At 63.7% G+C, this 56,175-nt stretch carries 55 protein-coding genes and 5 pseudogenes (2 of these 60 only partly in view); 31 read left to right on the forward strand and 29 right to left on the reverse strand.

From position 1 onward, the window contains the following. Window positions 1-185 carry the 3' end of an LOG family protein gene (locus tag IVA93_RS22775; protein WP_018459347.1) on the forward strand. It extends 421 nt beyond the left edge of the window, so only the last 185 of its 606 coding nucleotides appear in the window; its start codon lies off the left edge, out of view; its stop codon occupies window positions 183-185. Here IVA93_RS22775 and IVA93_RS22780 read toward each other — a convergent pair. From IVA93_RS22780 to cysS, 4 genes are all read right to left on the reverse strand, one after another. Continuing rightward, window positions 182-559 carry a VOC family protein gene (locus tag IVA93_RS22780; protein WP_018459348.1) on the reverse strand — a complete coding sequence of 126 codons (378 nt, stop codon included), beginning with the start codon at window positions 557-559 and terminating at the stop codon, window positions 182-184. The two genes, IVA93_RS22775 and IVA93_RS22780, sit on opposite strands and share 4 nt — an antisense overlap. Window positions 560-608: 49 nt before the next feature. Next, a complete protein-coding gene (gene cimA, locus IVA93_RS22785; RefSeq protein ID WP_247369163.1) occupies window positions 609-2,207 on the reverse strand; it encodes a citramalate synthase in 1,599 nt (532 codons plus the stop codon). Continuing rightward, window positions 2,204-2,713, reverse strand: coding sequence for a GNAT family N-acetyltransferase (locus IVA93_RS22790; RefSeq protein ID WP_247369161.1), 510 nt, complete (start codon window positions 2,711-2,713; stop codon window positions 2,204-2,206). Before IVA93_RS22790 ends, cimA begins: the two co-directional genes overlap by 4 nt. A gap of 115 nt (window positions 2,714-2,828) precedes the next feature. After that, the gene (cysS, locus tag IVA93_RS22795; RefSeq protein ID WP_018459351.1) at window positions 2,829-4,211 is read right to left on the reverse strand and encodes a cysteine--tRNA ligase; all 1,383 of its coding nucleotides are present in this window, start codon (window positions 4,209-4,211) and stop codon (window positions 2,829-2,831) included. Between the two features lie 291 nt (window positions 4,212-4,502). Here cysS and IVA93_RS22800 point away from each other — a divergent pair, with 291 nt between their 5' ends. Next, the gene (locus tag IVA93_RS22800) at window positions 4,503-4,808 is read left to right on the forward strand and encodes a hypothetical protein (RefSeq protein WP_026233782.1); all 306 of its coding nucleotides are present in this window, start codon (window positions 4,503-4,505) and stop codon (window positions 4,806-4,808) included. A 131-nt stretch (window positions 4,809-4,939) separates the two neighbouring features. Further along, window positions 4,940-6,133, forward strand: coding sequence for a DUF2865 domain-containing protein (locus tag IVA93_RS22805; protein ID WP_085395861.1), 1,194 nt, complete (start codon window positions 4,940-4,942; stop codon window positions 6,131-6,133). 207 nt (window positions 6,134-6,340) lie between these two features. Here the strand turns inward: IVA93_RS22805 and IVA93_RS22810 are convergent, their stop codons facing one another. The 3 genes from IVA93_RS22810 to IVA93_RS22820 all read right to left on the reverse strand — a co-directional run bounded on the left by IVA93_RS22810 (window position 6,341) and on the right by IVA93_RS22820 (window position 9,936). Beyond that, a complete protein-coding gene (locus IVA93_RS22810) occupies window positions 6,341-8,098 on the reverse strand; it encodes an NAD+ synthase (RefSeq protein ID WP_018459354.1) in 1,758 nt (585 codons plus the stop codon). 91 nt (window positions 8,099-8,189) lie between these two features. Continuing rightward, a complete protein-coding gene (locus IVA93_RS22815; RefSeq protein WP_018459355.1) occupies window positions 8,190-8,543 on the reverse strand; it encodes a diacylglycerol kinase in 354 nt (117 codons plus the stop codon). Between the two features lie 4 nt (window positions 8,544-8,547). Continuing rightward, window positions 8,548-9,936, reverse strand: a complete 1,389-nt coding sequence (locus tag IVA93_RS22820; protein ID WP_018459356.1) for a class II 3-deoxy-7-phosphoheptulonate synthase — start codon at window positions 9,934-9,936, stop codon at window positions 8,548-8,550. Between the two features lie 180 nt (window positions 9,937-10,116). Here IVA93_RS22820 and IVA93_RS22825 point away from each other — a divergent pair. Next, window positions 10,117-11,012: pseudogene (locus IVA93_RS22825) on the forward strand (alpha/beta hydrolase family protein). A gap of 7 nt (window positions 11,013-11,019) precedes the next feature. On the opposite strand, the gene IVA93_RS22830 reads toward IVA93_RS22825, so the two are convergent. Continuing rightward, a complete protein-coding gene (locus tag IVA93_RS22830; RefSeq protein WP_018459357.1) occupies window positions 11,020-11,283 on the reverse strand; it encodes a hypothetical protein in 264 nt (87 codons plus the stop codon). A 187-nt stretch (window positions 11,284-11,470) separates the two neighbouring features. Then, window positions 11,471-12,955, reverse strand: a complete 1,485-nt coding sequence (locus IVA93_RS22835) for an aldehyde dehydrogenase family protein (RefSeq protein WP_026233785.1) — start codon at window positions 12,953-12,955, stop codon at window positions 11,471-11,473. Between the two features lie 112 nt (window positions 12,956-13,067). Here IVA93_RS22835 and IVA93_RS22840 point away from each other — a divergent pair, with 112 nt between their 5' ends. Next, on the forward strand, window positions 13,068-14,150 hold the full coding sequence (locus tag IVA93_RS22840; protein ID WP_247369157.1) for a substrate-binding domain-containing protein: 1,083 nt from the start codon (window positions 13,068-13,070) through the stop codon (window positions 14,148-14,150). Between the two features lie 33 nt (window positions 14,151-14,183). Here the strand turns inward: IVA93_RS22840 and IVA93_RS22845 are convergent, their stop codons facing one another. Beyond that, window positions 14,184-14,759, reverse strand: a complete 576-nt coding sequence (locus IVA93_RS22845) for a hypothetical protein (RefSeq protein WP_018459360.1) — start codon at window positions 14,757-14,759, stop codon at window positions 14,184-14,186. A 158-nt stretch (window positions 14,760-14,917) separates the two neighbouring features. Here IVA93_RS22845 and IVA93_RS22850 point away from each other — a divergent pair, with 158 nt between their 5' ends. Further along, the gene (locus IVA93_RS22850) at window positions 14,918-15,868 is read left to right on the forward strand and encodes a LysR family transcriptional regulator (protein ID WP_245288533.1); all 951 of its coding nucleotides are present in this window, start codon (window positions 14,918-14,920) and stop codon (window positions 15,866-15,868) included. Between the two features lie 3 nt (window positions 15,869-15,871). On the opposite strand, the gene IVA93_RS22855 is transcribed toward IVA93_RS22850, so the two are convergent. The 5 genes from IVA93_RS22855 to IVA93_RS22875 form a co-directional block, all read right to left on the reverse strand. Continuing rightward, window positions 15,872-16,456: a TIGR00645 family protein gene (locus tag IVA93_RS22855; protein WP_018459361.1), complete on the reverse strand. Its 585-nt coding sequence runs from the start codon at window positions 16,454-16,456 to the stop codon at window positions 15,872-15,874. A gap of 33 nt (window positions 16,457-16,489) precedes the next feature. Continuing rightward, complete coding sequence (locus IVA93_RS22860; RefSeq protein ID WP_018459362.1) at window positions 16,490-17,125, reverse strand: TerC family protein; 636 nt, start codon at window positions 17,123-17,125, stop codon at window positions 16,490-16,492. Continuing rightward, window positions 17,122-17,484, reverse strand: a complete 363-nt coding sequence (locus IVA93_RS22865) for a hypothetical protein (protein WP_026233786.1) — start codon at window positions 17,482-17,484, stop codon at window positions 17,122-17,124. The genes IVA93_RS22860 and IVA93_RS22865 overlap by 4 nt, the downstream gene beginning before the upstream one ends. A 2-nt stretch (window positions 17,485-17,486) precedes the next feature. Then, window positions 17,487-17,960, reverse strand: a complete 474-nt coding sequence (locus IVA93_RS22870) for a tellurite resistance TerB family protein (protein ID WP_018459364.1) — start codon at window positions 17,958-17,960, stop codon at window positions 17,487-17,489. Between the two features lie 436 nt (window positions 17,961-18,396). Then, entirely contained in the window at window positions 18,397-18,777 is a 381-nt protein-coding gene (locus IVA93_RS22875) for a nuclear transport factor 2 family protein (protein ID WP_018459365.1), read from the reverse strand. Between the two features lie 168 nt (window positions 18,778-18,945). Here IVA93_RS22875 and IVA93_RS22880 point away from each other — a divergent pair, with 168 nt between their 5' ends. The 7 genes and pseudogenes from IVA93_RS22880 (at window position 18,946) to IVA93_RS22910 (ending at window position 27,401) form a co-directional block, all read left to right on the forward strand. After that, entirely contained in the window at window positions 18,946-20,703 is a 1,758-nt protein-coding gene (locus IVA93_RS22880) for an MOSC and FAD-binding oxidoreductase domain-containing protein (protein ID WP_018459366.1), read from the forward strand. 15 nt (window positions 20,704-20,718) lie between these two features. After that, window positions 20,719-21,315 (forward strand): redoxin domain-containing protein, encoded by a 597-nt coding sequence (locus IVA93_RS22885; RefSeq protein ID WP_247540428.1) that lies wholly within the window; start codon window positions 20,719-20,721, stop codon window positions 21,313-21,315. A 50-nt stretch (window positions 21,316-21,365) separates the two neighbouring features. Continuing rightward, a pseudogene (gene pdxR, locus IVA93_RS22890) lies at window positions 21,366-22,821 on the forward strand (MocR-like pyridoxine biosynthesis transcription factor PdxR). Window positions 22,822-22,894: 73 nt separating this feature from the next. Next, entirely contained in the window at window positions 22,895-23,521 is a 627-nt protein-coding gene (locus IVA93_RS22895; protein ID WP_247540426.1) for an FMN-binding negative transcriptional regulator, read from the forward strand. Between the two features lie 92 nt (window positions 23,522-23,613). After that, a complete protein-coding gene (locus tag IVA93_RS22900; RefSeq protein ID WP_018459370.1) occupies window positions 23,614-24,441 on the forward strand; it encodes a class II glutamine amidotransferase in 828 nt (275 codons plus the stop codon). A 21-nt stretch (window positions 24,442-24,462) separates the two neighbouring features. After that, on the forward strand, window positions 24,463-25,689 hold the full coding sequence (locus IVA93_RS22905; RefSeq protein ID WP_026233789.1) for a carboxylate-amine ligase: 1,227 nt from the start codon (window positions 24,463-24,465) through the stop codon (window positions 25,687-25,689). Window positions 25,690-26,261: 572 nt separating this feature from the next. After that, complete coding sequence (locus IVA93_RS22910) at window positions 26,262-27,401, forward strand: hypothetical protein (RefSeq protein WP_018459373.1); 1,140 nt, start codon at window positions 26,262-26,264, stop codon at window positions 27,399-27,401. Between the two features lie 6 nt (window positions 27,402-27,407). Here IVA93_RS22910 and gor read toward each other — a convergent pair whose 3' ends face one another. Genes gor through rpiA form a run of 3 tightly spaced genes read right to left on the reverse strand, consistent with a single transcriptional unit; the run spans window position 27,408 to window position 30,086 of the window. Then, the gene (gor, locus tag IVA93_RS22915) at window positions 27,408-28,796 is read right to left on the reverse strand and encodes a glutathione-disulfide reductase (RefSeq protein ID WP_247369153.1); all 1,389 of its coding nucleotides are present in this window, start codon (window positions 28,794-28,796) and stop codon (window positions 27,408-27,410) included. Between the two features lie 55 nt (window positions 28,797-28,851). Beyond that, window positions 28,852-29,370 carry a DUF2059 domain-containing protein gene (locus tag IVA93_RS22920; RefSeq protein WP_085352730.1) on the reverse strand — a complete coding sequence of 173 codons (519 nt, stop codon included), beginning with the start codon at window positions 29,368-29,370 and terminating at the stop codon, window positions 28,852-28,854. Between the two features lie 2 nt (window positions 29,371-29,372). Further along, window positions 29,373-30,086, reverse strand: a complete 714-nt coding sequence (gene rpiA, locus IVA93_RS22925; protein ID WP_247369150.1) for a ribose-5-phosphate isomerase RpiA — start codon at window positions 30,084-30,086, stop codon at window positions 29,373-29,375. Window positions 30,087-30,252: 166 nt separating this feature from the next. Between rpiA and IVA93_RS22930 the strand changes: the two genes are divergently transcribed. The 5 genes from IVA93_RS22930 to IVA93_RS22950 all read left to right on the forward strand — a co-directional run bounded on the left by IVA93_RS22930 (window position 30,253) and on the right by IVA93_RS22950 (window position 35,145). Beyond that, the gene (locus tag IVA93_RS22930) at window positions 30,253-30,942 is read left to right on the forward strand and encodes an HAD-IA family hydrolase (protein WP_247369147.1); all 690 of its coding nucleotides are present in this window, start codon (window positions 30,253-30,255) and stop codon (window positions 30,940-30,942) included. A gap of 137 nt (window positions 30,943-31,079) precedes the next feature. After that, entirely contained in the window at window positions 31,080-31,577 is a 498-nt protein-coding gene (locus IVA93_RS22935; RefSeq protein WP_247369144.1) for a hypothetical protein, read from the forward strand. 107 nt (window positions 31,578-31,684) lie between these two features. After that, a complete protein-coding gene (gene moaA, locus IVA93_RS22940; protein WP_085352728.1) occupies window positions 31,685-32,710 on the forward strand; it encodes a GTP 3',8-cyclase MoaA in 1,026 nt (341 codons plus the stop codon). Between the two features lie 170 nt (window positions 32,711-32,880). Beyond that, window positions 32,881-33,462: a TRAP transporter small permease subunit gene (locus IVA93_RS22945; RefSeq protein WP_018459380.1), complete on the forward strand. Its 582-nt coding sequence runs from the start codon at window positions 32,881-32,883 to the stop codon at window positions 33,460-33,462. Between the two features lie 27 nt (window positions 33,463-33,489). After that, entirely contained in the window at window positions 33,490-35,145 is a 1,656-nt protein-coding gene (locus tag IVA93_RS22950) for a TRAP transporter large permease (RefSeq protein WP_247369141.1), read from the forward strand. 78 nt (window positions 35,146-35,223) lie between these two features. On the opposite strand, the gene IVA93_RS22955 is transcribed toward IVA93_RS22950, so the two are convergent. Next, the gene (locus tag IVA93_RS22955) at window positions 35,224-36,312 is read right to left on the reverse strand and encodes a TRAP transporter substrate-binding protein (protein ID WP_247369139.1); all 1,089 of its coding nucleotides are present in this window, start codon (window positions 36,310-36,312) and stop codon (window positions 35,224-35,226) included. A gap of 280 nt (window positions 36,313-36,592) precedes the next feature. Here IVA93_RS22955 and IVA93_RS22960 point away from each other — a divergent pair, with 280 nt between their 5' ends. Further along, a complete protein-coding gene (locus tag IVA93_RS22960; RefSeq protein ID WP_247369136.1) occupies window positions 36,593-37,894 on the forward strand; it encodes a M20/M25/M40 family metallo-hydrolase in 1,302 nt (433 codons plus the stop codon). A 69-nt stretch (window positions 37,895-37,963) separates the two neighbouring features. On the opposite strand, the gene IVA93_RS22965 is transcribed toward IVA93_RS22960, so the two are convergent. Next, the gene (locus tag IVA93_RS22965) at window positions 37,964-39,373 is read right to left on the reverse strand and encodes a sensor histidine kinase (RefSeq protein WP_247369133.1); all 1,410 of its coding nucleotides are present in this window, start codon (window positions 39,371-39,373) and stop codon (window positions 37,964-37,966) included. A 1-nt stretch (window position 39,374) separates the two neighbouring features. Next, window positions 39,375-40,049 carry a response regulator transcription factor gene (locus IVA93_RS22970; RefSeq protein WP_007592584.1) on the reverse strand — a complete coding sequence of 225 codons (675 nt, stop codon included), beginning with the start codon at window positions 40,047-40,049 and terminating at the stop codon, window positions 39,375-39,377. A 306-nt stretch (window positions 40,050-40,355) separates the two neighbouring features. Here IVA93_RS22970 and IVA93_RS22975 point away from each other — a divergent pair, with 306 nt between their 5' ends. Then, window positions 40,356-41,402, forward strand: a complete 1,047-nt coding sequence (locus IVA93_RS22975) for an alpha/beta fold hydrolase (protein ID WP_085395996.1) — start codon at window positions 40,356-40,358, stop codon at window positions 41,400-41,402. Between the two features lie 227 nt (window positions 41,403-41,629). Further along, a complete protein-coding gene (locus IVA93_RS22980; protein ID WP_157643099.1) occupies window positions 41,630-42,610 on the forward strand; it encodes a sensor histidine kinase in 981 nt (326 codons plus the stop codon). A 57-nt stretch (window positions 42,611-42,667) separates the two neighbouring features. Here the strand turns inward: IVA93_RS22980 and IVA93_RS22985 are convergent, their stop codons facing one another. The 4 genes from IVA93_RS22985 to IVA93_RS23000 all read right to left on the reverse strand — a co-directional run bounded on the left by IVA93_RS22985 (window position 42,668) and on the right by IVA93_RS23000 (window position 46,339). Beyond that, window positions 42,668-43,114: a YunG family protein gene (locus IVA93_RS22985; RefSeq protein WP_502917266.1), complete on the reverse strand. Its 447-nt coding sequence runs from the start codon at window positions 43,112-43,114 to the stop codon at window positions 42,668-42,670. A gap of 281 nt (window positions 43,115-43,395) precedes the next feature. Further along, a complete protein-coding gene (locus IVA93_RS22990; protein WP_018459388.1) occupies window positions 43,396-44,487 on the reverse strand; it encodes a TRAP transporter substrate-binding protein in 1,092 nt (363 codons plus the stop codon). Between the two features lie 218 nt (window positions 44,488-44,705). Further along, complete coding sequence (locus IVA93_RS22995) at window positions 44,706-45,848, reverse strand: Mrp/NBP35 family ATP-binding protein (RefSeq protein WP_247297652.1); 1,143 nt, start codon at window positions 45,846-45,848, stop codon at window positions 44,706-44,708. Window positions 45,849-45,901: 53 nt separating this feature from the next. Further along, window positions 45,902-46,339 (reverse strand): VOC family protein, encoded by a 438-nt coding sequence (locus tag IVA93_RS23000; RefSeq protein ID WP_018459390.1) that lies wholly within the window; start codon window positions 46,337-46,339, stop codon window positions 45,902-45,904. 182 nt (window positions 46,340-46,521) lie between these two features. On the opposite strand from IVA93_RS23000, the gene IVA93_RS23005 reads away from it, so the two are divergent. The 5 genes from IVA93_RS23005 to IVA93_RS23025 all read left to right on the forward strand — a co-directional run bounded on the left by IVA93_RS23005 (window position 46,522) and on the right by IVA93_RS23025 (window position 51,258). Beyond that, window positions 46,522-47,394: an NAD(P)-dependent oxidoreductase gene (locus IVA93_RS23005; RefSeq protein WP_026233796.1), complete on the forward strand. Its 873-nt coding sequence runs from the start codon at window positions 46,522-46,524 to the stop codon at window positions 47,392-47,394. A 22-nt stretch (window positions 47,395-47,416) separates the two neighbouring features. After that, entirely contained in the window at window positions 47,417-48,694 is a 1,278-nt protein-coding gene (nhaD, locus tag IVA93_RS23010) for a sodium:proton antiporter NhaD (protein WP_085352722.1), read from the forward strand. 137 nt (window positions 48,695-48,831) lie between these two features. Further along, a complete protein-coding gene (locus IVA93_RS23015) occupies window positions 48,832-50,427 on the forward strand; it encodes a sensor histidine kinase (RefSeq protein WP_247369130.1) in 1,596 nt (531 codons plus the stop codon). A 44-nt stretch (window positions 50,428-50,471) separates the two neighbouring features. Next, a complete protein-coding gene (locus IVA93_RS23020) occupies window positions 50,472-50,675 on the forward strand; it encodes a DUF1289 domain-containing protein (RefSeq protein ID WP_018459394.1) in 204 nt (67 codons plus the stop codon). Window positions 50,676-50,703: 28 nt separating this feature from the next. Then, entirely contained in the window at window positions 50,704-51,258 is a 555-nt protein-coding gene (locus tag IVA93_RS23025) for a TIGR02281 family clan AA aspartic protease (protein WP_018459395.1), read from the forward strand. 33 nt (window positions 51,259-51,291) lie between these two features. Here IVA93_RS23025 and dusA read toward each other — a convergent pair whose 3' ends face one another. From dusA to IVA93_RS23040, 3 genes and pseudogenes are all read right to left on the reverse strand, one after another. Continuing rightward, the gene (dusA, locus tag IVA93_RS23030) at window positions 51,292-52,287 is read right to left on the reverse strand and encodes a tRNA dihydrouridine(20/20a) synthase DusA (protein WP_085352720.1); all 996 of its coding nucleotides are present in this window, start codon (window positions 52,285-52,287) and stop codon (window positions 51,292-51,294) included. Between the two features lie 199 nt (window positions 52,288-52,486). Beyond that, window positions 52,487-52,576 (reverse strand): annotated as a pseudogene (locus tag IVA93_RS23035) (DUF3606 domain-containing protein); the annotation flags it as partial. A gap of 59 nt (window positions 52,577-52,635) precedes the next feature. Further along, window positions 52,636-52,776: a hypothetical protein gene (locus IVA93_RS23040; protein ID WP_018459397.1), complete on the reverse strand. Its 141-nt coding sequence runs from the start codon at window positions 52,774-52,776 to the stop codon at window positions 52,636-52,638. A gap of 172 nt (window positions 52,777-52,948) precedes the next feature. Here IVA93_RS23040 and IVA93_RS23045 point away from each other — a divergent pair, with 172 nt between their 5' ends. The 4 genes and pseudogenes from IVA93_RS23045 to IVA93_RS23060 all read left to right on the forward strand — a co-directional run. After that, window positions 52,949-53,407, forward strand: coding sequence for a YidB family protein (locus IVA93_RS23045; RefSeq protein WP_026233798.1), 459 nt, complete (start codon window positions 52,949-52,951; stop codon window positions 53,405-53,407). Between the two features lie 24 nt (window positions 53,408-53,431). Next, the gene (locus IVA93_RS23050) at window positions 53,432-53,695 is read left to right on the forward strand and encodes a GlsB/YeaQ/YmgE family stress response membrane protein (protein ID WP_018459399.1); all 264 of its coding nucleotides are present in this window, start codon (window positions 53,432-53,434) and stop codon (window positions 53,693-53,695) included. 64 nt (window positions 53,696-53,759) lie between these two features. Further along, window positions 53,760-54,098 (forward strand): hypothetical protein, encoded by a 339-nt coding sequence (locus tag IVA93_RS23055; RefSeq protein WP_018459400.1) that lies wholly within the window; start codon window positions 53,760-53,762, stop codon window positions 54,096-54,098. A 238-nt stretch (window positions 54,099-54,336) separates the two neighbouring features. Next, a pseudogene (locus tag IVA93_RS23060) lies at window positions 54,337-54,510 on the forward strand (ATP dependent DNA ligase); the annotation flags it as partial. Window positions 54,511-54,541: 31 nt separating this feature from the next. Here the strand turns inward: IVA93_RS23060 and rnhB are convergent. After that, window positions 54,542-55,365 (reverse strand): annotated as a pseudogene (rnhB, locus tag IVA93_RS23065) (ribonuclease HII). Between the two features lie 260 nt (window positions 55,366-55,625). On the opposite strand from rnhB, the gene IVA93_RS23070 reads away from it, so the two are divergent. Further along, window positions 55,626-56,175, forward strand: partial view of a DNA topoisomerase IB gene (locus IVA93_RS23070; RefSeq protein ID WP_247485209.1) — the beginning only. The gene runs 554 nt beyond the window's last position; 550 of the gene's 1,104 nt are visible here — the first part of the coding sequence; it begins with the start codon at window positions 55,626-55,628; the stop codon falls past the right edge of the window.

Genomic DNA, 56,175 nt, shown 5'->3' on the forward strand with positions numbered 1-56,175 from the left:
TCTGGGAGCCGCTGTTCTCGCTGCTGTCGCACATGCGCCAGACCGAGTTCATCCGCGCCGGCCTTTCGGTCGACATCCTCAAGGCCGATCGGATCGAAGAGATTTTGCCGAAGCTGAAATCGGCTGCAGCGCAGATCGAAGATGCGGAAAAGCAGCTCGCACCGGAAATGGCGCGCAAGCTCTAGTCCGCAGGAAACGTCACCGCCTCGATCCGGTTACCATCGGGGTCGACAACGAAGGCTGCGTAATAACGCACGCGATCGTGCGGGCGGATACCCGGCGCGCCGTCGGATGCGCCGCCGGCCGACAGCGCTGCGGCGTGAAATGCATCGACCTCGACGGTCGTCTTTGCCCGCAGGCAGATATGGACGCCGCTCTCCGGCGGCACGTGCGGCATGCCCTCGCGCAGATTGATCCAGAATTCGGGATAGGCCTTGCCGAAGCCGATCGTCCGCGGCCGCGTGACGAGGCGAGCGAGACCGAGCGCGGCGAGTGTTGCCTCGTAAAATGTCGCCGAGCGCTGGAGATCGCTGACGCCGACAGAGATGTGATCGATCATGGGTCGCGCCCCCTCTCCTGCTCGTCATCCCGTTTGTGGCACCGCCGCCCTACGCCGGCGCGCCCGACTTCACCAGCTTGTAGATCACCGAATCCATCAGCGCCTGGAACGAGGCGTCGATGATGTTGGGGGACACCCCGACCGTGGTCCAGCTGTCGCCGTTCTCGTCCTCGCTCTCGATCAGGACGCGCGTGACCGCGCCGGTGCCGCCGTTGAGGATACGCACGCGATAGTCGATCAGCGTCAGGCCTTCGATATATTTCTGGTACTTGCCGAGATCCTTGCGCAGCGCGACGTCGAGCGCGTTGACGGGACCGTTGCCTTCGGCCGCCGAGATCAGATGCTCGCCGGCGACGTCGACCTTGACCACCGCCAGCGCCACGGTGACGCGTTCGCCATGCGAATTGTAACGCTGCTCGACATTGACGTCGAACTGCTCGACCTCGAAATAGTGCGGCACCTTGCCGAGCGTGCGCCGCGCCAGCAGCTCGAACGAGGCGTTGGCAGATTCATAGGCGTAGCCTTGCGCCTCGCGCTCCTTCAACTCCTCGACCAGCCGCGACAGTTTCGGATCGCTCTTCTCGTAGGCGATGCCGGCGCGGTCGAGCTCGGCGATGACATTGGAGCGGCCGGCCTGATCGGACACCAGCACCTTGCGGTGATTGCCGACCAGCTCCGGCAACACATGCTCGTAGGTCTGCGGATCCTTCAGCACGGCAGAGGCATGGATGCCGGTCTTGGTGACGAACGCGCTCTCGCCGACATAGGCCGCATGCCGGTTCGGAACGCGGTTGAGCATGTCGTCGAGCGTGCGCGACACCTTGACCAGGGTCGCGAGCTTCTCCGCCGTGACGCCGATCTCGAAGGCGTCGGCAAACTCGGCCTTCAGCTTCAAGGTCGGAATCAGCGAGCAGAGATTGGCGTTGCCGCAGCGCTCGCCGAGGCCGTTCAGCGTGCCCTGGATCTGCCGCGCGCCGGCGCGCACCGCGGCGAGCGAATTCGCCACCGCCTGCTCGGTGTCGTTATGGGCGTGAATGCCGAGATGATCGCCGGGGATGTGCTTCGCCACCTCGGCGACGATCGCTTCGACCTCGCTGGGCATGGTGCCGCCGTTGGTGTCGCACAGCACCACCCAGCGCGCGCCGGCTTCATAAGCAGCTTTCGCGCAGGCGAGCGCGAAACCGGAATCCTCCTTGTAACCGTCGAAGAAGTGTTCGCAGTCGAGCATCACCTCGCGGCCGGCAGCCTTCGCCGCTGCGACGCTGTCGCGGATCGAGGCGAGGTTCTCCTCCTTCGTCGTCTCCAGGGCAACGCGCACCTGATAGGCCGACGACTTCGCCACGAAGCAGATCACGTCGGCCTTGGCCTCCAGCAGCCCGGCCACACCGGGATCGTTGGAAACCGAGCGCCCCGCTCGCCGCGTCATGCCGAAGGCGGTGAAGCGCGCATGCGAAAACTTCGGCTTGGTGCCGAAGAACTCGGTGTCGGTCGGATTGGCGCCGGGATAGCCGCCCTCGACATAGTCGATGCCGAGTTCATCGAGCATCTGGGCGATGATTTGCTTGTCGGTCAGCGTGAAATCGACGCCGTTGGTCTGCGCGCCGTCGCGCAGCGTGGTGTCGAACAGATAGAGGCGCTCCTTGCTCATTGCAGCGCTCCCGACGCGGGTCCACTGCCGAGCGTCTTCTGCATGGTGGTGTTGGCCAGCCATTCGTCGTTGACAGTGATGCTGTTGCGCTGCATGGCGACATAGCCGCGCTTGGCGAAAAAGCACTGCGCGTTGTCGCTGGCATCGACCGTCAGCTTGTCGGCGCCGCGGCCGCCCGCAAGCTTTTCCAGCGCATCGACGAGCATGGTCGCGAGGCCCTGCCCGGCCACGGCCGGATGCACATAGAGCATGCGGATATGATCCTTGCCCTGCAGCGAGGCAAAACCCACCGGTGACCCCTCCAGCGTTGCGATCAGCGTCAGGTCGGAGGCGAGCCCCTTGCCGAACTCTTCGTCTTCCGCCGACGCCATCCAGGCCTGTTGTTGGGCCTCGCTATAGTCCTCGCCGGTCAGCTCTTCGATGCTGGCGGTGAAGATCGCGGCGAGAACCGGCACGTCCTCCGGCAGGAAGGGCCGCAAGCCAGGCTTTGGGAGTGCTTGTGCCATCGTCTTCACCACATCCCATAGAGTTTCAGCGCCAGCGCCACGGCAGCGCCGAGCAGCAGGATTTTCAGCGCGATGTAATAGAACCAGTGCCGCGGAAAAGGCGTATCGGGTCGCTTCATCGTGCGACCTCCCACGTCGTCCCTTCCTTGGAATCCTTGATCGCAACGCCCATCGCGGCAAGCAGATCGCGGATACGATCGGACTCCGCAAAGTCCTTGCGCGCACGCGCCGCCGTCCGCTCCGAGATCAGGCGCTCGACTTCCTTGGCATCGACGCCGCTCGCCTGCTGCTTGCGTCCTTCCCACTGCGCGGCACTCTCGGAGAGAAAGCCGAGCAGACGCAACGAACCCGCGAGGGCACCAACATCGCTGCCGCGCAGCCCATGCAGCGCCGCGATCGCCAGCGGCGTGTTGAGGTCGTCGAGCAGCGGCTCGACCACTGAGGGGGCGGGCTTGCCGGATGCGACGTCAGCCGCAACCCGATACCAATCGTCGAGCGTCCTGGCGCTCTCCTCCAGCGACTTCATCGTCCAGTCGATCGGCGAGCGGTAATGCGTCTTGAGCATATTCAGGCGCAGCACTTCGCCCGGCCAGTCCGCGAGCAGTTCGTGAATAGTGACGAAGTTACCGAGGCTCTTCGACATCTTCTCGCTTTCGACCTGCAGGAAGCCGTTATGCATCCAGTAGTTCGCCATGCGCTCCCGGTGGAAGGCGCAGCAGGTCTGCGCGACCTCGTTCTCGTGATGCGGAAACACGAGATCGATGCCGCCGCCATGGATGTCGAAGTGCTCGCCGAGATGCTTCCAGGCCATGGCCGAGCACTCGACATGCCAGCCCGGGCGCCCCTGCGCGGCGACGCCGGCGGGTGACGGCCATGACGGCTCGCCGGGCTTGGACGGCTTCCACAGCACGAAGTCGGTGTTGCCTTTCTTGTAGGGCGCGACATCGACGCGGGCGCCGGCAACCATCTCGTCCAGCGAACGATTGGACAGCGCGCCATAGCGCGGCAGCCCGGCATCGGCCGCGTTCATCGCCTGCGGCGAGAATAGCACGTGATCCTCGGCAACATAGGCAAAGCCGCCGGCAACCAGCCGTTCGATGATCTCGCGCATCTCGCCGATATGCTCGGTGGCGCGCGGCTCGACGCTCGGCCGCAGCGCGCCGAGCGCGTCGACGTCAGCGTGAAACTGTTTGCCGGTCTGCTCGGTGACTTTCCGGATCGCCTCGTTCAGCGGCAGGCCGGGGAAATCCCGCGCGGCGCGGTCGTTGATCTTGTCGTCCACGTCGGTGATGTTGCGGACATATTTGACGTGCGCCTCACCGTAGAGATGGCGCAGCAGCCGAAACAGCACGTCGAACACGATCACCGGCCGGGCATTGCCGATATGGGCGAAGTCATAGACCGTCGGTCCGCAGACATACATGCGGACGTTCTTGGCATCGAGCGGCACGAAGGTGCGCTTTTCCCGGCTCAGCGTATCGTAAAGGCGCAATTCCATAAGGATACCCGTCGGCTGTTGGCCGGGCGTCCAGTGCTCTCAATGGTTTTGAGAAAAGACGGCTCCAGCCAGCGAATCGCTAGCTCGTAATCTCGCGGCAAATGGCGCAAATGACGAGGAGACCGTTCATGACGGAACATATGGGCTATGAGGCGGCCCCGCGTCAAGAGAGCCGCGAAAACGCCGTCTTATCTCCGCAATGCGCAGCCGCCGCGCGCGGATGGTTCATCTCCTTAACCATTTGAGCCCATTCTGGAACTGGCAGTTCACATTTTTTGCCCCGGTGTTTTCATGCGATCATTGCTCGCGCTCATGTCCTGCGCCTCCATCCTTGCGGCGTCCAGCGCTCTCGCGGAGACCCGCGTCTTCATCATCCCGAACCAGGCGGACGGCTACGGCGTCGATCAGTGCCTGGCCAAGAGCGACAAATGCGGCGCGCAGGTCGCCCGCACCTACTGCCAGTCACGCGATTTTGCCCAGGCTTCGGCCTATCGCCGGGTCGATCCCGACGAAATTACCGGCTCTGTCCCCAAATCCGGCGCAAACTGCTCCCATGGCCATTGCGACGAATATGTCGCAATCACCTGCCAGCGCTGAATTCGCTCGGAACTGGCGTACCTTAGGCCCAATCGCTGGCCTCTGAAACGACGTGACGATGCCGCAGGAAGCGGCTATGGGAGGGCGCGCTCCGGCCTCCCCACATCACGCCTGGCCGTGACCTCGCTAGAATGGCGGATATGCCTGAATTTATGTCTCTCTCCCGTGCTCGCTTGATCCTTGCCTCTGCCGTGCTCTTCAGCACGGTTGCGCTCGCCAATAACGCGTTCGCACAGGCCGGCCCGCCGGGACCGCCGCCTCAGCCCGGCCAGAACGGGCTCGGACCCAACCCGATGTGCGCGCGCCTGGAAGGTCAGCTCGCCGGTCTCGATCGTGGCGGCGGCGGTGATCCCGCGCGCGAAGACCAGATCCGCCGCTATCAGGAATCTCAGACCAAGCAGCAGGCCGAGCTCGATCGTGTCACCATGCAGGCCAAGCGCATGGGTTGCGATTCCTCCGGCTTCTTCTCGCTGTTCAGCGGCCAGTCGGCGCAATGCGGTCCGGTCAACACCCAGATCCAGCAGATGCGCGCCAATCTGGACCAGATCACCGGCAATCTCGAACGCCTGCGCGGCGGCGGCCCCGGCGGCTTTAGCCCCGAGCGTGACAACCAGCGCCGCTCGGTGCTGGCAGCGCTGGCGCAGAACAATTGCGGCCCGCAATATGCCAATGCGGCGCAGTCGCAAGGCGGCGGCAATTTCCTGAGCAATCTGTTCGGCGGCAACAACCCCAATAATCCGCAAGGCGTGCCGCCGTCCGATCTCGGCCCGCAATCAGGCACCTATCGCACTGTGTGCGTGCGCACCTGCGACGGCGCCTACTTCCCGGTCTCGTTTGCGACCGTGCCGGCGCGCTTCCCCGACGACGAGAAGACCTGCAAGGCGCTGTGCCCGGCCGCCGAGGCCGTGCTCTACACCCATCGCAATCCCGGTGAAGACATGAACTCCGCGGTCTCCACCAGCGGCCAGCCCTACACGGCGCTGCCGACCGCGTTCAAATTCCGCAGCGAGTTCAACCCGTCCTGCTCCTGCAAGGCCGCGGGCCAGACCTGGGCGGACGCGCTCAAATCGGCCGACGACAAGGCGTCGGCCGAACAGCAAGGTGACATCATCGTCACCGAGGAGAGCGCCAAGAAAATGCAGCAGCGGCAGCTCAACAAGGGCACGCCTGCCGCCAATGGCAAGAAGGGTGCGGCTCCGGCACCGACGACTGCTGGCGCCCCGGCAGCAACGCCGCCGGCGGACACCGGCACCCCTGCGACGCCTTCCGAGAACAAGCCGATCCGTTCGGTCGGCCCGAGCTTCCTGCCGCAACAACAGAAGTAATAGCCCTTCCCTTCTCCCCTTGCGGGAGAAGGTGGCGCGAAGCGCCGGATGAGGGGTTCTATCCGCTCACATGTGCACATGAGTACGCGGAGATAGACCCCTCACCCGAATGAGTTCGCTTCGACAGCGGAGCTGCCCTCTCCCGCAAGGGGCGAGGGCACAATAACGCCGATCTCGGTTGCGGAAACGGCAGCGCAAGCGCCAGCCTCACCCCTCAAACGCGTCGATCGAGGCTTTGCTCCCACGCGAGACCAGCGTCTCATCCGGAGCGCCGAGCTGCTCGCCTTTGTCGCGAAAGCGGTTGGTGATGGGATAGCGGCGGTCGCGGCCGAAATTCCTGGCTGTGACCTTGACGCCGGGCGCGGCCTGGCGGCGCTTGTATTCGGCGACGTTGAGGAGATGGTCGATGCGGGTGACCGTCTCGCGGTCAAAGCCCGCGGCGATGATTATATCGAGCGGCTCTTCGCGCTCGATGAGACGCTCCAGGATGGCATCAAGCGCGTCGTAAGCCGGCAACGAATCCTGGTCGGTCTGGTTCTCGCGCAGCTCCGCGGTCGGCGGACGCGTGATGATGTCGGGCGGGATCACCTCACCGGCCGGCCCCAGCGCCCCCTCGGGCTTCCACGAATTACGCAAGCTTGCCAGCCGAAACACCTGTGTCTTGTAGATGTCCTTGATCGGATTGAAGCCGCCGTTCATGTCGCCATAGAGCGTGGCGTAGCCGACCGACATCTCCGACTTGTTGCCTGTGGTCACCACCATCAGGCCGGTCTTGTTCGAGATCGCCATCAGCAGCGTGCCGCGGGTGCGGGCCTGGAGATTCTCCTCGGTGACATCGGGCGGCAGATTCTTGAAGACGCCGGACAGGATGGTCTCGAACCCGGTCACCGCTTCGGCGATCGGCAGCACCTCGTAGCGGATGCCGAGATGGCCGGCGAGCTCGCCGGCGTCCGCAATCGAGCTTGCCGCGGTGTAGCGATAAGGCAGCATCACGCCGTGCACCTGATCGGAACCGAGTGCATCGACCGCGATCGCCGCGCACAGCGCGGAGTCGATGCCGCCGGAAATGCCGAGCAGCACGCCGGGAAAGCCATTCTTGGCGACGTAGTCGCGCAAGCCCAGCACGCAGGCCGCGTAGTCGGCGTAGTCTGCCTCGGGCTGCGCGGCGATCGGCCCGGTGCAACGCCAATCGTCGCCGCTTCTCGTGAAGTGCAGTGTGGTGATGCTCTCCGCGAACGCCGGCAATTGCGCTGCGAGCGAAAGGTCGCCGTTGAGCGCAAAGGAGGCGCCGTCGAACACCAACTCGTCCTGGCCGCAAACCTGGTTGAGATAGACCAGCGGCAGACCGCTCTCGGTGACGCGCGCGACCGCGACCGACAAGCGCACGTCGGCCTTGTCGCGGGCGTAAGGCGAGCCGTTCGGCACGAGGATGATCTCGGCGCCGGTCTCGGCCAGCGTCTCGACCACGTTCTCGTAGTCCTCGGACTCCTCAAGCCAGATGTCCTCGCAGATCGGCACACCGACGCGCACGCCGCGCACGGTGACGGGGCCGGCGGCAGGCCCGCGCGAAAACAGCCGCTTCTCGTCGAACACGCCGTAATTCGGTAGATTGCATTTGAAGCGCAGGCCAGCGATACGGCCGCCATCGAGCAGCGCGCAGGCATTATAGAGCCTGCCCTCCTCGACCCAGGGCGTGCCGATCAGCATCGCCGGCCCGCCATCGGCGGTCTCGCGCGCCAGCGCTTCGATCGCAGCGCGGCAGGCGGCCTGAAAGGAAGGCTTCTGCACGAGATCTTCCGGCGGGTAGCCGGCGATGAACAATTCCGGAAACAGCACGAGATCGGCACCGTCGGCGGCTGCCTGCACGCGCGCCGCGCGCGCTTTCGCGGCATTGCCCTCGATGTCGCCCATGGTCGGATTGAGCTGGGCGAGCGTGACCGCGAATGCGTTGAGACGTTCGGTCATGGCGCTCCGATCAGAGCATGATCCGGAAAAGAGTGAAGCGGTTTTCCGAAAAGATCATGCTGAAAAAACAGTTTAAAGCGCGATACGCGCTTTAAAGAAATCCCAATCGCTCGATGATGGCGATGATCCAGAACGCGCCGGCCATCAGCAGCGCGACACCGACCGCGGCCGAGCCCATGTCCTTGACCCGTCCGATCTGCTTGTCGTGATCCATGGTCAGCCGGTCGGCAAGCTTCTCGATCGCCGTATTGAGCAGCTCGACCACCAGCACGAACGCGACCGCGCAGATCAGCTCGACCGCCCGCATCGCGGTCGCGCCGACGAACCACGCGAGCGGCAGCGACAAGAGGAGCGCAACGATTTCCTCGCGGACGGCCTGCTCCGAGCGGAACGCAAAGGCCAGACCGTTACGGGAATTGATCGTGGCCTTCCAGATTCGCAGCAAGGTCTCAGAGCCCCGCTGCGACCGGCATCGGCCTGACCTTGCCGGCGCGTTCCTGCTTGAGCAGTTCTGCGACCAGGAAAGCCATATCGATGGATTGCTCGGCATTGAGCCGGGGATCACAGACCGTGTGATAGCGGTCGTTGAGATCCTCGTCAGTGATCGCGCGGGCGCCGCCGAGGCACTCGGTGACGTCCTGGCCGGTCATCTCCAGATGCACGCCGCCGGCATGGGTGCCTTCCGCGGCGTGGATCGCGAAGAACGACTTCACCTCGGACAGGATGCGGTCGAAGGGGCGCGTCTTGTAACCCGACGTCGAGGTGATGGTGTTGCCGTGCATGGGATCGCACGACCAGACCACCACTTTGCCCTCGCGCTTTACGGCGCGGATCATGTTCGGCAGATGCTCGCCGATCTTGTCGGAACCGAAGCGGCCGATCAGCGTCAGCCGGCCCGGTTCGTTGTCGGGATTGAGCACGTCGATCAGCTTCAGCAGTTCGTCGGGCTTGAGCGACGGGCCGCATTTGAGCCCGATCGGATTCTTGATGCCGCGGAAATATTCGATATGGCCGTGGTCGAGCTGGCGGGTGCGGTCGCCGATCCAGATCATGTGGCCCGAGGTCGCGTACCAGTCGCCGGTGGTGGAATCGACCCGGGTCATGGCCTGCTCGTAGCCGAGCAGCAGGGCCTCGTGGCTGGTGTAGAAATCAGTGGCGCGCAGCTCGGGATGGGCCTCGAGATCGAGGCCGCAGGCGCGCATGAAATTGAGCGCATCGGAGATGCGGTCGGCCAATTCCTTGTAGCGACGGGACTGCGGACTATCCTTGAGGAAGCCGAGCATCCACTGATGCACGCTGCCGAGATTGGCGTAGCCGCCGGTCGCGAATGCACGCAGCAGGTTCAGCGTCGCGGCCGACTGGCGATAGGCCATCAGCTGGCGCTGCGGATCGGGGATGCGCGCTTGCTTGGTGAAGGCGATGTCGTTGACGATGTCGCCGCGATAGCTCGGCAGCTCGACACCGTCGATCTTCTCGGTCGACGAGGACCGGGGTTTTGCGAACTGGCCGGCAACGCGCCCGACCTTCACCACCGGGACGGCGCCGGCATAAGTCAGCACCACCGCCATCTGGAGCAGCACGCGAAAGAAGTCGCGGATGTTGTTGGCGCCGTGCTCGGCAAAACTCTCGGCGCAGTCGCCGCCCTGCAGCAGGAAGGCCTCACCGGCTGCGACCCGCGCCAGCGCCTTCTTCAGATTGCGCGCCTCGCCCGCGAACACCAGCGGCGGAAAGGTCGCAAGCTGCGCCTCGACGTCGGCCAGGGCCTTGGCGTCGGGATAATCGGGCACCTGTAGCACCGGCTTGCTGCGCCAGGACTCGGGCGTCCACCGCTCGGACATCGCAATCTCTCCGTGAAGCAAAAAGCACAACCTGATCTGTGGGTTGCGAGGGTCGCCTTATACACAGGGTGGCCACCGGCCGCCAGTTGTAAATCCGTCTGGCACTGCAAAGCCTTGCGGGGAAAGCCAAATTCGCACTTGCTGGGAACTGCTTGGAAACTGGCAAGATACCTTCGGCCCATGGACGTGGCACTAGACGACGTTTCATCGACGAGATCAGCTTCCCGGCGACTGACGGATATGCGCTGACCGGCACCCTATTCCTGCCGCGCGGGACCAAGCGCCATGCCGTCTTGATCAACTCCGCCACCGCCGTCCCGCGAAAAATCTATCGTGGCTTTGCCTCCTATCTCGCCCATCGCGGCTGCGCGGTCCTGACCTACGACTATCGCGGCATCGGCGACTCCCGGCTGCCGGCGATGGTCGGCTACAACCGGCCGAAATCGCTGGTCGGCTTCAAGGCCTCGATGTCGGACTGGGCCGCGCTCGACGTCACCGCCGCAGTGCACTGGATGCGCGAGCGCTACAATACCCTGCCCTTGACCTATGTCGGGCATTCCTTCGGCGGCCAGGCGCTCGGGCTGCTCGCGAACAACACGGACATTTCGCGCGCCGCGTTGGTGGCCTCGCAGGCGGCGACCTGGCGGCTGATGACGTCGCCGGAAAAATACCGCGTCTTCGCCTTCATGAATTTTGTCGGCGTGCCGCTCGTGCACGCGCTCGGTTACGCGCCGGGCTGGGCCGGCATCGGCGAGGATTTGCCCAAGGGCGTCTTCCTGCAATGGGCCGAGTGGGTCTCGAGCCCCCGCTATCTCTTCGATTCAAAGCTGCCGGCGCTGGAGAATTTCGCCAAGTTCAAGGGCGAGCTGCGCACCCTCTGCTTCTCCGACGATCCCTGGGCGACGCGGCCCGCGGTCGAGCTGCTTGCGAGCGGATTCACCGCGATCAAGCCTGAGGTGCTCAACGTGAAGCCGTCCGACGTCGGCGCCAAGGCGATCGGCCATTTCGGCTTCTTCCGCCCCGACCACCGCGACACGTTGTGGCGTGGCGTCGCGGAATGGATCCAGGGAGAGTAGACGGCGCTTACCGGAGGATCGTCGTCAGCGACGAGTAGCGCTTGTTCGGCTTGGCTTCGCCCGGCGCGAACTGCGCAAAGGCCTGGCTGACGCGGACGGCCGGCGGCGTATCGCCCGCAAAACGAAACTCCTTAGGCCGCGGCGCGTAAAAACTGGCGCTGTAATAGGCGTCGTCGAAGCGCGCCTCGCCGACCCCGAACATTGCGTCGCACGCGAACAGAAGTGCGTAGACTCCCGCGATTGCGACGACGACCTCCCTGAGAACTGACATGCTGATGCCCCACCCTGTTGCAGGCAGGATGCACGCCGGTTCCAAAGCCGGGGTTTAAGGCCGCATGGTTCTTGTCCGCAGGGTTTGCCGCCGCTGAGCAGAAAGCAGACAATCTTATCGATCCCGAAAAAAGAGCCCGCCTGCACGGGTGGTCAGGCGGGCTCCAGGGTTGGCCGCTCGGGAGGTATCAAACGGCCAGATTCATCCAGACAGCCTTGGGCTCCGTGAAATTGTCGAGCGCGGCGGTGCCGTGCTCGCGGCCGAGGCCGGAGTCGCGCTCGCCGCCCCAGGGCAGCCGCACGTCGGTATAGCCATAGGTGTTCATCCAGACCGTGCCCGCGCGCGCCCGCTTGGCAAAGCGCTGCAGCTTGCCGATGTCGCGGCTCCAGACGCCGGCGGCGAGGCTGTAAGCCGTGCCGTTGGCAATCCGCAAAGCGTCGGCTTCATCCTTGAACTTGATGACGCTGACGACGGGGCCAAAGATCTCCTCCTGCGAGATCCGCATCTCGTGCGCGACATTCGCGAACACCGCGGGGCTGATGAAGTAGCCGCGATCGCCGACCTTCTCGCCACCGGTGACGAGGGTCGCGCCCTCCTTCCGGCCGATCTCGACATAATCGAGGACCGACTTCATCTGCTTCTCGGATATGACGGGGCCGAGCGTCGTCTTGCGGTCGAGCGGGTCGCCGATCCTGAGCGACTTTGCGCGTGCCGCCAGCCGCTCGACGACCTCGCCATAGGCTTTTTCCTGCACCAGCACGCGAGAGCCGGCCGAGCAGACTTGGCCGGCATTGAAGAAGATGCCGGAAGCCGCAGCTTTCGATGCGGCTTCGAGATCGGCATCGTCGAAAATGACGTTGGCCGACTTGCCGCCGAGCTCGAGCGAGACGCGCTTGAAGTTGCTAGCGGCGCCCTTCATGATTCCCCGCCCGACACCGGGAGAGCCGGTGAAGGTGACCTTGTCGACGTCGGGATGATTGACCAGCGCGTCGCCGACGACGCGGCCGGGGCCAGTGACGACGTTGAAGACGCCCGCCGGCAGGCCGGCTTCAAGCGCGAGCTCGGCGATGCGTAGCGCCGACAACGAGGTCAGCTCGGCCGGCTTCATCACGATGGTGCAGCCGCAGGCCAGCGCCGGCGCGAGCTTCCACATCCCGATCATCAGCGGGAAATTCCAGGGCACGATCGCCGCGACCACGCCGACCGGCTCTCGCACGGTGTAGGTCAGGGCATCATCGCGCACGGGTACGACGTCGCCGCTGATCTTGTCGGCCCAACCGGCGTAGTAGATCAGCGTGTCGACGGCGGCCGGAAAATCCTGCCGCGATGTCGCGGCGATCGGCTTGCCCGCATCGATCGACTCGAGTTCGATGATCTCCTCGGCGTGAGCCTTGAGCAGGTCTGCCCAGCGTAGCAGGATCTGGCCGCGCTCGGACGCCCGCATCGTGCGCCAGGGGCCTTCGAAGGTCCGGCGCGCGGCCGCTACTGCATGATCGACATCGGCCTCGTTGCCTTCGGCGACGATGGCGATGACCTGCCCGGTGGCCGGATTGAGCGACTTGAATGTGCGACCGGAGTTCGCCGGGACGCGGCGACCGTCGATCAGCAGATGCTGTGGCCGGGACATGAACTCGGTGGCCGGCGAGTGTGCAAAGTCATATGCAACAGACATCATATTCCTCCAGTTCTGGTATACCAGACTAGGCGCCTGTGGACGGGAGTAAATATGATATGGATTGCAAATGGACCGCGGTCATATGAAATGTAGTTCATAGGGAGGACCAATGCTTCAGATCGAGATCGAGGCCGTCTGGCGGTTTCGCCGGGAGGGCAATCCGCGCACCGCCGTCATCATGCTTGGCGTCCTCAACGAGATCAGGAGAACCGGGAAGATCACCAGCGCGGCCAAGGATGCGCACCTCTCCTATCGCCATGTCTGGAATCTGATCGAGCAATGGTCGGAGTTCTTCGGCACGCCGCTGGTGGAAACCCAGCGCGGCAAGGGCTCGAAACTCACGCCGTTCGGCGAGCGGCTGGTGTGGGCGGGCGAGCGCATGCAGGCCCGGCTCGGACCTCAGCTTGAGAATCTGGCACAGGAGCTGGCGAGCGAGATCAAGCCGTTCCTCGAGCAGCGCCCGTCGGTGATCCGCGTGCATGCCAGCCACGGTTTTGCGGTCGCAAAACTGCGCGAATTCCTCGACCGCGAGCCCGGCATCGGCGTCGATCTGCGCTATGTCAGCAACCAGCATTCGCTGGTCTCGCTGGCGCAGGGCGCCTGCGATCTCTCCGGCCTGCATCTGCCGCACGGCGCGCTGCGCGCCCAGGGCATCAAGGCTGCGCGCGAATGGCTCGATCCGCGCGAGGATCGCATCATCAGCTTCGTCACACGCGAAATGGGATTGATGGTCGCGCGCGGCAATCCGCTGCGCATTGCTTCGCTTGGTGATCTCACCGGACCCAAAGTCCGCTTCGTCAACCGCGACCACGATTCCGGCACGCGGCTTCTGTTCGACCAACTGCTTGCGGCAAACGGCATCGACGAGAGCAGGATCAACGGCGCGCAGCAGATCGAATTCACCCACGCCGCGGTCGCAGCCTATGTCGCGAGCGGCATGGCTGATGCGAGCTTCGGCGTCGAAGCCGCCGCCCGGCATTTCGGCCTCGATTTCATGCGGCTCCTGACCGAGGATTATTTCTTCGTCTGCAAGCGCGCGTTCCTGGACACCGGGCCGATGCAGCGCATCCTGGAGATCATCCGCAGCGCCGATTTTCGCGCAGCCATCGCCACCCTGCCCGGTTATGTGCCGTCGGATACGGGCACCGTCACCGGCGTGAAGGCATTTCTGGAGATGCACGCCGTGCGATGATGCCGGAGGATGCCATCGCCTTGTCCGCGCCGGTCAGATCGCCGGCTCGCCCTTGAGCGCCGACGTGACCCGCTCGCCCTGCGCGGTCAGCCGGTACGTCACCAGCGGACGGCTCGACGGCGGCTTTCGCGCGAGCTCGACGATGTAGCCGCGCACCATCAGGGCTTCGAAACTGCCGTAATAGCCGAACATGCTGATCTGGTTCTGCCTGAGCAGCTTGAACTCGCGCAAGAGCCGTATCTCGTTGCCCGACAGCAGCGACCGGCGCACGCGCTGAACGAACCGCGCGCGCTGCTCGAACCAGTTTTTATCCGGCAGTTCGTGCGAGGCTGGTGCGGGGGCCCGTTCGCAGGGACGCGCGTCCTGCGCAATCTCGACCATCACCTGCGGCAGGCACGGCATGCTGCTGGCGACAACCGCGTCCTTCGCAACGTCGAGCAACGCGAGCGGCCAGCGCCGCTTGTTGTCCACCATGACCGGCGGTGGCACGACGCTGTCGCGCACCAGCTGCTCGAAGCGTCCGGCGGTCACGCCGACATAGGCCGCCGCGCGACGGCGATCGACCAGACGCGTGTCCGGCGCGACCTCGCAAACAATGTTCTCGTCCACCCGGGATCCCCTGGCGCCTCGTTGCGCATGGCATGACGGCCCGACAGGACCGGCCAAGCCGGCGGCGAACCTAGGTGGGAGGAGCGCACTCGAAAAGCACAGAATTTCGTACACGTTGATGCCGTTTCGGCAACGGCTATAGTCCGGCCGGGGGTCCCATGCGATTTCACTCACCGGCCATCCAGTACTTCCACGCCGTCCGCCGCACCGGCTCGATCCGGGCCGCTGCGCGCATGCTGAACGTTGCCTCGTCGGCCGTAAGCCGCCAGATTCTCAAGCTTGAACAGGAGGTTGGGTCACCCTTGTTCGAGCGCAATGCGCGCGGCCTGACGCTGACGACGGTCGGCGAGATGTTGGCCCGGCACGTCATGAACGTGCTCCAGGACCTCGACCGCTTCCGCTCGGACGTCGCATCCCTGGCGGGGACTTGGCACGGCACCGTCAGCATTGCCTGCATCGAGTCGCTCACGGAGTCGGTGCTGCCCGACCTGATAGCCTCCCATCGCGGCCGCGCCCGGCGCGTCAGCTTCACCACCGAAGTGAAGGGATCGTCGGACGTGCTGGAGGCCCTGAGCCGCGGCGAGGCCGACATCGGCATCGCCATGGCGCTGCGGCATCCGCCGGACCTGCGCCAGGTCGCCTTGAAACGGTTTCGCCTGGGCGCGGTCGTCGCGCGCGAGCATCCACTGGCGCGCGGCAAGACGGTCACGCTGCCCCAATGTCTCGCCTTTCCCGTCATCCACGCGCTGCCGGAGCTGTCGATCTATCATCTGCTCCAGCCGCTGATCGCGCAGCTCTCCGAGACCCCGGAGCCGGCCATCCAGGCCAACTCGATCGACCTGATGCGCGAGCTCGCGGCGCGCGGCGTCGCTTCCAGACCCAGCTCGGCATCAGCAGGCTGTCGCGCGACAGCCGGCTCGTCTTCCTGCCGCTCGACAATGCCGGCAGCCCGGTGTGGTCAGATCTCGGCATCTACGTTCGCGCCGAGCGCACCCTCCCCGCTTACACGGAATCCTTCCTCCAGGAGCTGGTGCGCGAACTGGGCGAGCGCGAGCGGCGGGAAAACGCGGCGCATCCGCAGATCGCCTGATCAAACGCCGACGGTCTGACGTTCAGCCGTGGCCAGCCCCCTTGCGCTGGCCGCTATCGCCGAGGCGGTCGACCCAGGCGATGCCGATCGCGGAGATGATGAAGGTCAGGTGGATCAGCACCTGCCACATCACGCCGCTCTCGGTGAAATTGCTCCGCGTCGTGCCGAGATTGCCCGCCTCGATGAAGGTCCTGAGCAGCGAGATCGAGGAGATGCCGATGATCGCCATCGCAAGCTTGATCTTGAGCACGCTGGCATTGACGTGGCTGAGCCATTCCGGCTCGTCCGGATGACCGCTGAGGTTCAGGCGCGAGACGAAGGTCTCGTAACCGCCGACGATCACCATCACCAGCAGGTTCGAGATCATCACGACGTCGATCAGCCCGAGCACGACCAGCATGATCTGCTGCTCGCTGGCGTCGAACGAGTGCACGACCAGGTGCCAGAGCTCCTTCAGGAACAGCAGCACATAGACGGCCTGCGCGACGATGAGGCCGACATAAAGCGGGACCTGCAGCCAGCGCGAGCCAAAGATGAGTTGGGCAAACGGGCCGATTTGCGGCGCCGGCACGGAATCCGCCGAAGGTGCTTTGGGTTCGGACGTCATTGATCACTCCGGATGATGGACAGGCGCGTTGCCTCAGAGACTCGCGATCACAGGCGCGAGCTCGAGCGATCCGCGATAGATCATCTCGAAGGCGACGTAAACGATGATGGCGAGGCCGACATAGCCGATCCAGCGCTGCTTCTGGAGCACGCGGCCGAGCAAATCGGCGGCGACGCCCATCAACGCGACCGACAATAGCAGGCCGAAAGCGAGGATGTAGGGATGCTCGCGCGCAGCGCCCGCGACCGCGAGCACGTTGTCGAGCGACATCGAGACGTCGGCGGCGACGATCTGCACCGCCGCCTGCCTGAAGGTCTTTCGGGACGCAGGCGCAGCGCTGCTGCCGCCATGGCTGAACGCGAGTTCGTTCGCATGCGCGGACTGCTCGCGCAGCTCCCGCCACATCTTCCAGCACACCCAGAGCAGCAGCACGCCGCCGGCGAGCAATAGCCCGATCACTTGCAGAAGCTGGGTCGCGACGCCGGCAAAGACGATGCGCAGGGCGGTGGCGGCGATGATGCCGACGACGATGGCGCGCCGGCGCTGATCGGCCGGGAGGCCGGCTGCGGCAAGGCCGATGACGACGGCGTTGTCGCCGGCGAGCACGAGGTCGATCAGGACGACCTGAAGCAGCGCGGTCAGCGCTTCGGTGGTGATGAATTCAGTCATGATTGGTCATTTTTCGGTGCGGACGGATCGAGCCAGTGCGGCTTCTTCCGCTCGACCCAATCCAGAACCTTGGCGCGCCCGGAGCGCAGCGCGGGCACGTCTTCCGCGAGCAAAGCGAGGCCGAGCGGTAGCATCCAGACGCCGAGCACCGGCAGGAAGGAGAGCACGCCGCCGACAATCAGCAGCGCACCCGAAGGGATTCTCACCCAGCGGCTGGATGGCTTGAGCAGATAGGTGACGGTGTCGCCCATGCGCGGCGGCAGGCGACGGACAAGCTTGTCGAGGCGCGGGTCGCCGCCAGCCATCTGGCCGCTAGCGCCCGCAGTCCCTGTCTTATCCTCGTCCGAAACTACGCTCATGCTTACTCCTCGGCGGCGATGCGGTGTTCGGCGCGCACTGCACCCGGCGTCACCTGCTTTGCGCGCGGCAGCACCAGCGTCAGCAGGCGCAACAGCTTGATCGCCTGCACTTCGTGGGGATGCACGTCCTCGTCCGCGGCCGCGACGCGCTCCGACAGTTCCATCAAATGAGCCGACAGCGGCAGGTCTGAAACCGGACGCAAATTCTTGATCACCACATTGGCGAAATCCGGCTCCTCGAGTCGTTCAGCAAGCTCGTCGAACATCGCGTAGAGCCGGTCGTCCGAGATATGCGGCGCCAGCTTGCGATCCCGGATGAACCGGACGACCTCGTCGCGTTCGACCGGCGAAACTTGCCGGTCGGCGACGGCAACCAGCGCGCCGACGATCACCAGTGCCACCGCAGCCTGCTCGTTCAGGCTGGATGGCTCGGTGATCTCGATTTCGATCGGATTTGAATGCTTGGCGTCGGACATCGTTGCTCCCTTATCTTGCGAAAGACCGCACGGAGCTGCGATGGGGACGATTCGGTCGGAGAGACTCTCAAGAAGGCCCGACGATCGGCCGATCCATCGCATTCGCGCGGGACAGGTCATCCGACATCACGAGGTTTTGCCGACAGCGTCGACTTCCTCGCCAGAGGGGCCCGGATTCTTGTTCGTTTCACACATAAAGATGGGGCTGTCGGAATCAAGACGACGCGACTGCGACCAGCCGCCGCATCGGGTTCCGTGTTGCCACATTGGCTAAGCAGTTCTGCGCGCTCCGCACCTGCGATCATGTCTTTTACAGTCATCGCCCGCGCAGGCGGGCGATCCAGTACTCCGAGACGCCCGTAGTTTGTCGAGAAGCCGCAGCGTACTGGATTCCCCGCCTGCGCGGGGAATGACAGCGGAGTGCGGAGCACTCAGCCTACCCCACCCGCTCGACAAGATGCGCCCGCGAGGGCGACGGCTCGAACCTGTCGCCGAAATATTGAGTCTCGTGCGCCACGAGGCCGTCGCGGAATTCCATGATGCTCACTACGTAAGACGGCACCCCGTCATAGGTCAGCACGAATTCGCTCACCCAGAGATCGTTACTGCCGACGATCCGCCGAACCGTGAAGCGCTTCTTGTTCGGCTGCACGAACCGGCTCTCTTGAATCTTCCTGCGACCGCGAATGCGCTCGCCGGACTGCGGATAGTCGAGCACCGCGTCCTCGCGATAGATGTCGTGCTCGGCCTCGAAATCGTTCGCATCCGAAGCATCCCAATGGCGCTGGAGCGCGGCCAGCTTGCCCTGATCATCCATCGTGATCTCCCGTTGTACCGACTGCGTTTACGTTACGCATTTCAAATTGGCCTCAGGGCCGCCGGTGGCAAGGCTTGCTCGCAACGTCTAACAACGACTAACGAGCCAAAAACCCCATCCGGATGCAAGGATGACGGCAGAACCACGCAGCCAGATCGGGAACACGGAATGGCACGTCTGCTTTCGGTCAATGTCGGCCTGCCGCGCGACGTCGCTTGGCAGGGTCGGACCGTCCACACCGGCATCTGGAAGGCACAGGTCACAGGCCCGCGCAGGGTGCGCCGGCTCAACATCGATGGCGACGGCCAGGGCGATACGGCCGGTCATGGCGGCGAACATCGTGCCGTATTCGTCTATCAGGATGAATCCTATCGGTACTGGCAGGAGCATCCGGGTCGATCCAACCTCGTTCATGGCCAGTTCGGCGAGAACTTTACGGTCGAGGGCCTCGCCGACACCAACGTGTGCATCGGAGACCGCTACAGGATCGGCTCCGCGGTGTTCGAAGTGACGCAGCCGCGCGTCACCTGCTACCGTCTCGGCATTCGCATGGACGAGCCGGACATGGCCGCGCTGCTCGTCAGGCACGGGCGGCCCGGATTTTATTTCCGTGTGATCGAGGAAGGCGACGTCGAAGCCGGTGACGAGATCACACAGATCGCTGTGGGACCCGAGCGCATGAGCGTGTTCGAGATCAATGCGCTGCTTTACCTGCCGCCTCATCCGCGCGAACGCCTGGAGCGCGCGCTGCGGATTCCCGCGCTGAGCCGCGGCTGGCGCCGTTCTTTCGAGGCGCTGCTCGAGCAGCAGAAGGACAACAAGACCGCGGGAAACGCCGGGCTTGGGCCGGCGGCGAGCCCAACTCCGGCCTGGCGCGGATTCCGCTCCTTTCGCGTGGCGCGAAAGATCGCCGAAAGCGGCAACGTGACGTCGCTGATCCTCGAACCCGCCGACGGACATCCCGTGGCGGCCGCCCTGCCCGGTCAATTCGTCGTCATCAAGCTCGAGCCCTCCGGTGCGCAGGCGATGACACGCAGCTATTCGCTGTCGGGCGGCGCCGATGCCGCGTCCTATCGCGTCAGCATCAAGCGCGAAGTTCACGGCGCCGCCAGCCGTTACATTGCCGACGAGCTGCTGGCCGGCGCTGCCGTGCAACTAGGTGCGCCACGCGGCAGTTTCACGCTCCGGCAAGATGCACGCCCCGTCATCCTGTTGAGCGCCGGCATCGGCGTCACCCCTTTGCTCGCAATGCTTCACGCGCTCGCCGCCGAAGCGACGACGCGGGACGTGTGGTGGCTGCACGGCGCTCGCAATGGCCGCGAACATGCGTTCGCCGCCGAGGCGCGCGAATTGCTAGGTGGGCTCTCTCGTCACCATAGCCACGTCTGCTACAGCGCGCCTGACCCGGACGATCGTCTCAATGTGGCGTTCGACACAGCCGGACATCTCGACGCACGCCTGCTCCAGACCCTGAGCGTGCCGCGTGACGGCGATTTCTATCTGTGCGGACCGGCAGGTTTCATGAACGATCTGAAAGCTGGCCTCACCACGTTGGGCGTCGCACCGGATCGCATCCACACCGAATTGTTCGGCGCCGGACCGTCCTTGACGCCCGGCATAGCGTCCTCCCCGCAGAAGCGGGCGCACCCGCCGATCGGTGCCCCCGGCCCCGGCCCGATGGTTTCGTTCGCCCGGAGTGGCCTCAATGTCCGCTGGGGACCATCCTATGCCAGCCTGCTGGAATTGGCCGAGGCGTGCGACGTCCCCGTGCGCTGGTCGTGCCGGACCGGCGTCTGCCACAATTGCGAGAGCGGGTTGATCGCGGGGACGGTTGACTATGCGCCGGATCCGCTCGATCCGCCCGCGGACGGCAATGTCCTGATCTGCTGCTCACGACCCCGAAACGACGTCGTGGTTGATCTGTAAAAGTGGGAGAGCGCAATGCGACCTGACATGATGCCGGGAGTAACCTTCCCGGATTACGAACTCAGCGACCACACCGGCAAGCACCGGAAGCTCTCCGAACTGCAGGCGGGCGATCCAATGGTGCTCGTGCTCGGCCGCGGCGGATTTTGTCCCAAGGATCGTCGCCAGGCCGAAGGCTTGCTGCAACTCCATCGCGAGATGGAGGTGGGCTATTGCCGGATGGTCACGATCACGACCGACAACATCACCCAGACCAGCGAATATCGCAGCGGCGTCGGAGCGCACTGGCCCTTTCTCTCGGATTCGCGGCGCCTCGTTCAGAAGGATCTCGACATCGCCGAATACACCGACCCCGTCCATAATCCGATGAGTCCGCACGTGATCGTGCTCGAGCCCGGCCTCGTCATTCACAAGATCTACAACGGCTACTGGTTCTTCGGCCGTCCAACCGTCGAAGAGCTCCGCCAGGACCTCAGGGCAGTCGGCATGAAGTGCCGGCCGGATTGGGACATCGCGGCGCCCGGCCTCAGGGCACTGTGGGACCAGGGCCGCAGGGAGCATTTTCATCCCTACGGCAAGGCTTACGTCGAAACTCTCGGCGAACGGGATTAGAACCACATTCCGACATCGTCCGCCCGGGCGAATGCCGGTTCGGAATGTGGATGATCCAGATGAAGACCAATCCCGACCGCATGGGCGCGCGCCAGATCTACGAGGCTTTGAGAGATCAGATCCTGGCGAGGGTGTATGGGATCGACGGGGTGCTGCCGTCCTCCCGCGCGCTGGCCGGTGAGATGGGCGTGGCGCGCTCGACCGTCACGATCGCCTACGAACAGCTCGCCGCCGAAGGCTTCATCGAGACACGCCATGGCGCGCGACCGCGTGTGGCTCGCGCCGTCGTCGAGCGAGGACGCACGCGCGTAGTGTCGCGGCCGTCGGCGCGGAAGGTGCGGCTGTCGGCCTTCGGGAGCCGGTTGCTTCAAGACCCGCCGCGCTGGTCTGAGCCGCCGCGCGGGCTCGTCGCGAACTTCCGCTATGGCGAGCTCGCGCCGTCGGATTTCCCGGTACTGGGCATGGAAAAAGGCCGTGACCGCTGCGATGGCGCGCAAGCCCGAACGGCTGGCCTATGACGATCCCTGCGGAGCGCTGCGGCTGCGGACCGCGCTTCAAGGCTATCTGTGGCGGTCGCGTAGCGTCCGCTGCGAGGTCGATCAGATCGTGGTCGTGAACGGCTCGCAGCAGGGCCTCGACATCTGCGCGCGCCTGCTGCTCGATGCCGGCGACCGCTTCGTGATGGAGGATCCCGGCTACCAGATGGCGCGGCATACTTTCGCAGCAACGGGCGCCGAGGCGATCCCGATTCCCGTCGACGTGGACGGACTGGAGACAGCGCGGCTCGATGGCGTCGAAGCCCGCCTCGCCTATGTCACGCCGTCGCACCAATATCCGCTCGGCGGCGTCATGCCGATCGGCCGCCGGCACCAATTGCTCGCCTGGGCCAGGGCAAACGACGCCTACGTGATCGAGGACGATTACGACAGCGAGTATCGCTACGATACCAAGCCGATCCCGCCGCTGCACGCGCTGGAAGGCGGCGGCAATGTGATCTATCTCGGCACCGTCTCCAAGACGCTCTCGCCGACCTTGCGGATCGGCTTTCTGGTGGTGCCCTCCGCCCTGCGATCCCTGATCGCCGCCGCCAAGCAGATCATGGACCGGCACACGCCGCTGATCGAACAGGACGCTCTCGCGTCGATGCTGGAAAGCGGCGCCTATGACGGCCACATCAGGCGCGTGCGCCGGCGCAACGCCGAACGCCAGCGGGCGCTGCTCGACGCGCTTCGCCGCAGGTTCGGGGACCGCGTCCGGATCGAGGGCACGGCCGCCGGCCTGCACATCGTGGCGTGGTTCGACGACCTGCCGCAGAAGCGAGAGGACGCGTTGATCAAGGCGGCCCATGCAAAGGGCGTCGGCATCTATTCCGTCTCTGCGCTGTTCGTCGGACCTCGCCGACCGCGGAAGACGGTCGGCCTCGTCATGGGCTATTCGGCATTGGAGGTGGCACAGATCGAGCGCGGCTGCAGGCTTCTCGCACAAGCCGTCGCCAAACTGGACTGATCAAATAGACGATAACTGGCAGTTTCTTACAGGCCAGATTCCGGCTATCTCCAGAGCAACACCGGAGATAGACATGTACATCCCTCCCGCCTTCAAGGACGACATCGAGAGCATCCGAGCGACCATTCGCGGCGCCCGCCTCGCCAGCCTGGTCACGGCCACCAGCGAAGGCCCCGTCGCCACGCCGCTGCCGCTGCTTCTCGACGAGAGCGAAGGCGAACATGGCGTGCGGTACGGACATGTGGCGAAAGCCAACCCGCAATGGAAACTGCCGCCGATCGGAGATGCGCTGGCGATCTTCAGCGGTCCCGACGCCTATGTGACGCCGTCCTGGTACGCGACCAAGCAGGAAACCGAAAAGGTCGTGCCGACCTGGAACTACGTCGCGGTGCATGCCTACGGCCCGGTCGAATTCTTCCAGGAGCCCGAGCGCCTGCTCGACGCCGTGACGCGGCTCACGAATAGGCATGAAGGATCGCGTGCAAAGCCGTGGGCCGTTACCGATGCCCCCGAAGATTTCATCGCAACTCAGCTGCGCGGAATCGTCGGCGTGCGGATTCCCGTCGTGCGGTTCGAAGGCAAGCGCAAGATGAGCCAGAACCGTCCCGAGGCTGACCGTGTCGGCGTCGCGCAAGGTCTCGCAGCGAGCGAGAACGCTGGTGATCGCGAGGTTGCGCCATTGATTCCGGTTCCGGTTTAGTAGCCACTTGGTTCCCGACACTCGCTGTCGGGAACCATCGTCCTGTCAGGTTCGTTGATACATTTCAGCAAGCATCTCCTGACGGAATTCCTATGTGCCGCTGGATCGCATACCGGGGCGAGACCACGTCCTTCGAGCCCTATGTCACCGAGCCCGAGCATTCGCTCATCGCGCAAAGCATCCGCTCGCTCCAGTCGACGGCGGGCTCGAATGGCGACGGCTTTGGTCTCGGCTGGTACGGTGAGCATCCGGAGCCTGGTCTTTATCGTGAAACACGCCCCGCTTGGTCGGACGAAAATCTCCGCTACCTCTGCCGCCATTTGCGCTCGCATCTGTTCTTCGCCCATGTGCGCGCCGCCACCGGCACGGCAGTGACGCGGCAGAACTGCCATCCCTTTGCCTGCGGCCAGTGGATGTTCATGCACAATGGTTTCGTCGGCAGCTGGAATCGCCTACGGCGCAAGGTCGAGGCGCTGATCCCCGATGCCTACTACCCCTCGCGGACAGGCACGACCGATTCGGAAGCCGTGTTTCTCGCCATGATGGGCGCGGGTCTCGACGCCGATCCGCTCGGCGCAACGCATCGCGTGCTGCGAGCCCTCGTCGGCCTCGTCAACGAAGGCGAGCTTCGTGAGCGGCTACGCTTCACCAGCGCCATCGCCAACGGCCGGGATCTCTATGCCTTCCGGGTTGCGGTCAACGATGCCGCCAACACGCTCTATTTCCGCGAGGCTGGCGGCCAAGTCATCGTCGTCTCCGAGCCGTTCGATAAGGAAACAGACTGGACGGAAGTGCCCGCGAATCACGCGCTGGTCGCACGTGCGTCCGAGAGCGCGAAAATTGTTCCGTTCGATCTTGCAATTTCCAGTGAGGTCGACGCGGAACCCGCTCCTGCCAGAAGGATTATCGCCCGCGGGTAAATACCTTGGCCGGGTGGCACGATGACATTGGCGTCAGACGTCTTGAAACTGCTGCGGCTTGATTCCTCCGAGGACAGGCAGCACCTCGTCATTCGCTCGGCCGGCGGACGCGGCAAGGCTGCGGAATATTCGTTCGGTATCGAGGAGGAATACTTCCTCGCCGATCGCCGCAGCCTGGAGGTCGCGATCCAGACCCCCAATGAGCTATTCGAATCTGCGAATTGGTCGACAGGCGGCCAGGCGATGCGGGAGATGTTACAGTCGCAGCTCGAGGTCGCCACCAACGTGCATGTCGACGTCGCCGACGCGCGCGAAGAGCTTCGCTTCCTGCGTCGCGAAGTCGCAAACGTCGCGGCACAATACGGCTTCGTGATCATGGCCTGCGGCACGCACCCGACCGCGGTCTGGCGCATGTCGCAGCCGAGCCCGAAGCCACGCTACGAGGAGATGATTGAGGATCTGCGCAGCATCGGCCACCGCAACCTGATGTGCGGCATGCACGTGCACGTCCAGTTGCCCGATCCCGAAAAGCGCATGGCGGTGATGCGAGCGATGCTGCCGCATCTGCCCTTGTTCATCGCCCTGTCGGCCTCCTCCCCGTTCTGGAATTCACACAAGACCGGACTGAAGGGCTATCGGCTCGCCGCCTATTCCGAGCTGCCGCGCACTGGCCTGCCCGAATTATTCGAGAGCCGGCAGGATTACGACGAATATGTCGGCGCGTTGCAGCGCTCGGGCGTGATCCCCGATGAAAGTCACATCTGGTGGGCCATGCGCCCCTCGATGAAGCACCCGACCCTCGAGCTGCGTGCGCCCGATACCTGCACCTTCGTCGACGACGCCGTTGCCATTGCCTCGCTCTATCGCTGCCTGACCCGCTATCTCTACCTGCGACCTCATCTCTCGAAAGAGGTCACCGCGGTCGAACGCGCAATTGCGGTGGAAAACAAATGGCGCGCCCAGCGCTACGGCACCGATTGCATCTTTGCCTCCAAGGACGGGCCGGTCGAGATCTCCGAGCTGCTCTCCCGTGTGATCGAGGACATCGCCGAAGACGCCGCCGCGCTGAACTGCATGGCCGAGGTCGAACACTGTCGCACCATCGTCGAACGCGGCAGCTCGGCCGAATTCCAGCTTCGCGCCTTCCGCGACAATGCGGAAGACATCGCCGCCGTGTCGCGCTGGATCGCAGACGCGACGATCTCGGGCACGAGCACCCCCGCCGCAGGCGTTCCCGCGCCTTCATAGCGCCCGCGCAAGCTTCGCGAGCAACAATGTCGGTCCTGAATGCGTAAGGTCGCGGAGAGAACGATGAATCACGTCAAATGTTGCGCTGGCTGTGGCCATGGCCTCATTCCGATGCTCTCGGCCAAAGGGCGCGCGGAGCTCAGCTGCCTCTGGTGCGAGCTCATCGAGGCGCGTGCAGTGGACATGGCGAAGTGGGCTGACAGCCCGTACGGCAAGCCCGAGCGGACCGTCCGTCGAGCTTTCGAATGAACGGCTTCAGACACCCGGCCGCCGACTTCTCCTGATCGGCGCAGCTGCGCATCCGCGCCAGAATGCCGCCAAATTAGACAAGACACGTCTCGTCACCAGGATTGCAGACTGGGCGAACATGGCCATGCAGGCTGGTCAAGCGTGTCATCTAACCTCAAGTGCAACCTCGATTTTTCATCGCGTGGCGGCGAGTCGCAAAGCCTTGCGTGCCGCGCACCGCCTCGACTGGCCTAAAATTCGCAAGGCAGCATCAGGCCTGATCCCCTGCTCTCAGCAAGATGCGTGCGCCGAGACAGGGTGAGCGGGCCAGATCGGAGAATGCCATGAACGTGCATGCCACCGGCGATCTCAAATTCACCGGCCTCACCCGCCCGGACGGCGCGCCCCTTCGCCTCAACGATCAGGAGTTCGTGGCGATCGATCGCGACCGGAATGCGAAGTTCGAGGCAACGTACCGGCCGCAGGCCCTCTACAATCGCGCCAACGAGGGTTTCCACGCCAACAACGAAACCTTCCTGCTGCACGAGGTCGCGACCAATCTGCCGATCTATCTGCCCGACACCGGCCCTACCGACTTCCATCTTCATCTGCCGCCGGGCGGCTTTCAGCTCGTGCTGGTCACGTCGGGCGCGTTCACGTTCGACTATGACGGGCGCTTCTATAATGTCGGCCCCGGCGCGGTGATGCTGCAAAGCGCGATCGTGCACCGACAGCTGTTCTACACCTGGTCGGGACTGTCGACCGAAGAGAATCTGAAGACGCCGCAGACGGTGGTGCCGGATCCAATCTCGATGGGCTATTCGGGCAAATTCCTCGAAGCCTTCATCACTGACCCGACGACGTTTCCAAACCCGACCATCGTCGGTCCGGACCAGATCAACGAAGCCGAGACGCCGCGGGTGGCATGGAGCCACTCTCTGCATGATCGCCCGGTCGATGCAGGCTTCTGGCTCCAGGACCCCTTGGCGCTGGATGCGCTGTTCAAGCCGCTCACCGACAGCCCGATCAAATCGGCCATGCCGGTTTACGTGCGCGATATCGGGATCGAGGCTCCGAGCGGTCACCTCGTCGCCGGCCACATCATCGCAACCGATCCGCGCGGCCAATCGCTCTTGTCCAAGAGCACGTCGTCAGCGGCGGACACCACATGTTTCGCCAAGGGCGAGGTCGTGATCTACCGCGTGATCCGCGGCACGGCCGAATTCAGGAACAAGACTGGCGAGACCTTTGAGCTCGCGGCCGGCGATGTGGTGACGGCGGGCAAGAACGCCACAAGCCTCGTCGGTGTTGGTGAGAACACGCAGGTCCTTCGGCTCGGCCTTCTCAAGGGCATGAACGACCTCCGCAGCTGGACGCCGACGCAACGCGACGAGATCGACGGCCTCGCCGGTCAGATCATCACGCAGAAGGACATCCGTCCGCTGCGCACCGAGGGCAAGCCGGTCGGATACCTGTACGGCTGAGCGGAGTTACTCCGCCGCTTGGCGGACGTGGCGGGCGGTCGGGGTGCGCATGGTGACGAGCTCTTCGGACGCGGTCGGATGCAGCGCGATCGTCGCGTCGAAATCGGCCTTGGTCGCCTTCATCTTCACCGCAATCGCGACTGCCTGCGTGATCTCGGCTGCGGCATCGCCGACGATGTGACAGCCGAGCACACGGTCGGTTGAACCATCGACGACGAGCTTCATCAGCACGCGGGTATCGCGGCCCGACATCGTCGCCTTGATGGGCCGGAACGTGGTCTTGTAAATGTCGATATGGCTGAATTGCGCGCGGGCTTCCGTCTCGGTCACGCCGACGGTGCCGACCTCCGGCTGCGAGAACACGGCGGTCGGGATGTTGGCGTGATCGACCTGCACCTCGCGCTTGCCGAACACGCTGTCGGCGAACGCATGGCCCTCGCGGATCGCGACCGGCGTCAGGTTGAAGCGATGGGTGACGTCGCCGATCGCGTAGATGCTGTCGACCGAGCTCTTGGAGAAATGGTCGACCGCGATGCCGCCGTTCCGCGGGTTGATGGCGACGCCGGCCTTCTCCAGGCCGAGATTGGCGACCGCGGGATGGCGGCCGATCGCGAACATCACCTGGTCGGAGGCAAGGCTCGATCCGTTCGACAGATGCGTGGTGAATTCCTCGCCGTGCCGATCGACCTTCGTCACCGTGCAGCCGGTCAGGATGGTGATGCCCTGCTTCTCCATCTCGGCGCGGACATGGGCGCGAACATCCTCGTCGAAGCCGCGAAGAATGTTGTCGCCGCGATAGATGACTGTGACGTCGGAGCCGAAGCCGGCGAAGATGCCGGCGAACTCCAGCGCGATATAGCCGCCGCCCTGGATCACGATCCGCTTCGGCAGCTTGGCCAGGTGAAACGCCTCGTTGGAGGAGATCACGTGCTCGATGCCGGGAATCGGAGCGCCGTGATTGGGCGCGCCGCCGGTGGCGATCAAAATGTATTTTGCAGTGATCTTCCGGTCGTTCTCGAGCAGGCGGACGGTGTGCTTGTCCTCGATCACCGCGCGGCTCTTGACGATTTGCGCGCCCGACTTCTCGACATTGGCGGTGTAAGCCGCCTCCAGACGCGCGATCTCCTTGTCCTTGTTGGCGATCAGCGTCGGCCAGTCGAAGGTCGCAGACGGAACGGTCCAGCCAAAGCCGGCGGCGTCCTCGATCTCGTGGCGGAAATGCGAGCCGATGACGTACAGCTTCTTCGGCACACAGCCGCGGATCACGCAGGTCCCGCCCATGCGGTACTCTTCCGCGATCATGACGCGGGCGCCGTAGCCGGCCGCGATGCGGGCGGCGCGCACGCCGCCCGAACCGCCACCGATGACAAAGAGGTCGACGTCGAATTCAGCCATTGTCCACTCCGACCTCTTTCAGAACATGATCCGGATTCCGATCAGATAGGGACTGTCAGATCTCCTTGCCACGCTTGCGCATCTCGGCGCGGAAGGCACCCATCACGGTCTCGGAGAAGTTCTGAGCCCAGGAGTTCATGAAGGCCATGCTCAGCCCGATCGCGCGCGGCTCGGCTTCGATCAGCTTCTTGCCCAGCGGCGACTTGTAGAAGGTGACGAGATCCTTCAGCTCCTGCTCGGTGAACTCGCTGGCATAGACCTGCGCCATGCCTTCTCCGATCTCCTTTTCGCGGCCTGCCAGCTGCTGGTTGACGACCCCGGCGACCTCGGTGAGATCCTTCTGATAGTTGAGGTTCTGCTGGATCAGCGCGATCCTGGTCTTATCGACCAGGCCGGGCACGGCGTTGGCATACATCGCACTGGCGTTCTTGATCGCGAGGATCTCCTTGGCGGCCGCGATGGCCGTCGGCGACGATTTCGGCGGAGCCGCCTGCTGGGCCCCGGCCGGGGCGACCGAGAGGGCCAGTCCCACAGCGAGGGTCGCGACCGGCAACAATTTCAAAACGCTCTTCATTCCTAGTCTCCTTTCGGCTTTCGCCGTTCAATCACGCGAATTCCCTCGCCACCCGCCAAGACAGCCGAGCTGGCCAAGCCGATGAACAAACCATGCTCGACGACGCCGGGGATCGCGCTCAACGCCGTGGCGAGGCGGGCGGGATCCTCAATCTTTTCGAGCTGGGCATCGAGGATCCAGTGGCCGCCATCGGTGACGAAAACGTGGCCGTCCTTGCCGTTGCGGACCGCCATCTGCCCGGAAACGCCGCATTCCGCAAACGCCTTCTCGATCGCGCGTCGCGTTGCGCCGAGCCCGAACGGGATGACCTCGACCGGCAGCGGAAAGCGGCCGAGTGTCGGGACCCATTTGGTGTCGTCGGCAATCACGATCATGCGATCCGAGGCGGCCGCGACGATCTTCTCGCGCAACAGCGCACCGCCGCCGCCCTTGATCAGATTGAGTTCGGGATCGATCTCGTCGGCGCCGTCGACGGTGATGTCGAGATGATCGATCTCATCCAGCGTGGTCAGCGGCACGCCGCAGCGGATTGCATCGAGACGCGTCGCCTCGGAGGTCGGCACGCCGATCACTTTCAGTCCGGCGCGGACCCGCTCGCCGAGCAGCTCGACGAAATGTTTTGCAGTCGAGCCGGTACCGAGCCCGAGTTGCATGCCGTCACGGACGTCCTCGAGGGCGCGCGCCGCAGCCTGCCGCTTCAACTGGTCCATGTTCACGTTTGCGCCGTCCCTGAATTACGAGTGTTAGGCTTGCGGCGGCCTGTGTAGCCTCGTTTTCCCTCGGAGAACAGGGTCTGGGGGAACAGGCCTCCGGCCCAGCTTATAAGGTGATCTTATGGCTTCGGCCCTTGCGCGGGCGGGGCCGGGCCGGTAGCGCTGGACCATGACCCCCTCCCACACCATCGTCTTCGATCTCGACGGCACGCTTGTGGATACCGCGCCCGACCTGATCACCGCGCTCAATTACGTGCTCGACCGCGAAGGGCTGCCGCCCGTGCCGATGGCCTCGGCCCGCAACATGATCGGCGCCGGCGCCCGCAAGCTGATCGAGCGGGGGCTGGAGGCCGAGGGCCGCAGCGTCACGGTGGCCGACATGGACCGGATGACGGCCGATTTCATCGGCTATTACGCCAACAATATCGCCGTCGAATCCCGGCCGTTCGAGGGGCTGGAGGCCGCGCTCGACCATTTTGCAGCCCAGGGCCATCGCCTCGCGGTCTGCACCAACAAGCTGGAATGGCTGTCGAAGCGCCTGCTGGACCAGCTCGACCTGAGCCGGCGCTTCGCTGCGATTTGCGGCGCCGACACTTTTGGCGTGCAGAAGCCCGATCCGACCATTTTCCGCGAAACGGTGGCGCGGGCCGGCGGCGAGGTCAAAGCCAGCATCATGGTCGGCGACGCCGGACCCGATGTCGGCGTGGCCCGGCGCGCCGGAGTTCCCGTGATCGGGGTCAGCTTCGGCTATACGGACGTCCCGATTGCCGAGTTGAAGCCGGACCGGCTGATCCATCACATGCGCGACCTGCCGGCCGCCGCCAGCAGCCTGATGACCGCGCAGGCAGCTCTCAAGTAGCTGAGATAGCCTAGTTATTCCACGGAATCCGGCGTTAACCATCTACTAACTATGTGCGGCCGGCCGGTTGCTCGGTCGGAACGACACTCCTAAGTTTGTCCGGGGATGTGGCGGTTCGTCGCAATAAGTGGATGGTCATGCGTCGTGTCATCGCGATTGCGCTAGCTGGGGTCAGTCTCTTGGGAGCAGCGAGCCTTGCCGGCTGCTCCTCGATGTCTTCGACGTCCTGGGACATGTTCAAATCGGCCCCGCCGACCGTGCAGGTCCGGCTCGAATCCAATCCCCCGGGTGCTGACGCCACGACCTCACTAGGTGCCGGCTGCAAGACGCCCTGCTCCGTCGCGGTTCCCGCCCCCGACGCCCCCTTCACGGTCGCTTTCGCGCTGCCGAAATACCAGCCAGTAAGCGTGCCGGTGAACGTCATCAGGAATCCCGGTGACTTCACGACCCCCGCCTCGATCACCACCGACCCCAACCCGGTTTTCGCGGAGCTCCAGCCGGCCGTTCCGCCAAGACCGGTCCGCAAGCCGCACCGCCCGAAGAAACCGAAACCGGCGGCGGCCGCGGTCGCCCCGGCTGCTGCCGCACCGGCTGCGGGCTCGCCTTTCCCCGATCCTAACGCGGGCAAGCGCTGACCTCCGTCATCCCCCATTTGTCTCTGACGCATTCGATGCTTAGATTGCTTCCAGGACACCGCTGAAGCAAAACTGCTCGCGTTGCCGCAAGTGACAAGGCATTTGGTATGAACGGACTTTCCGCGAGCCCCCTGTCGAGCACGATGACCGATCCGTTCGGACGGACCATCTCGTATTTGCGCGTCTCCGTCACCGACCGCTGCGACCTGCGCTGCTTCTACTGCATGTCGGAAGACATGACGTTCCTGCCCAAGGCGGACCTGCTGACGCTGGAGGAACTCGATCGGCTCTGCTCGGCCTTCATTGCCAAGGGTGTGAAGAAGCTGCGGCTCACCGGCGGCGAACCGCTGGTCCGCCGTAACGTGATGACGCTGGTGCGCTCGCTGTCGCGGCACCTCAAGAGCGGCGCGCTGAGCGAGCTGACGCTGACCACCAACGGCACCCAGCTTGCGAAACATGCCAGCGAACTCGCCGATTGCGGCGTCCGCCGCATCAACGTTTCGCTCGACACGCTCGATCCGCAGAAGTTTCGCGAGATCACCCGCTGGGGCGAGATCGACAAGGTGCTGGAAGGCGTCGAGGCGGCACGCGCCGCGGGCCTCGCGGTCAAGATCAACGCCGTGGCGCTGAAGAACCTCAACGAGGATGAACTTCCCGACCTGATGCGCTGGGCCCACGGCAAGGGCATGGGGCTGACGCTGATCGAGGTCATGCCGATGGGCGAGATCGGATCGGGACGAATCGACCAATATCTGCCGCTGTCGCTGGTGCGCGCGCGCCTTGCCCAGCAGTTCACGCTGACCGATCTGGCCGAGAGCACCGGGGGGCCGGCGCGCTATGTCAGCGTCGCCGAGACCGGCGGCAAGCTCGGCTTCATCACCCCGATGACCCATAATTTCTGCGAATCCTGCAATCGCGTGCGCGTCACTTGCACGGGAACGTTGCACACCTGCCTCGGCCACGAGGATGCCTCCGATTTGCGCAAACCTCTGCGTGCATCGGACGACGATTCGCTGCTTGCGGATGCGATCGACCGCGCCATTGGGCTGAAGCCCAAGGGCCACGATTTCATTATCGACCGCCGCCACGACCGCCCCAGCGTCTCCAGGCACATGAGCGTCACCGGCGGCTAACATCGGCTGGCCGGCCGCGGCTTATTCCCCTTAACTATCAACAAACTTCCGATTGACTGGCGGCACGCTCGCTGGTTTGGTGCGGCAGCCTCATGCCTGCGCGGCGAGACAAGCCAACGCGCCCACTCGGCGCAGTCAAGACGGCCGGGGCAAATCGGGGAGGACCAATCTTGCAAGCGCTCCTGAAGCTGAGCAATGGAATTGACGCGTTCACACGTTGGACGGGCAAACGTCTGGCTTGGCTGATCCTGCTCGCCGTCGTCATCTCGGCGCTGAATGCGATCATCCGAAAGACATTGGACACGTCCTCCAACTCGTGGCTCGAGCTGCAATGGGTGCTTTTCAGCATCGTGTTCCTGCTGTGCGCGTCCTGGACGCTGCTCGACAACGAGCACATCCGGATCGACATCTTCAATAGCATGATGCCGAAACGGGCTCGCAACATCATCGACATCATCGGGCACATCTTCTTCCTGATCCCGCTGACCGTTGTCATGATCGTGACCGGAATACCGTTCTTCCTGCGCTCGCTCCAGATCAACGAGCAATCCGGCAATGCGGGCGGCCTGCCACAATGGCCGGCAAAAGCGCTGATCATGATCGGCTTCGCCCTCCTGCTCGTTCAAGGCATATCCGAGCTGATCAAGCGAATCGCGATCATGCGCGGCATGATCCCGGACCCACACGAGTCGCAGGTGTCCGCACTGGAGGCCGAGGTCGAGCACCTCGTCGAAGCGATCGAAAAGAAGTAGCCGTTGGCGACGGTTTAGGGGGAAGTCATGACCGCGTTTATTATCGCCAATCTGGCGCCCATCATGTTCGCGACGCTCGTGATCGTGCTGCTGCTCGGCTACCCGGCAGCATTTTCGCTCGGCGCCGTCGGCCTGTTCTTCGCCATCATCGGCGTTCAGCTCGGCCAATTCCACCCGGACTTTCTCCAGGCCCTGCCGGAGCGCGTCTACGGCGTCATGAACAACGACACGCTGCTCGCCATTCCCTTCTTCACCTTCATGGGATTGGTGCTCGAGCGCTCCGGCATGGCGGAGGATCTGCTCGACACCATCGGCCAGTTGTTCGGCACCATCCGCGGCGGCCTCGCCTACGCGGTGGTGTTCGTCGGCGCGCTGCTTGCGGCGACCACCGGCGTCGTGGCGGCCTCGGTGATCTCGATGGGCCTGATCTCGCTGCCGATCATGCTGCGCTACGGCTACGACCGCCGCGTGGCGACCGGCATCATCGCGGCCTCCGGCACGCTGGCGCAGATCATTCCGCCGTCGCTCGTCCTGATCGTGATGGCCGACCAGCTCGGCAAGTCGGTCGGCGACATGTACGAGGGCGCGTTCATTCCGGGCCTGGTGCTCGCCGGCCTCTATGCGGGTTACGCGTTCCTCGTGACCATGATTTTCCCGAAGGCGGCGCCCGGTCTTCCCAAGGAGGCGATCGGCTTCCGCGAGGAGAGCGGCGACCGCGGCCTCAAGTCGCTCGGCGTGCTGTTCCTGGCGAGCTGCGTCTTCGGCTGGTTCATGATGCGGAATTCGGAGACACACGGCGCCGACTTCGTCGTGCTCAGCATGTTCTTCGGCATCCTCTTCGCGTTCTTCGTCGCCATCGCGAACTGGGTCCTCGACAAGCTGACGGGCTACCGCTTTCTCTCGAAGATGGCGCAACAGACCACCTTCGTAATGGTGCCGCCGCTATTCCTGATCTTCCTGGTGCTGGGCACGATCTTCATCGGTGTCGCGACGCCCACCGAAGGCGGTGCGATGGGTGCAGCCGGGGCCCTCATTCTCGGAGCCGCGAAGCGGCGGCTGACCTGGGACCTCGTTCGTCAGGCCACCGAATCGACGGCGAAGCTGTCCGCCTTCGTCGTCTTCATCCTGGTCGGCGCGCGCGTGTTCTCGCTCACCTTCTACGGCGTCAGCGGCCATGTCTGGGTCGAGCACCTGCTGACCTCCCTGCCCGGCGGCCAGATCGGCTTCCTGATCTTCGTCAACGCCTTCGTCTTCGTGCTGGCGTTCTTCCTCGACTTCTTCGAACTCGCCTTCATCGTGATCCCGCTGCTCGGGCCGGCTGCCGAGCATCTCGGCATCGACCTGATCTGGTTCGGCGTCATCCTGGGCGTCAACATGCAGACGTCGTTCATGCATCCGCCGTTCGGATTTGCGCTGTTCTATTTGCGCTCGGTCGCGCCGAAGGAACGTTATACCGATCGCGTCACCGGCAAACGCATGGAGCCGGTCACGACGGGACAGATCTATTGGGGTGCGGTGCCGTTCGTCGTCATCCAGATGATCATGGTGCTGCTCGTGATCATGTTCCCGTCGATGGTGATGCACTACAAGGGCGTGCAGTCCACCGTCGATCCCAACAGCATCAAGATCGATATTCCCCAGATCGATCTGCCGCCGCTCGACTTCGGCCAGCCGAAGCAATAGCGCCCGGCCCGCCTGCAAAAAAGAACCCGGAGCGAAAGCTCCGGGTTTTTTCGTTTGGGCCGATCGTGCGCTCTGCGATCAGCTCTGCGAGTTGCGCGCCATGAAGTTGTCATAGCCGACTTCGGCGACCTGGAACCACTGATATCCGTTGTTCGAGAACGCGGTCAGCGATTCGTAGACCTTCTTGAAGTCCGCGTTGGTGGCCGAGACTTCGGTGTGCAGCTCCTTTGACGCCTTGAAGCAGGCCTGCATGACCTCTGGCGAGAACGGATGCAGCTTGGCGCCGGCCGCGAGCAGGCGCCGCAACGCCGGTGGATTGGCCTGGTCGTACTTCGCCATCATCCAGTTGTTGGCGTAGTGCCCCGCCTGCTCGAGGATGCTCTGATAGTGCTTCGGCAGAGCATTCCACTTGTCCTGGTTGACGAAGGCGAGCAGCATCGGCCCGCCTTCCCACCAGCCCGGGAAGTAATAATGCGGCGCGACTTTCACGAAGCCGAGCTTCTCGTCGTCATAGGGCCCGACCCATTCCGCTGCGTCGATGGTGCCCTTCTCCAGCGCCGGATAGATGTCGCCACCGGCGATCTGCTGCGGCACCGCGCCGAGTTTGGCCATCACTTTTCCGGCGAAGCCGCCGATGCGGAATTTCAACCCGCTGAAGTCCTGGGGCGTCTTGACCTCCTTGCGGAACCAGCCACCCATCTGACAGCCGGTGTTGCCGGCAAGCAGCGAGACGACGTTGTACTTCTTGTAGAACTCGTTGAGAATCTCCCTGCCGCCGCCCAGCATGTACCAGGCCTGGTTGATGCGCATGTTCGGTCCGAACGGCACGGCCGAGCCGAAGGTGAAGGTCGGGTCCTTGCCGAAATAATAATAAGACGCGGTGTGGCCGATTTCGCAGGTGCCGTTCTGCACGGCATCGAGCACCTGAAGGCCCGGCACGATCTCGCCGCCGGCAAATGTCTGAATCTGGAATTTGTTGTCGGTCGCTTCCGCGACCATCTTGGCCATCATCTCGGCGCCGCCATAGAGCGTGTCGAGCGATTTCGGCCAGCTCGTCGGCATGCGCCATTTGATCTCGGGCGTCGTCTGCGCGATCGCTGGAGCGGCGAGCGTGGCGACACCCGCCGCACCAAGCCCGGTGACCTTGATGAAATCTCGTCTTTTCATGATTTCCTACCCTGATGGATTGTGACGGTGGGCCTTCTTGCCGAGGCTTGGAGGCCAGCATGGAACATGTGTCGTCCGATTTCCATCCCTCACGATGTGAGGGACGAAAATGCCCAGCTCCCGCGCCATCCGGTTCTACGACTTTAGGCTTAGACGGCCCGCGGCCCTGGCCGTTCCCATCACGCCCGCCTCGGCCGGGCATGACGGGCGCGCCGGGCACGTGACAAGCGCCGGAAACACGGGCATACCGCGCCATTCCCCCAACCTAAGGCCGCCACGCATGTCGCGATCCTACCCTGCTCCATCGCTCGTTGGTTCGTTGATCGCGTCGCTCTGGCTGGGATGTGCGGCAATGCCGGCGCATGCTGAGCTGAGCGCGAATGTCATGGCCGACGTCCATGCGTTGGCGCAAAAAGAGCAGCAGCCGCTGCTCGACACGCTGCGCGATCTCGTCAGCATCGAATCCGGCAGCAAGGATGTCGAAGGTCTGAACCAGATCGCCCAGCGCGTTGCCGGCCAGCTCAAGCAGCTCGGCGGCACGGTGGAGATCCTCGAACCCACCGACGTCTATCGCCTCGACGACACACCCGAGAAGATCGGCCCGGCCGTACACGCCGTATTCAAGGGCACCGGCAGCAAGAAGATCATGCTGATCGCCCACATGGACACCGTGTACCTGAAGGGCATGCTGAAGGATCAACCGTTCCGCATTGACGGCGACAAGGCCTACGGCCTCGGCATTGCCGACGACAAGCAGGGCGTCGCGCTCATTCTTCATACCGTGGCGTTGCTGCAGAAGCTGAGCTTCCGGGACTACGGCACGCTCACGGTGCTCACCAATGGCGACGAGGAGATCTCCTCACCGGGCTGGCGCAGCACCATCACCAGGTTCGCTGCGGATCAGGATGTGGTGTTCTCCTTTGAAGGCGGCGGTACCGACGGCACGCTGCGGCTGGCCACCAGCGGCATCGGCTCGGCCTATCTCACGGTGCAGGGCAAGTCGTCACATGCAGGCTCACGGCCCGAGGGCGGCGTCAACGCGCTGTACGAACTCTCCCACCAGCTGCTGCAGATGAAGGACCTGTCCAAACCAGAGCAGGGCCTGAAACTGAACTGGACGGTCTCCAAGGCCGGCACCAACCGCAACGTGATCCCCGCGGAGGCCACGGCCCAGGCCGACGCACGTGCACTTAAGGTCACCGATTTCGACGAGCTCGAGAAGACACTGCAGGAGAAGATCAAGAATCACCTGCTGCCCGAGTCCAAGGTCGAGCTGAAATTCGAGGTGCGCCGTCCGCCGCTGGAGGCCAACGACGCCTCACGTCGAGTCGCGGCCCACGGCAAGACGATCTATGAGGAGATCGGACTGCCTCTCAAAGTCGACGAGAAGGCGACCGGCGGCGGCACCGACGCGGCGTTTGCCGCACTCAAGACCACCGGAGCCGTGGTGGAAGGCATGGGCCTGTCGGGGTTCGGCGCGCATTCCAACGATGCCGAATATGTGCAACTCAACAGCATCGTGCCGCGGCTTTATCTGACCACACGCATGATCATGGATCTGTCCACCGGCAAGCTGAAATAGCCCGATCTTCCTTCTCTCCTCACGTCCGCCGAAGCCTTGGCAAAGGCGGATGTGGGAGAAAGTGGCGCGTCAGCGCCGCGCCGCGTTCAAATCAACGTCGTCCGACTTCTCCGCCAGCCTGAACCGCAGCGTGAACTGCGCGCCGCCGCCCGGAAGATTCTCCACCGCAACCGTCGCCGCGTGATCATCCGCCACGGCGCGCACGATCGACAGCCCGAGGCCGGCGCCGTCGCTGCGCTGGCGGTCGGCGCGCCAGAAGCGGTGGAAGATCAATTCGCGCTCGGCTTCCGCGATTCCCGGCCCGCAATCGCGCACGCGCACCGCGCCATCCTCGCTCACATCGACATCGACCGACGTGTCCATTGCCGTGAACTTGATGGCGTTTTCGGCGAGATTGAAGATCGCGCGCTGGAGCATCACCGAATTGCCGTGGATCAGCACCGGCGCCTCGGTGCCCCTCAGCGCGATATCCTTGTGCTGTGCGATCGCGAGCGGCGCGATCGAACCGACCACCTCGGCGCAGACCGCGCGCAAATCCGCGGTCTCGCCGGGATCGAGCACCAGCGTGTCGAGCTCGGCGATCTCCAGTAGCTGCGCGACGATGCGGCTCATGCCCTCGATGTCCGCATGCAGCGCATGCCGTGCGGCGCCATCGCCGAGCGTCTCGATCCGCGTGCGCAGGATCGCGAGCGGCGTGCGCAATTGATGCGCGGCGTCGGCGGTGAACTGCCGCTGCACCCGAAAGCCGTCCTCGAGGCGGTCGAGCGCCTGGTTGACGGCGGTGACGAGCGGCATGATCTCGCGCGGAATCTGCTCCGTCGGCAGGCGGATGTCCGTGCGCGCTGGGCCGATATTGCTCGCCTCCTCGGAGGCCTTCCATAGCGGCGCAACAGCGCGGCGAAAGATGATGATGTCGATGCCGAGCAGGACCAGCAGGATCGGAATGGTGATCCATCCGACCCGCCGGAAGAAGTTCGATACGATGTCGTCGATGATGACGTCGCGGTGCGCGAGGTCCTCCGCGACGCGAATGCGTATCACCTTGCCGTCGATGGTGCGGGTGACTCCGGCCCCGGAAATCGTTTCGGAGAGCGGCGGTGGCGCGGCCGCCGCAGTGCCGGTCTTGCGCCGCGACGAAAACAGCAGATTCCCCCCGGCATCGCGAATGTCGTACTGGTAGCGGCCATAGGCTTCTGAATAAAGGCCCTTGAGACTGTCCGGCAGGTTGAACGTCAGCAGCCCGTCGGGCTGGGCGACGATGCGCTCGGCCAACACCTCGGCCTGCGCGCGCATGGCATCGCGATGCAGCTGGTCGATCTCTGAATTGAGCAGCCAGAACAGCACCAGCGGCAGGAAGATCGCGACCACCGCGACCGCCACGATGTGCAGGAACACGATGCGCCAGATCAGCGATTTGAACGTCGGCGACCTCCCATGGATCCCGGCGCGGAATCCGGCGTGAGATCCGATCCGGGCCACGCTATTTCTCCTCGGCCATGAGATAGCCGACGCCACGGATGGTGTGGATCACGACCTTGGCGCCATGCTCGGCGAGCTGCTTGCGCAGCCGCGAGACGTAGACCTCGACCGCGTTGGAGGCGACCTCGCCATCGAGGCCGAAGATGTGGTCCTCGACGTTCTTCTTCGGTACCACCCGCCCCTGCCGGCGCAGCAGGATCTCGAGCACCGAGGTCTCGCGCGCGGAGATGATGCGCGGCTGGTCGTCGACGAAGATCTGGCGGCTCTCGGTGTCATAGACGAGGTTGGCGAGGCGCAGCGAGCGGCCAAGCAACTGGCCCGGACGGCGCAGGATCGCCTCCAGTCGCGCCACCAGCTCCTCCATCGCGAACGGTTTTGCGAGATAGTCGTCGGCGCCGCTGCGCAGGCCGCTGACACGATCTTGCAAGCCGCCGCGCGCGGTCAGCACCAGCACCGGCAACGGCTCCATCTGCCGGCGAAGCTCACGCAGCACCGACAGGCCATCGCCGTCGGGTAGTCCGAGGTCGAGGATCATCGCGGCATAGCTGACGCTGCTGACCGCCTCGCGCGCTTCGGCAGCGCTGCCGACGATGTCGCTCTCATAGCCGGCCGCCGACAGCCCGCCGGCAACGAGCCGCGACAGCTCGGCATTGTCCTCGACGATCAGAAGGCGCATCGCATTTTCCCGCGGGATGTTCCGGTGTCACCGCACGGCTTCCGCCGCATCTTCGCTGTCTTCCATCATCCGGGGCATCTCGGCCAGCGAAAAAGCACCCGGCGGGCCGGCCGCTCCCTTCCGTCAGGTTCCTGTAAGCCAGTCCGGGCACGAGCGGATGAGGTCGCGGATGGCCCGGAAATTTACCTCCTTGGGCCCCGCCGCCGTCGGCCCTGCCGAGGAACGAACACCCCCGCGAACCGTTCAACTCAGCTGCAACATTTCTCATTTGATGGGGCGTCGTGCAGACCACCTAAGGTAATGCACATGCGCCTTGCACGACGAACACGTTCCAGCTCCCTTCTATCCGATTGCTTGAGCGCCATCACGCGACATCCAGGCGCCGCCGCGTTTGCTGCCGCAGGTACCCTCGTTGCGGCTACCGCAATCATAAACCGGCGGCTCGCGAACAAAGCGCAACGCGATAATCCTCCGCAGGGTCGGTTCATCGACGTCGAGGGGGTTCGCCTGCACTATTTGGAACGCGGCAGAGGCAAGCCGCTGGTCTTGTTTCACGGCAATGGCAGCATGGTCCAGGATTTCGTCTCGAGTGGATTGATCGATCTCGCAGCCGAGAACTACAGGGTCATGGTGTTCGATCGTCCCGGTTTTGGGCATAGCTCGCGGCCAAGGCACGTCGTCTGGACTCCGGATGCCCAGGCGGACCTGTTCAAGAAGGCCCTCGATCAGTTGGGCGTCTCTCAAGCGATTGTCCTTGGCCATTCATGGGGAGCGTCGGTTGCGGTTGCGCTGGCGACAAGACATCCTTCGTTCGTGCAGGCTCTCGTATTGGCCTCGGGCTATTATTTCCCGACTCCCCGCGCGGACAGCGCGGCGTCGGTGCTGTCCGCCCTACCGGTGGTCGGGGACGTCATCAGCTCCACGATTTCGCCGCTAGCCGGTCGGATGATGTGGCCCGCGATGTTGCGCAAGCTGTTTGACCCCCGGCCGGTCCCGAACAAGTTCGCCGGCTTTCCGAAAGAAATGGCGTTGCGCCCATCACAGATGCGGGCCACAGCGGCCGAAGCGACGATGTTGATCTCCGCCGCATTCTCAGGTTCGAAGACTTATGCAGAACTCAAGATGCCGACGATCATTATCGCGGGCCAGAACGATCGTCTGATCGATATCAAGCAGTCGGTCAGGCTGCATGGCGAGGTCAAGCAGAGCAAATTGCACCGGATCGACGGAGCGGGACACATGATTCATCATTCCGCAACCGCTGATGTGATGGCGGCCATCGACGAAGCTGCTGCCGAGGCGGTGTTGACTCATGGAAGGGAAGGCCCAGGCGTTTCGCGAAGCAACGCGTAATCGCTCACGAACAACGCCGCTGATCGCCGTCGGCGAACCTCACGGCTCGTTTGCGGAGGATCGCTTCTGAGCCAACTCGGGCGCGGGACCACACTTCAACCCGCCCTCTCGGTCGAACGGAGACCTTTTCGACCGGGTATGGTATCTGTCGATCGCCCGTTGGCCGAGGTGCCGATTGGTCAGATAAAGCGGGAAAACGAAGCACAATGGTTCCTAGCCAGGTGACGATGCCCTTGTGGCACGAAAAGCACCTCCGGGCTGCCACTCGCGCCGCCGGTGTCGCTCTATGGTCCTGGAACGTTGATACCGACGCCATCACCATGGATGAACCCGCGTACGACCTTTGGGAGGTGCCCAAGGGCGAGCAGAAAATTACGTTCGAGATACTGTCCAAGAACATCCACCCTGCCGATCTTGAGAGGGTGAGATCGGCATTTGCCGCTACTCGCGCAGTCGTAGGCTCTTACGAGATAGATTTTCGTATTCTGACCGGCAGCGATATCCGTTGGATTTCCGCGCGGGGCCAGGGCGACGATGCCGACATCGCGGATCGAACGATGTTCGGTATTTTCCTGGACGTCACCCAACGCAAGCAAGCCGAGGAAGCCAACGAGCTCCTGGCGGGCGAGATGAGCCACCGGCTGAAAAACCTTCTCACCGTCGCAACGGCGCTGACGCAAATGAGCTCACGCTCGGCAGCATCAAAAGAGGATATGGCCCAGGAGCTGACCAGTCGCCTGATCGCTCTTGGACGTGCTCAGGACCTTGTGCGCCCGGTACCGGGACGAAATAGAGAAGGGACGCTTCTCGGAGACCTCATCTCTGTTCTGCTTGCGCCGTACGATGAGGAAGGAGCCAGCGTTCGTATTCGTGTCTCGGTCCCCAAGATGAACGTGGGAGAGGCTTCCAGCACAGCACTCGCCTTGGTGATGCATGAACTGGCAACCAACTCTGCGAAATACGGTGCGCTGTCCCTTTCAAGTGGCACCCTGGACGTATCGTGCAACGCTCACGAGGACGAGGTCGTGGTCAAGTGGACGGAGCGGGGTGGTCCCCCCGTTGTCGCTCCAACAAAGCTCGAAGGCTTTGGAAGCCAGTTGGTGCACCGAAGTATGGCCGCCCAGCTTGGCGGGACCATAACTTTTGACTGGTCGGAAGAGGGTGTGGTGGTCATCCTGCGCATGAGCAAAGACCGTCTTGCGAATTGATGTTCAGCTGATTCCCCGCGCCCACTCCTCTCACCCGTCTGCGATCGGCCCTTGGCTTTACTTCGTACGACGCTCCTGAAAAGCGGCTCTGAGTTCGGCCAGTTCATCGCTTGTCGCTCCCAATTCCACATCGGCACGGCTTGCGGGCAAATCCTTGTAAGCAATCGGCTGATCGAACTGGCTCGCCGTGAAGTCGTACCGCCGGCCTCTAATGCGATTGTAAAAATGGTCGCCGGCCGGCAGCGGCGTCCTCAGCAACTCGCCGCCGAAGAGCTCGTGAATCAGCAGCGAGGTGACGTTGCATTGCCCTGCCGCCGGATTGCTCGCCGTCCATTGACTGGCGGTTGCCAACGACCAGGCCTTGCGCAGCGCGCTTTGAACCTCATCGGGATCGAAGCTCATCATCAACCCCAGGCCAGCCGCCGAGGCGCTCATTTCGGATTTTGCGATAATGCCTTTATGCCACTGTTTTGCCCGACGAGTCAAACGATCTCGCTGAAGCACGCGCGCCTGCCCGCTTTGACGCCCAAAAATACGAAGTTGCCCTCGACCGCGCGATGCTCGGGCGTGCCTGCCAATTAGCCCATCGCATCAAGCTGTTGGCTACACTCGCAACGCCTTGTCCTCTCACCCCTCGTCTACTGTGCATGGGGTTGTTTTTCAGATTTTTTGTTGGAGGCCCCGCCCGTCCCCCGGCGACAACGCCGCTCCGCAGCGTCGCCCCAAAGAAAAAGCCCGGCCTCGCGAACGAGACCGGGCGTGTCGTCTTGCGACTTGGTCGAAGATCAGCCGCGGGTGCGCGAGCGGATCATGAAGCTGTCGTAGGTGTATTCGGCGACCTGCCACCACAGATATTCGTCGGAGCGGTAGGCCTGCATGGCGTCGATCGACTTCTTGAAGTCGGGATTCTTGGCCGAGATCTCGCCCCACAATTCGTTGGTCGCCTTGAGGCAGGCTTCCAGAACCTCATTGGTGAACGGGCGAAGCTGCGTTCCGCCGGCGACCAGACGCTTCAGCGCGCCGGGGTTCACCATGTCGTAGCGCGCGGCCATCCAGGTGTTGGTGTTGACGGTCGCGTTGGTGAGGATCGCCTGATAGTTCTTCGGCAGCTCGTTCCACTTGTCGATGTTGGCGAAGGCGTGAACGGTCGGACCGCCTTCCCAGAAGCCCGGGTAGTAGTAGTACTTGGCGACCTTGGCGAAGCCGAGCTTCTCGTCATCGTAGGGACCGACCCATTCGGCCGCGTCGATGGTGCCCTTCTCGAGCGACGGATAGATGTCGCCGCCGGCGAGCTGCTGCGGCACCACGCCGACCTTCTGAAGCACCTGGCCGGCAATGCCGCCGATGCGCATCTTCAGGCCCGACAGGTCGGCAACGGTCTTGATCTCCTTGCGGAACCAGCCGCCCATCTGGGTGCCGGTGTTGCCGCAGGGGAAGCCCACCACGTTCGTCTTCTTGAAGAACTCGTTGGCGAGCTCGTTGCCGCCGCCTTGGTACAGCCAGGAATTCTGCTGGCGTGCATTCAGGCCGAAAGGCACCGACGCGAAAATCGCGAAGGTCGGGTCTTTGCCGACGTAATAATACGACACCGTGTGGCACATCTCGACGGTGCCCTTCTGGGTCGCATCCAGCGCCTGCAGGCCCGGGACGATTTCACCCGCCTGGAAGACCTGGATCTGAAACTTGTTGTCGGTCATCTCGGCGACGTACTTCGCCATCTGCTCGGCACCGCCATAGATGGTGTCGAGCGACTTCGGGAAGCTCGACGTCAGGCGCCACTTGATCTCGGGCGAGGACTGCGCGATCGCCGGCGAGGCCACCGCGGCGGTCGCCGCCGCGCCGGCTGCCGACACTTTCAGGAAATCACGACGCTTCATCTTCAGTCTCTCCTTGTTGGGGCGTTTCCCCTAACTTCCTCTTTGCTGCCGCTCATTCCGGCGACGCGTTCTTGGGCCGCGTCGAACCGAAGGGGCTTGACTGCCGTGGGCCTTTAACACGGAAGCCCTGCTTTCGAAACGCGACATTGGCATGACAGGGCTCTACGAAAGTCGCATGTCCCCAAGGTATTGGTTTCAAGGGATCGGCTTGGATCCGCTTAGGCCGCGGCGATGACGCCCTTGAGCTGGTCCCGCACCTGTCCCGCAATGGCGCGGTAGATCGCCGCATGGGGACCATCCGGCTCGCTGTCCACTACGGGCGTGCCCGCATCCGAGGTGGCGCGAATCGCCATGTGCAGGGGGATCTCGCCCAGGAATGGTACCCCGAGCTTCTCGGCCTCGTGGCGCGCGCCGCCATGGCCGAAAATGTCGGATTTCGTGCCGCATTGCGGGCACTGGAAATAGCTCATGTTCTCGACGATGCCGAGCACGGGCACGTTGACCTTCTTGAACATCGCAAGCCCCCGCCTTGCGTCGATCAGCGACAGGTCCTGCGGGGTCGAGACGATCACGGCGCCCTTCAAAGGGACGTTCTGCGCCAGCGTGAGCTGGGCATCGCCGGTGCCTGGCGGCATGTCGACGACGAGCACATCGAGCTGGCCCCATACGACGTCGCGCAGCATCTGCGTCACTGCCGACATCACCATCGGCCCGCGCCAGATCATCGCGGTCTCTTCCTCCACCAGGAAGCCGATCGACATGATGGCCAGGCCAAAGCGCCTGAGCGGAATCATCTTGCGCTCGTCGTTCAGCTCCGGCTTCTCGTGCAGGCCCGTCAGCCGCGGCACCGATGGGCCGTAGATGTCGGCATCGAGCAGCCCGACCTTGAGGCCGAGATCGCGCAGACCGAGTGCCAGGTTGAGCGCGCTGGTGGATTTGCCGACACCGCCCTTGCCCGAGGCGACCGCGATCACGGCCGCGACGCCCGGAATCTCGGACTGCCGCGCCATCGGCGATTGGGCGCCGCCCTGCGGCGGCGGCTTGTGGGCGTGGACGGGCTGCACGCCCGGAGTGCCGCGGCTGGGAGTTGGCGGCGGTGGCGGCGCCGCGCCGGCCTTCCGCTCGGCGGTCAGCGCCACCATGACGGTGGTGACGCCGGGAATGGCGCGCACCGCGGCCTCGGCCTCGGCCCGGACGGATTCCCAGGCTCGCGCTTCGGCGGCATCGACATTGATCGAGAAGAACACCTTGCCGTCGGCCGCGCTGATCGCGCTCAGCACATTGGCATTGGTGAGCGCGACCCCGCGGGGCGACTTGATCCTGGCGAGGCTGTCGAGAACCTGTTGCTGCGTCACGCTCAAAGCGCATCTCCTAGAATTCAAGATGCCCCATTAGAGCGGAAACGCCCAAAAGGCTACTGCCTGCCGATATCGTCAGCCATCTCGGCGGGCGCGGCCCCCTGCTCCAGGGCCGCCTCGTAGTTGAGCTCGATCATGACCCCGTTGGGGTCGTGGACGAAGATCTGCCAGAGCTCACCGCCGGGCACTTGGCGGGAGTCGAACTTCATCCCCTTTGAGGCCAGCCGCTGCTTCATGCCGTCAAACCCGCGGCTGGCGAAGGCGACGTGGTGGACAACGCCGGAATCCGGCTTTTGTGGCTCGGCAGTCGGAGAAATATCGACGAGGTGCACCACCGGCTTTCCCTCGCTGTACATCCAGGCGCCGGGGAAGGCGAAATTCGGCCGGGCGCCTTTTTCCAGGCCCAGCACGTCCTCGTAGAAGCGGACGGTTTCGGCCAGATTCCGGGTCCGGACATTGAAATGATCGAGCACGCCCACGCTTACGCCGCCCATGCCTTCGCTCCCTTTTTTTGAAGTCCTTAGGTCCACCATCCTAACACAGGCGGGGGCCAAACGAACCCGTTGCCCTCCGGCCTCAAGGGTTTATGGTGCGCCCGATCTGCCGCAATGGCGGAACCGGACGGCCCTCGCCCGGCAAGAACCGTAAAACCCAAACTACGGACAAGGTACTACAGATGGCTAAAGTCGCTTTCCTCGGTCTCGGCGTGATGGGCTTCCCCATGGCCGGACACCTCGTGAAAAAAGGGGGCCATGAGGTCACCGTCTATAACCGCACCGCGGCCAAGGCGAAGGAGTGGGCGGACAAGTTCGGCGGCAAGACCGCGGCGACCCCGAAGGCCGCGGCCGAGGGCCAGGATTTCGTGATGTGCTGCGTCGGCAACGATAACGATCTGCGCGCGGTCACGATCGGTGCCGACGGCGCGTTTGCCGGCATGAAGAAGGGTGCAACCTTCGTCGACCACACCACCGCTTCCGCCGAGGTCGCGCGTGAGCTCGATGCGGCCGCGACCAAGGCCGGCTTCAAGTTCATCGACGCACCCGTGTCCGGCGGCCAGGCCGGCGCCGAGAACGGCGTGCTGACGGTGATGTGCGGCGGCGCGCAGGACGCCTATGCCGGCGCCGAGCCGATCATCACAGGCGCCTATGCGCGGATGTGCAAATTGCTGGGGCCCGCCGGCTCCGGCCAGCTGACCAAAATGGTCAACCAGATCTGCATCGCCGGCCTCGTCCAGGGCCTCTCCGAGGGTATTCACTTCGCCAAGAAAAGTGGCCTTGACGTCGCCGCCGTGATCGAAACCATCTCCAAGGGCGCCGCGCAGTCCTGGCAGATGGAGAACCGCTACAAGACCATGAACGAGGACAAATACGATTTCGGCTTCGCGGTCGAATGGATGCGCAAGGATCTCTCGATCTCGCTGGCCGAAGCCCGTCGCAATGGCGCCAATCTGCCGGTGACCGCGCTCGTCGACCAGTTCTACGCCGAGGTCGAGAAGATGGGCGGCAAGCGCTGGGATACATCGAGCCTGCTCGCGCGCCTGAATCGCTGACACCTCACGAAGTGATCCTGCCTTGCTGACCGCACTCGCCGCAATCTTCATCCTCGCCTATGCGGCGATCGCGCTCGAGCATCCTATCGGGGTGAACAAGAGCGCGTCTGCGCTACTCGGCGCGGGCGTGCTCTGGACAATCTACGCGCTCGCGACCGGCGACCACACGCTGGTCGGCCGTCAGCTTGACGAGTCCGTCGCTGCCACCGCGCAGATCGTGTTCTTCCTGGTTGGCGCGATGACCATCGTCGAGGTCATCGACGCCCATGACGGTTTCGAGGTCATCACCTCCCGCATCAGCACGACCAGCCAGGTCCGTCTGATATGGCTGATTGGCTTCGTTACCTTCTTCCTTAGTGCAATCCTCGACAATCTGACCACCACCATCGTCATGGTCTCGCTGATCCAGCGGCTGATCGCCAAGCGCGACGACCGCTTGCTGTTCGCCTCCCTCATCGTCATCGCCGCAAATGCCGGCGGCGCATGGACCGTGATCGGCGACGTCACCACGACCATGCTGTGGATCGGCGGACAGATTTCGCCCCTGAAAATCATGAGCGCGGTGTTCCTGCCCTCCTTGCTCAACCTGCTGGTGCCGCTCGCATTCATCAGCTTTTCACTCAAGGGCAAGACCATCGCACCACCGCCGAAAGAGGACGGATTGCAGGGCGTCGATCCGTTCGAGCGGAACGTGATGTTCTATCTCGGACTCGGCGTACTGATCGCGGTGCCCGCCTTCAAGACGGTCACGCACCTGCCGCCCTTCATGGGCGTCCTGCTCGGGCTTGGCATCGTGTGGTTGGTCGGCGAGATCGTTCATCGCAAAAAGGATGAGCATGTCCGCGGTCCCCTCACGCTTGCGAATGCGCTGACGCGGATCGACATGGGCTCGATCGTATTCTTCCTCGGCATCTTGCTCGCGGTCGCCTGCCTCGAACATGCCGGCCTGCTCTCCATGCTGGCCAAATGGCTGGACACCGCGATCGGCCGACAGGACATCATCGTGATCGTGCTCGGCCTGCTCAGTGCTGTCATCGACAACGTGCCGCTGGTCGCCGCGACGATGGGCATGTACGACCTCGCGCATTATCCACCCGACAGCTTCATCTGGGAGTTCATCGCCTATTGCGCCGGAACCGGCGGCTCGATCCTGATCATCGGCTCGGCTGCAGGCGTCGCCGCCATGGGGCTCGAGCGCATCGAGTTCCTCTGGTACGCCCGCCGCATCGCCGTTCCCGCGCTCGCCGGCTATCTGGCGGGCGCCGTGGTGTACATCGCGCAGCACGCGGCGCTGCATTGAGCGGCTCACGCCGGATCCAAAATTAACGCCGGGTTAACGTAATTCTTTAGCTCCTTAAGTCACCTCTTAAGGATTTCTTGCCAGAGATAGAGAATGCAGAAGGCCCGTCCCGCGCGGGCAGGAATTGTTGTTGTGCGATGAGTAAACCCGCTGAAAAGCCCGAGGTTGTGCAGCTTCCGGCCGAGCCGGTGAGCGTGCCGTCGGCGAGCAATCGCCGGGCTGCGGCACAGCGGGTGCGCGAGGCGCGCGATAAGTTAACGTCGACCAGTGGAACCCGGCCGGCTTTCGATGCCGAAATGCTGCGCCAGTACGCCCAGACGCGGCTGTCGGCCTCCTATGTCGTGATGCTGCTTGTGGTCGCGACAGGCGTGCTGTTTGGGCTGTGGATGCAGCCGATCCCGGCCGCGGCCTGGACCGCCGGCATGCTTTGCATTCATGCCGCAATGATCCGCAGCTGCCACCGCTTCCTGGCCGAGCCCGCCTCGCCCGCGGCAACGCGCGCATGGCAGACGCGTTTCGTCGTGCTCGACCTGCTCTATGGCCTTTGCTGGATGGCGATCCTGATCCATCCCGTGCTCGACATGATCACGGAAACGCTGATGATGTTCCTGATGCTGCTGGTGATCGCAGTATCAAGCATGCTGGCCGCCAATCTGCCGATCGCCGCCCTCGCCGCCACCGCACCGGTCGCGGTCGCGATGGCGCTGAGCTTCGTGATGACCGGCTCGCTGGATAATTACATCCTGGCCGCGCTCGCCGTCGCCGCCGAAGGCTATTTCGTGTTGTTGGCTCACCGCCTGCACTCTTCGACCTTCGCCACGCTCGAGGCGCGGGCCGAGAAGGACGCGCTGATCGGCGAGCTCGAACAAGCCAAGGCGATCTCGGACGAAGCGCGCCACCGCGCCGAATCCGCCAATGTGGCCAAGTCGCGCTTTCTGGCGCAGATGAGCCACGAACTGCGGACGCCGCTCAATGCAATCCTCGGCTTCTCGGAAGTGATGAAGAGCGAGATTTTCGGCGCGCATGCCGTGCCGGTCTACAAGGAGTACTCGGCCGACATCCACAATTCCGGCGTCCACCTGCTCAACCTCATCAACGAGATCCTCGATCTGTCGCGGATCGAGGCTGGCCGCTACGAGCTCAACGAGGAAGCGGTCTCGCTGGTCGGCATCGTCGCCGACTGCCATCATTTGATGAAGCTGCGCGCCTCGAGCCGTGGCATCACCATCCACGAGGTGTTCGAGCAGGCAATGCCGCGGCTGTGGGCCGACGAGCGCGCGATCCGCCAGGTCGTGCTCAATCTGCTCTCCAACTCGATCAAGTTCACTCCGCAGGGCGGCGAGATCTGGCTCAAGGCCGGCTGGACGGCCTCAGGCGGACAATATCTCTCGGTGAAGGACACCGGCTCCGGGATTCCCGAGGACGAGATCCCGGTCGTGCTCGCCTCGTTCGGCCAAGGCTCCAATTCGATCAAGTCGGCCGAACAGGGCGCCGGTCTCGGCCTGCCGATCGCCAAGAATCTGGTCGACCTGCATGGCGGTACGTTCACGCTGAAATCGAAGCTGCGCATCGGCACCGAAGTGATCGTCACCTTCCCGCCCGCGCGCGTGATGAGCGCGCTGGCGCCGATGTCGGATGATTCTCCGCCGCTCCAACCCGAGAGTTCCGCGGTGGCGGACGAGAAGCGCCGGCCCCGCCGCAAGCCGATCATGAGCGCGGGTACGGGCTCGTAACGAGATGCTTGCAGACATGCCCGACCATCCGCCACTATGCCCCAATGAGCAAAGAAACGCCGTGCGTGGCGGTCTGCATGATCGACCCCAAGACCAGGCTGTGCTTCGGCTGCGGACGCACATTGCCGGAGATTGCGCGCTGGCACGCCATGGAGAGCGCGGAGCGGCTCGCCCTCATGGCGCTGTTGCCGGCGCGCATGAATCAGGCTGGACTTCCGCCCATCGCGGGATCGCCGAAACACACCTGACCGGTCGGCGCGCATCTGGAGATGCGCAATGATCCGCTTTCTGCTCGTCTTCATCATGCTCGCCTGCACGGCCGGTGCCGTCGTCGCCTATGGCGATTCCGACCAGATCGCGCGCGCAAGCAGCAAGGTCTCGCATATCTTTCGCACGCAGACCGCAGCGCCCGCGCCCGCCGTGCAGATTCCGCGCGGCCAGGGCGGCGAATTCGCGCTGCGCGCGAAGATCAACGGCGTGGCCGCACCGATGGTCATTGACACCGGCGCGACCTCGGTGGTGCTGACCTGGGAAACCGCGAAGGCGATCGGGCTGCCGCTCGAGATGCTCGAATACGACGTCGATCTCGAAACCGCGGGCGGTCATACCAAGGCGGCCCGCCTCACGATCGACCGCCTCTCCGTCGGTCACCTCGTCGAGAAATCGGTGCCAGCCCTCGTCGTACAGCGCGGGCAGATGAAGACCAACCTGCTCGGGATGAGCTTCCTCGATCGCCTGGAGAGCTGGGGCGTGCGCGCCGACAGGCTGATGCTCACGGGTTATCCGGAGCTCCAGACCAGTCGCCGCCGCTCGCGCCTGGCAGTCGACTAGACTCTTGCAATCCGGCTCGTCATGCGATTACGGCTAGGCCGCCGCCTCCGCCGGTGCGCGCGCACCGACACGCGCAATCGCTTCGCGTAGCACCTCGAGGCCAGCGCCCGGCTTCACCCCCTGCTCGGCAAGATGCCGGCGGAAGGCGCGCGCGCCGGGGACGGCGTGGAATGCGCCGACGAAATGCCTCGCCATAGAGTGCAGCCTCGTGCCGCGCGCGAGCTGCTGTTCGATGTAGGGCACCATCCCTTCGAGCGCATCCTGCATCGAGGCATGCGGCGCCGCCTCGCCGAAAATGTCGGTATCGACCGAGAGCAGCCGCCACGGCTCCTGATAGGCGGCTCGTCCAAGCATCGCGCCGTCAACGTGATCGAGATGTGCCCTTGCCTCGTCGACACCGGGGATGCCGCCGTTGATGATGACAGGCACATCCGGCATCGCGCGCTTGAGGCGATAGACGCGATCATAGTCGAGCGGCGGGATGTCGCGATTCTCCTTTGGTGACAAACCGCTGAGCCATGCTTTCCGGGCATGTACGATCAGCGCATCGCAGCCGGAGTCAACGACTGCGTGCGCAAGGTTGTCAAGCGCGACTTCGGGATCCTGGTCGTCGATCCCGATGCGGCACTTCACGGTCACGGGCACGGCCACCTCACCCTTCATCGCCTCGACGCACCTCGCCACGAGATCAGGCTCTGCCATCAGGCAAGCGCCGAAACGGCCGTCCTTCACGCGGTCGGAGGGGCAGCCGACGTTGAGGTTGATTTCGTCATAACCGAACTCCTCGCCGATCCGCGCCGCCAGCGCCAGCTCGCGTGGGTCCGACCCGCCGAGTTGAAGCGCGACCGGGTGCTCGACTAGGTCGAACCCAAGCAGCCGCTTCCGGTCACCATGAATGATGGCGCCAGTGGTCAGCATCTCCGTATAGAGCAGCGCCCGCCTCGTCAGGTGACGGTGGAACACCCGGCAATGCCGGTCGGTCCAATCCATCATGGGCGCCACGGAAAAGCGATATTCTTGATATTCCAAGTAGTTATCCTATCCTTACAATGGACTAGAGCAGGAACAAGTGCACACGTGTGCACTCCAAACTAGCCAAAATTGCACACGTTTGTACCGCGTTTGATCTCCCGGTGCACACTAGCGCACATGAAATCCGGGTGGAGCGCACACGCGGTGCCGACCTTTAAGAAGCTCAAGTCGGGCAGCTGGCGCGTTCAAGTCAGGAGGAATCGTATCGCACTTCGTAGTCCTGGCCGTTAGCCACGCGGGCGCGATCTTGTTTGCGTCCCCGTGCGGTCTCCTTCTTCGCTGCCATCTGCTCCTCCGTCCGCGAAACTCATCGCGGTGCGACGCTTCAAGGAATCGCGAGTTCCTTCAAAGAAGCTGTTGCGAGCGCGAGGCCGAACGAACGCGAGCGACGCAGCATCGCGGCTCCAACTTGGTGGGCTTTTCCATTTTCAGTTCCTCGACCGCCTGCACGAAGGCTTCGTCGCGCCGCATGAGCAAAGCGGCCATTTGGCGCACGTCGCGCGAGCTGGTTTGCTCCGGACTTTCGCCCGGAGCCCGCTCCCGTTTTCTTGCAGATGCTTCTCTAGATCCTCCTTTCCAAAACCCACGGCTCGGGAAAACTTGGAACTTCTCAGCCCAGCGTAGGTTGGTTGCCGATCGTTGAACTCAGGAGCCGAAAATGAGCCGCGGAATGCCATCGATGACCGCCCTCTTGGGTATGCTCGCAATCGCGGGGTATCAAAATCGGGACAAGCTGGCGGACATGTTTCGCAATGCGACCTCCGGCCAGCCGGCGGGTGCCAAGGATTCCCTGAGCGGCATGCTCGGCAGCCTTGGCGGCCTAGCGGGCACCGGAGGCGTGGGTTCGCTGCTGAACGGCGGGATCGGCGAATTGCTCGAGCACTTCAGGCAGAACGGGCAAGGCGATGTGGCTCAATCCTGGATCAATCAGGGGCCGAACCGCGAAGTCACCCCGCCCGAACTCCAGCAGGCTATCGGTCCGGACGTCCTTCAAAAACTGGAGCAGCAGACCGGCTTGTCGCAGCAGGAGATTCTCGACCGTTTGTCCCGAGAGCTTCCGACTGCCGTGGACAAATACACGCCTGATGGACGTCTTCCGGCTTCATCGGCGGGATAACACCACAGCGATCGAGGGAGAGACATGAGCATCATCTGGACGATCATCATCGGTTTCATCGCAGGCGTCATCGCGAAGTTCATCATGCCCGGCGACAACGAGCCCTCGGGTTTCATCCTGACCACCATCCTGGGAATAGTGGGCGCGTTCGTTGCGACCTATCTTGGCCAATCTCTCGGCTGGTACCGGCCAGGAGAAGGCGCAGGACTAGTGGGGGCAGTGGTAGGCGCCATCATCGTGCTTTTCGTCTACGGTTTTGTAGCCGGTCGCAGCCGTCGGGCCATCTAACCACAGTGCACGGAATTCTGCGCGTCAGCGGAGAATTCGCCCGGTGTGAAAGGCGATCGGCAAGATGAAATGGATGCTCGTTGTCCTGGTAGGAGGCATGACCCCGGTCAACACCGACCTGGTGTTCGACAAGTTCGCCGATTGCCTTGCCGCCGAGGAGCAGATGCGGAAACATTATACCGACGCCTTCGAAGTCTGGGACCGATGGGCCGCCGCGAATATCGAGCGAAGACGCGAATACACGAAGGTGCGCGACCTCCAGGCCAAACGCCTGCTCAGCAACATCGGTACGTGCGTTCCTCATGCGGGCGGCGACCCCGCGGCGCTTCAGCAGCAGAGCAATCCGACACCTCCCCAAACTCCTCAAGCCGCACCTATGCTTCAGCCAAGTCCGAAAACGTGACGTCTGAACGTTTCGAACAGGCGCAGCCGCAAACGAATGTTGCAGCTGCGCATTCATCGCCCCTGCCTTCATTGTTCTCGCCCGCGCTGACCTTTGGCCTGCTGACGATTATAGGTGAACGCCTAAATGTCGCCCTGACGGACCTGCGGGCTGACGATGTCGGCCGAACTATAGCGCAAGCACCGGCTCAAGGCCCTCCTGCCGCGCCACAAGCTGATCGCGTTCAGCAAGCACCGCAGCCAAAGTAAAGGATGAGCGGGTCACGACCTGGGTGCATCCTTCGTTGGTCGTGGAAGTGAAATTAGCGGAGTGGACCAGCAAGGGCGAGCTGCGCCAGCCGGTCTATCTCGGCCTGAGGTCGGACAAATTGGCCAAGGACGTCGTTCGCGAAAAGAAATGGCCGCGAAAATAGTACGCCGAGACGAAACGTGGACCCCAGGAGTTCAACCAGCGGTGCGCTCGGATGCCGAAGGCCACGGCGGCAGGGGCGGCAGTCCGAGGGCCTTGCGTACTGGTCCGAACGACCTCCGGTGAGCTGCGCATGCACCAAGCCTGGCGAGCGCCTGATAATGAGCCGGCACCGGGTAGCCCTTGTGATCCGCGATCCGTAGCCGGGGTGACGCACATCGAGCGTCCGCATTATGCGGTCGCGCTCGACTTTCGCGAGGATGGAGGCGGCGGCGATGCTGGCGGACTTGGCGTCGCCTTTAATGATGGACTGCTGAGGGATCTCGATTTCCTTCAACCGCTTCGCGTCAATCAGCAAGTGCTGCGGCGCCAACCCTAGCCCCCGGACCGCACGCTGCATCGCCTGGATGCCTGCCCAATAGATGTTGATCGCGTCGATCTCCTCGACCTCGGCGAATGCCACACACCAACTCTCTGCCTTTTCCTTGATCTCCTTCGCGAGTTCTTCGCGAGCGGCGGCATCGAGTTTTTTCGAGTCGTCAATTCCGATTATCCGCGTGCCGGGTTTCAGGATCACGGCGCCGGCGGAGACTGGCCCGGCGAGAGGGCTCATTCCCGCCTCGTCCACGCCTGCCACAATATGATGGCCGCTTGCCCAGAGAGAGGTCTCGAAGCGGAGCATCTTTCGCAGGCGCTGCCCTTCGGACCTGTTTTCGGAGCGCCGTTTATCGATGGAAGCCAGGATGGCACGGGCTCCCGCGCGGGCGTCGGCCCGCAAGATCTGCTCGACGCTGGCTTCGAGCGGTCTTTTCTCGACGACATAGCGCCGCCGCAATTCATCGAGTGAATACTGGGACATGGCGGCCTTCCTGAAGATTGACTGCGGGAAGCGTGTCGGTGAAATTTGTGGCGATTGTCTGAAGCTAGACCATGCCGTCATCGACTGCGCAGCGCCTTGTCGAAAGAACCGGACCGGCTCTCCATCTGAGGTCCCGCTGTTCTGGAGGCCACTGATCCACACCTCGCGTCCACCGACCTCCGAGCGGAACCAACCGGTGTCTTCATCCCTTTAGAATGAGTGGAGCCTCGATCCCAGGGTGCTTCCGAGGGGACCGGCCCATGCTCCGACAAACCAGCAACGAAGAAGAGGTTCTGGACCGCACCGCGGGGGTCGCGGCCACCATCGCGGAAGAAGGCCTCCGGTATGTCAGCGACTCCGCGCCGGGGTACACGCGCAAGCGGACTGGAACCACTTTCAGCTACTACGACAAGGACGGCAAGCGCATCACCGATGCCGCCGTCATCCGACGCATCAAATCAATCGGCATCCCGCCGGCCTACGAATCCGTGTGGATCTGCCCGTCTTCGAACGGCCACATCCAGGCAACCGGGCTCGATGCGCGGCGCCGCAAGCAGTACCGCTACCACGCAAAATGGCGCGAGTTGCGCGACCAGAACAAGTACGAGCACATCATCCAGTTCGCGGCCGCGCTGCCAGCGCTGCGGGAGCGGGTCGCCGCCGACATGAAGCGGGACGGACTGCCCCGCGAGAAGGTGCTGGCCACGATCGCCAGTCTTCTGGAGAAGACGTTGATCCGGGTCGGCAACGCCGAGTATGCCGAGAAAAACAAGTCCTACGGGCTCACCACTATGCGCCGCAAGCACGTCG

Source organism: Bradyrhizobium sp. 155 (genome assembly GCF_023101105.1).
GTDB classification, from domain to species: Bacteria; Pseudomonadota; Alphaproteobacteria; order Rhizobiales; family Xanthobacteraceae; genus Bradyrhizobium; species Bradyrhizobium canariense_D.

Coding starts and splice junctions, on each gene's coding strand:
- IVA93_RS22980 (WP_157643099.1), top strand. CDS start 41,630: ATGCCCTTGTGGCACGAAAAGCACCTCCGGGCTGCCACTCGCGCCGCC.
- IVA93_RS22950 (WP_247369141.1), top strand. CDS start 33,490: ATGACCGCGTTTATTATCGCCAATCTGGCGCCCATCATGTTCGCGACG.
- IVA93_RS23040 (WP_018459397.1), bottom strand. CDS start 52,776: ATGGCCGCTTTGCTCATGCGGCGCGACGAAGCCTTCGTGCAGGCGGTC.
- IVA93_RS22905 (WP_026233789.1), top strand. CDS start 24,463: ATGACATTGGCGTCAGACGTCTTGAAACTGCTGCGGCTTGATTCCTCC.
- IVA93_RS22810 (WP_018459354.1), bottom strand. CDS start 8,098: ATGACCGAACGTCTCAACGCATTCGCGGTCACGCTCGCCCAGCTCAAT.
- IVA93_RS22870 (WP_018459364.1), bottom strand. CDS start 17,960: ATGTCCGACGCCAAGCATTCAAATCCGATCGAAATCGAGATCACCGAG.
- IVA93_RS22880 (WP_018459366.1), top strand. CDS start 18,946: ATGGCACGTCTGCTTTCGGTCAATGTCGGCCTGCCGCGCGACGTCGCT.
- IVA93_RS22820 (WP_018459356.1), bottom strand. CDS start 9,936: ATGTCCGAGCGGTGGACGCCCGAGTCCTGGCGCAGCAAGCCGGTGCTA.
- IVA93_RS22910 (WP_018459373.1), top strand. CDS start 26,262: ATGAACGTGCATGCCACCGGCGATCTCAAATTCACCGGCCTCACCCGC.
- IVA93_RS22800 (WP_026233782.1), top strand. CDS start 4,503: ATGCGATCATTGCTCGCGCTCATGTCCTGCGCCTCCATCCTTGCGGCG.
- IVA93_RS22885 (WP_247540428.1), top strand. CDS start 20,719: ATGCGACCTGACATGATGCCGGGAGTAACCTTCCCGGATTACGAACTC.
- cysS (WP_018459351.1), bottom strand. CDS start 4,211: ATGGAATTGCGCCTTTACGATACGCTGAGCCGGGAAAAGCGCACCTTC.
- IVA93_RS22930 (WP_247369147.1), top strand. CDS start 30,253: ATGACCCCCTCCCACACCATCGTCTTCGATCTCGACGGCACGCTTGTG.
- IVA93_RS22900 (WP_018459370.1), top strand. CDS start 23,614: ATGTGCCGCTGGATCGCATACCGGGGCGAGACCACGTCCTTCGAGCCC.
- IVA93_RS22790 (WP_247369161.1), bottom strand. CDS start 2,713: ATGGCACAAGCACTCCCAAAGCCTGGCTTGCGGCCCTTCCTGCCGGAG.
- gor (WP_247369153.1), bottom strand. CDS start 28,796: ATGGCTGAATTCGACGTCGACCTCTTTGTCATCGGTGGCGGTTCGGGC.
- IVA93_RS22865 (WP_026233786.1), bottom strand. CDS start 17,484: ATGAGCGTAGTTTCGGACGAGGATAAGACAGGGACTGCGGGCGCTAGC.
- IVA93_RS23045 (WP_026233798.1), top strand. CDS start 52,949: ATGAGCCGCGGAATGCCATCGATGACCGCCCTCTTGGGTATGCTCGCA.
- IVA93_RS23005 (WP_026233796.1), top strand. CDS start 46,522: ATGGCTAAAGTCGCTTTCCTCGGTCTCGGCGTGATGGGCTTCCCCATG.
- IVA93_RS22855 (WP_018459361.1), bottom strand. CDS start 16,456: ATGACGTCCGAACCCAAAGCACCTTCGGCGGATTCCGTGCCGGCGCCG.
- IVA93_RS23020 (WP_018459394.1), top strand. CDS start 50,472: ATGAGCAAAGAAACGCCGTGCGTGGCGGTCTGCATGATCGACCCCAAG.
- IVA93_RS22860 (WP_018459362.1), bottom strand. CDS start 17,125: ATGACTGAATTCATCACCACCGAAGCGCTGACCGCGCTGCTTCAGGTC.
- IVA93_RS23050 (WP_018459399.1), top strand. CDS start 53,432: ATGAGCATCATCTGGACGATCATCATCGGTTTCATCGCAGGCGTCATC.
- IVA93_RS22975 (WP_085395996.1), top strand. CDS start 40,356: ATGCGCCTTGCACGACGAACACGTTCCAGCTCCCTTCTATCCGATTGC.
- IVA93_RS23015 (WP_247369130.1), top strand. CDS start 48,832: ATGAGTAAACCCGCTGAAAAGCCCGAGGTTGTGCAGCTTCCGGCCGAG.
- IVA93_RS22895 (WP_247540426.1), top strand. CDS start 22,895: ATGTACATCCCTCCCGCCTTCAAGGACGACATCGAGAGCATCCGAGCG.
- IVA93_RS22935 (WP_247369144.1), top strand. CDS start 31,080: ATGCGTCGTGTCATCGCGATTGCGCTAGCTGGGGTCAGTCTCTTGGGA.
- IVA93_RS22955 (WP_247369139.1), bottom strand. CDS start 36,312: ATGAAAAGACGAGATTTCATCAAGGTCACCGGGCTTGGTGCGGCGGGT.
- IVA93_RS22840 (WP_247369157.1), top strand. CDS start 13,068: ATGCTTCAGATCGAGATCGAGGCCGTCTGGCGGTTTCGCCGGGAGGGC.
- IVA93_RS22960 (WP_247369136.1), top strand. CDS start 36,593: ATGTCGCGATCCTACCCTGCTCCATCGCTCGTTGGTTCGTTGATCGCG.
- IVA93_RS23055 (WP_018459400.1), top strand. CDS start 53,760: ATGAAATGGATGCTCGTTGTCCTGGTAGGAGGCATGACCCCGGTCAAC.
- cimA (WP_247369163.1), bottom strand. CDS start 2,207: ATGAGCAAGGAGCGCCTCTATCTGTTCGACACCACGCTGCGCGACGGC.
- IVA93_RS22830 (WP_018459357.1), bottom strand. CDS start 11,283: ATGTCAGTTCTCAGGGAGGTCGTCGTCGCAATCGCGGGAGTCTACGCA.
- IVA93_RS22850 (WP_245288533.1), top strand. CDS start 14,918: ATGCGATTTCACTCACCGGCCATCCAGTACTTCCACGCCGTCCGCCGC.
- IVA93_RS23000 (WP_018459390.1), bottom strand. CDS start 46,339: ATGGGCGGCGTAAGCGTGGGCGTGCTCGATCATTTCAATGTCCGGACC.
- moaA (WP_085352728.1), top strand. CDS start 31,685: ATGAACGGACTTTCCGCGAGCCCCCTGTCGAGCACGATGACCGATCCG.
- IVA93_RS22780 (WP_018459348.1), bottom strand. CDS start 559: ATGATCGATCACATCTCTGTCGGCGTCAGCGATCTCCAGCGCTCGGCG.
- IVA93_RS23025 (WP_018459395.1), top strand. CDS start 50,704: ATGATCCGCTTTCTGCTCGTCTTCATCATGCTCGCCTGCACGGCCGGT.
- IVA93_RS22920 (WP_085352730.1), bottom strand. CDS start 29,370: ATGAAGAGCGTTTTGAAATTGTTGCCGGTCGCGACCCTCGCTGTGGGA.
- IVA93_RS22805 (WP_085395861.1), top strand. CDS start 4,940: ATGGCGGATATGCCTGAATTTATGTCTCTCTCCCGTGCTCGCTTGATC.
- IVA93_RS22875 (WP_018459365.1), bottom strand. CDS start 18,777: ATGGATGATCAGGGCAAGCTGGCCGCGCTCCAGCGCCATTGGGATGCT.
- IVA93_RS22835 (WP_026233785.1), bottom strand. CDS start 12,955: ATGTCTGTTGCATATGACTTTGCACACTCGCCGGCCACCGAGTTCATG.
- IVA93_RS22970 (WP_007592584.1), bottom strand. CDS start 40,049: ATGCGCCTTCTGATCGTCGAGGACAATGCCGAGCTGTCGCGGCTCGTT.
- IVA93_RS22990 (WP_018459388.1), bottom strand. CDS start 44,487: ATGAAGCGTCGTGATTTCCTGAAAGTGTCGGCAGCCGGCGCGGCGGCG.